The 57,671-nt window shown below is 72.4% G+C and carries 43 protein-coding genes (1 of these 43 running past the window's edge); 6 read left to right on the top strand and 37 right to left on the bottom strand.

The window, feature by feature from the left end; translation table 11 throughout:
• Window positions 1-974: the final stretch of an ABC1 kinase family protein gene (locus ACFV9H_RS07800; RefSeq protein ID WP_385394763.1), read on the top strand. The gene continues 997 nt to the left of window position 1, outside the view; the window shows 974 of its 1,971 coding nt (coding positions 998-1,971); its start codon lies beyond the left edge, outside the window; the stop codon is at window positions 972-974.
• Between the two features lie 45 nt (window positions 975-1,019).
• Here the strand turns inward: ACFV9H_RS07800 and ACFV9H_RS07795 are convergent, their stop codons facing one another.
• The 31 genes from ACFV9H_RS07795 to ACFV9H_RS07645 all read right to left on the bottom strand — a co-directional run bounded on the left by ACFV9H_RS07795 (window position 1,020) and on the right by ACFV9H_RS07645 (window position 46,740).
• A complete protein-coding gene (locus tag ACFV9H_RS07795) occupies window positions 1,020-2,264 on the bottom strand; it encodes a cytochrome P450 (RefSeq protein ID WP_385394760.1) in 1,245 nt (414 codons plus the stop codon).
• Between the two features lie 8 nt (window positions 2,265-2,272).
• Entirely contained in the window at window positions 2,273-2,848 is a 576-nt protein-coding gene (locus ACFV9H_RS07790; protein WP_385394757.1) for a hypothetical protein, read from the bottom strand.
• A gap of 1 nt (window position 2,849) precedes the next feature.
• The gene (locus ACFV9H_RS07785; protein ID WP_385394754.1) at window positions 2,850-3,389 is read right to left on the bottom strand and encodes a DUF3995 domain-containing protein; all 540 of its coding nucleotides are present in this window, start codon (window positions 3,387-3,389) and stop codon (window positions 2,850-2,852) included.
• Window positions 3,390-3,413: 24 nt separating this feature from the next.
• A complete protein-coding gene (locus ACFV9H_RS07780) occupies window positions 3,414-4,274 on the bottom strand; it encodes a tryptophan 2,3-dioxygenase family protein (RefSeq protein ID WP_385394751.1) in 861 nt (286 codons plus the stop codon).
• Between the two features lie 28 nt (window positions 4,275-4,302).
• Complete coding sequence (locus ACFV9H_RS07775) at window positions 4,303-5,127, bottom strand: ABC transporter permease (RefSeq protein ID WP_385394748.1); 825 nt, start codon at window positions 5,125-5,127, stop codon at window positions 4,303-4,305.
• Window positions 5,124-6,188: an ATP-binding cassette domain-containing protein gene (locus ACFV9H_RS07770; RefSeq protein ID WP_385394745.1), complete on the bottom strand. Its 1,065-nt coding sequence runs from the start codon at window positions 6,186-6,188 to the stop codon at window positions 5,124-5,126. The genes ACFV9H_RS07775 and ACFV9H_RS07770 overlap by 4 nt, the downstream gene beginning before the upstream one ends.
• 10 nt (window positions 6,189-6,198) lie before the next feature.
• A complete protein-coding gene (locus ACFV9H_RS07765; protein ID WP_385394742.1) occupies window positions 6,199-13,245 on the bottom strand; it encodes an amino acid adenylation domain-containing protein in 7,047 nt (2,348 codons plus the stop codon).
• A complete protein-coding gene (locus tag ACFV9H_RS07760) occupies window positions 13,242-21,137 on the bottom strand; it encodes an amino acid adenylation domain-containing protein (protein WP_385394739.1) in 7,896 nt (2,631 codons plus the stop codon). Before ACFV9H_RS07760 ends, ACFV9H_RS07765 begins: the two co-directional genes overlap by 4 nt.
• A complete protein-coding gene (locus tag ACFV9H_RS07755; RefSeq protein WP_385394736.1) occupies window positions 21,134-27,547 on the bottom strand; it encodes an amino acid adenylation domain-containing protein in 6,414 nt (2,137 codons plus the stop codon). Before ACFV9H_RS07755 ends, ACFV9H_RS07760 begins: the two co-directional genes overlap by 4 nt.
• The gene (locus ACFV9H_RS07750; RefSeq protein WP_385394733.1) at window positions 27,540-31,472 is read right to left on the bottom strand and encodes an amino acid adenylation domain-containing protein; all 3,933 of its coding nucleotides are present in this window, start codon (window positions 31,470-31,472) and stop codon (window positions 27,540-27,542) included. The genes ACFV9H_RS07755 and ACFV9H_RS07750 overlap by 8 nt, the downstream gene beginning before the upstream one ends.
• A gap of 250 nt (window positions 31,473-31,722) precedes the next feature.
• A complete protein-coding gene (locus tag ACFV9H_RS07745; protein ID WP_385394730.1) occupies window positions 31,723-31,935 on the bottom strand; it encodes an MbtH family protein in 213 nt (70 codons plus the stop codon).
• Window positions 31,936-31,940: 5 nt separating this feature from the next.
• A complete protein-coding gene (locus ACFV9H_RS07740; RefSeq protein ID WP_385394727.1) occupies window positions 31,941-32,576 on the bottom strand; it encodes a 2-hydroxychromene-2-carboxylate isomerase in 636 nt (211 codons plus the stop codon).
• 49 nt (window positions 32,577-32,625) lie between these two features.
• Window positions 32,626-33,372 (bottom strand): 3-oxoacyl-[acyl-carrier-protein] reductase, encoded by a 747-nt coding sequence (gene fabG, locus ACFV9H_RS07735; RefSeq protein WP_385394724.1) that lies wholly within the window; start codon window positions 33,370-33,372, stop codon window positions 32,626-32,628.
• Window positions 33,373-33,397: 25 nt separating this feature from the next.
• The gene (locus tag ACFV9H_RS07730; protein ID WP_385394721.1) at window positions 33,398-33,877 is read right to left on the bottom strand and encodes a 3-hydroxyacyl-ACP dehydratase FabZ family protein; all 480 of its coding nucleotides are present in this window, start codon (window positions 33,875-33,877) and stop codon (window positions 33,398-33,400) included.
• Window positions 33,874-34,278, bottom strand: a complete 405-nt coding sequence (locus tag ACFV9H_RS07725; RefSeq protein ID WP_385394718.1) for a 3-hydroxyacyl-ACP dehydratase FabZ family protein — start codon at window positions 34,276-34,278, stop codon at window positions 33,874-33,876. Before ACFV9H_RS07725 ends, ACFV9H_RS07730 begins: the two co-directional genes overlap by 4 nt.
• The gene (locus ACFV9H_RS07720) at window positions 34,275-34,523 is read right to left on the bottom strand and encodes an acyl carrier protein (RefSeq protein ID WP_385394715.1); all 249 of its coding nucleotides are present in this window, start codon (window positions 34,521-34,523) and stop codon (window positions 34,275-34,277) included. Before ACFV9H_RS07720 ends, ACFV9H_RS07725 begins: the two co-directional genes overlap by 4 nt.
• A 32-nt stretch (window positions 34,524-34,555) precedes the next feature.
• The gene (locus ACFV9H_RS07715) at window positions 34,556-35,665 is read right to left on the bottom strand and encodes a beta-ketoacyl synthase N-terminal-like domain-containing protein (RefSeq protein WP_385394712.1); all 1,110 of its coding nucleotides are present in this window, start codon (window positions 35,663-35,665) and stop codon (window positions 34,556-34,558) included.
• 31 nt (window positions 35,666-35,696) lie between these two features.
• A complete protein-coding gene (locus tag ACFV9H_RS07710; RefSeq protein ID WP_385394709.1) occupies window positions 35,697-36,080 on the bottom strand; it encodes a hypothetical protein in 384 nt (127 codons plus the stop codon).
• Window positions 36,080-36,487, bottom strand: coding sequence for a hypothetical protein (locus tag ACFV9H_RS07705; protein WP_385394706.1), 408 nt, complete (start codon window positions 36,485-36,487; stop codon window positions 36,080-36,082). The genes ACFV9H_RS07710 and ACFV9H_RS07705 overlap by 1 nt, the downstream gene beginning before the upstream one ends.
• Complete coding sequence (locus tag ACFV9H_RS07700; protein ID WP_385394703.1) at window positions 36,488-36,832, bottom strand: hypothetical protein; 345 nt, start codon at window positions 36,830-36,832, stop codon at window positions 36,488-36,490. It abuts the gene before it with no gap.
• Window positions 36,829-37,797 (bottom strand): hypothetical protein, encoded by a 969-nt coding sequence (locus ACFV9H_RS07695; protein ID WP_385394700.1) that lies wholly within the window; start codon window positions 37,795-37,797, stop codon window positions 36,829-36,831. The genes ACFV9H_RS07700 and ACFV9H_RS07695 overlap by 4 nt, the downstream gene beginning before the upstream one ends.
• The gene (locus ACFV9H_RS07690) at window positions 37,794-38,642 is read right to left on the bottom strand and encodes an alpha/beta fold hydrolase (RefSeq protein ID WP_385394697.1); all 849 of its coding nucleotides are present in this window, start codon (window positions 38,640-38,642) and stop codon (window positions 37,794-37,796) included. Before ACFV9H_RS07690 ends, ACFV9H_RS07695 begins: the two co-directional genes overlap by 4 nt.
• 23 nt (window positions 38,643-38,665) lie before the next feature.
• Window positions 38,666-39,568 (bottom strand): beta-ketoacyl synthase N-terminal-like domain-containing protein, encoded by a 903-nt coding sequence (locus tag ACFV9H_RS07685; protein ID WP_385394695.1) that lies wholly within the window; start codon window positions 39,566-39,568, stop codon window positions 38,666-38,668.
• The gene (locus ACFV9H_RS07680) at window positions 39,565-40,716 is read right to left on the bottom strand and encodes a beta-ketoacyl-[acyl-carrier-protein] synthase family protein (protein WP_385394692.1); all 1,152 of its coding nucleotides are present in this window, start codon (window positions 40,714-40,716) and stop codon (window positions 39,565-39,567) included. The genes ACFV9H_RS07685 and ACFV9H_RS07680 overlap by 4 nt, the downstream gene beginning before the upstream one ends.
• Window positions 40,713-41,978: a beta-ketoacyl-[acyl-carrier-protein] synthase family protein gene (locus tag ACFV9H_RS07675; protein ID WP_385394689.1), complete on the bottom strand. Its 1,266-nt coding sequence runs from the start codon at window positions 41,976-41,978 to the stop codon at window positions 40,713-40,715. The genes ACFV9H_RS07680 and ACFV9H_RS07675 overlap by 4 nt, the downstream gene beginning before the upstream one ends.
• Before the next feature lie 32 nt (window positions 41,979-42,010).
• The gene (locus ACFV9H_RS07670) at window positions 42,011-42,265 is read right to left on the bottom strand and encodes an acyl carrier protein (protein ID WP_385394687.1); all 255 of its coding nucleotides are present in this window, start codon (window positions 42,263-42,265) and stop codon (window positions 42,011-42,013) included.
• A 124-nt stretch (window positions 42,266-42,389) separates the two neighbouring features.
• The gene (locus ACFV9H_RS07665) at window positions 42,390-43,175 is read right to left on the bottom strand and encodes an IclR family transcriptional regulator (protein WP_385394684.1); all 786 of its coding nucleotides are present in this window, start codon (window positions 43,173-43,175) and stop codon (window positions 42,390-42,392) included.
• A complete protein-coding gene (locus ACFV9H_RS07660) occupies window positions 43,172-43,924 on the bottom strand; it encodes a thioesterase II family protein (protein WP_385394682.1) in 753 nt (250 codons plus the stop codon). The genes ACFV9H_RS07665 and ACFV9H_RS07660 overlap by 4 nt, the downstream gene beginning before the upstream one ends.
• Window positions 43,925-43,960: 36 nt before the next feature.
• Window positions 43,961-44,902 carry an ACP S-malonyltransferase gene (locus tag ACFV9H_RS07655; RefSeq protein WP_385394680.1) on the bottom strand — a complete coding sequence of 314 codons (942 nt, stop codon included), beginning with the start codon at window positions 44,900-44,902 and terminating at the stop codon, window positions 43,961-43,963.
• Between the two features lie 242 nt (window positions 44,903-45,144).
• Window positions 45,145-45,942 (bottom strand): LuxR family transcriptional regulator, encoded by a 798-nt coding sequence (locus ACFV9H_RS07650; RefSeq protein WP_385394678.1) that lies wholly within the window; start codon window positions 45,940-45,942, stop codon window positions 45,145-45,147.
• A 90-nt stretch (window positions 45,943-46,032) separates the two neighbouring features.
• On the bottom strand, window positions 46,033-46,740 hold the full coding sequence (locus tag ACFV9H_RS07645) for a DNA-binding response regulator (RefSeq protein WP_385394676.1): 708 nt from the start codon (window positions 46,738-46,740) through the stop codon (window positions 46,033-46,035).
• A gap of 834 nt (window positions 46,741-47,574) precedes the next feature.
• On the opposite strand from ACFV9H_RS07645, the gene ACFV9H_RS07640 reads away from it, so the two are divergent.
• The 4 genes from ACFV9H_RS07640 (at window position 47,575) to ACFV9H_RS07625 (ending at window position 52,225) form a co-directional block, all read left to right on the top strand.
• Window positions 47,575-47,961: a 4'-phosphopantetheinyl transferase family protein gene (locus tag ACFV9H_RS07640; RefSeq protein WP_385394674.1), complete on the top strand. Its 387-nt coding sequence runs from the start codon at window positions 47,575-47,577 to the stop codon at window positions 47,959-47,961.
• A 124-nt stretch (window positions 47,962-48,085) separates the two neighbouring features.
• Window positions 48,086-50,851, top strand: a complete 2,766-nt coding sequence (locus ACFV9H_RS07635; protein WP_385394671.1) for an AMP-binding protein — start codon at window positions 48,086-48,088, stop codon at window positions 50,849-50,851.
• A gap of 25 nt (window positions 50,852-50,876) precedes the next feature.
• Entirely contained in the window at window positions 50,877-51,821 is a 945-nt protein-coding gene (locus tag ACFV9H_RS07630) for an NAD-dependent epimerase/dehydratase family protein (RefSeq protein WP_385394948.1), read from the top strand.
• The gene (locus ACFV9H_RS07625; protein WP_385394668.1) at window positions 51,818-52,225 is read left to right on the top strand and encodes a nuclear transport factor 2 family protein; all 408 of its coding nucleotides are present in this window, start codon (window positions 51,818-51,820) and stop codon (window positions 52,223-52,225) included. The genes ACFV9H_RS07630 and ACFV9H_RS07625 overlap by 4 nt, the downstream gene beginning before the upstream one ends.
• Window positions 52,226-52,258: 33 nt before the next feature.
• On the opposite strand, the gene ACFV9H_RS07620 is transcribed toward ACFV9H_RS07625, so the two are convergent.
• Entirely contained in the window at window positions 52,259-53,179 is a 921-nt protein-coding gene (locus tag ACFV9H_RS07620; protein ID WP_385394666.1) for a DMT family transporter, read from the bottom strand.
• Window positions 53,180-53,193: 14 nt separating this feature from the next.
• The gene (locus ACFV9H_RS07615) at window positions 53,194-54,054 is read right to left on the bottom strand and encodes an alpha/beta fold hydrolase (RefSeq protein WP_385394664.1); all 861 of its coding nucleotides are present in this window, start codon (window positions 54,052-54,054) and stop codon (window positions 53,194-53,196) included.
• Window positions 54,055-54,222: 168 nt separating this feature from the next.
• Here ACFV9H_RS07615 and ACFV9H_RS07610 point away from each other — a divergent pair, with 168 nt between their 5' ends.
• The gene (locus ACFV9H_RS07610) at window positions 54,223-54,636 is read left to right on the top strand and encodes a MarR family transcriptional regulator (protein WP_385394946.1); all 414 of its coding nucleotides are present in this window, start codon (window positions 54,223-54,225) and stop codon (window positions 54,634-54,636) included.
• Window positions 54,637-54,661: 25 nt separating this feature from the next.
• Here the strand turns inward: ACFV9H_RS07610 and ACFV9H_RS07605 are convergent, their stop codons facing one another.
• The 4 genes from ACFV9H_RS07605 to ACFV9H_RS07590 all read right to left on the bottom strand — a co-directional run.
• A complete protein-coding gene (locus ACFV9H_RS07605; protein WP_385394661.1) occupies window positions 54,662-55,564 on the bottom strand; it encodes an MBL fold metallo-hydrolase in 903 nt (300 codons plus the stop codon).
• 11 nt (window positions 55,565-55,575) lie between these two features.
• Window positions 55,576-55,776: an acyl-CoA carboxylase epsilon subunit gene (locus ACFV9H_RS07600; RefSeq protein ID WP_385394658.1), complete on the bottom strand. Its 201-nt coding sequence runs from the start codon at window positions 55,774-55,776 to the stop codon at window positions 55,576-55,578.
• Between the two features lie 19 nt (window positions 55,777-55,795).
• Window positions 55,796-57,370, bottom strand: coding sequence for an acyl-CoA carboxylase subunit beta (locus ACFV9H_RS07595; protein WP_385394656.1), 1,575 nt, complete (start codon window positions 57,368-57,370; stop codon window positions 55,796-55,798).
• A gap of 130 nt (window positions 57,371-57,500) precedes the next feature.
• On the bottom strand, window positions 57,501-57,671 hold a 171-nt coding region (locus ACFV9H_RS07590; protein ID WP_385394944.1), incomplete at its 5' end, for an adenosylhomocysteinase.

Genomic DNA, 57,671 nt, shown 5'->3' with positions numbered 1-57,671 from the left:
TGCTGGTCCTGGAGTGCCTGTCCGGTGTTCCGCTGAACGCGGCGGCCGGGACCGTCATCGAGGAGCGCGGCCTGGACCGCACCGAGCTGGCCCGGCAGCTGCTGGAGTGCGTGCTGGAGCAGATCATGATCGGCGGTGTGTTCCACGCGGATCCGCACCCCGGCAACATCATGCTGCTCGACGACGGCAGCCTCGGCCTGATCGACTTCGGCTCGGTCGGCCGGATCGACCGGGTGCTGCGGGCGGCCCTGCGCAACCTGCTGCTCGCCATCCACCGCAGCGACCCGGTGGCGCTCTCCGACGCGCTGCTGGAACTCGTCGACCGACGCGAGGAGATCGACGAGATCCGGCTGGAACGGGCGCTGGGCCGCTTCATGGCCCGCCACCTCACACCGGGGGTGCGTCCCGACCGCGAGATGTTCGCCGACCTGTTCCTCCTGGTGGCCCGGCACGGGCTGACCGTGCCGCCGGAGATCGCGGCCACCTTCCGCGCCCTGGCCACGCTGGAGGGGGCGATGGAGCAGTTGGTTCCGGGCTTCGACATCGTGGCGCAGGCCCGCTCCTTCGCCGCGGCGCAGCTGGAGCGCAAGCTGAGCCCCGGCTCGATCGGACAGGTGCTCTCGGAGGAGGCGCTGGCGCTCGCCCCGATGCTGCGCCGGCTGCCGCGCCGGGTGGAGCGGATCACCAACGCGCTGGAGCACGGCAGGCTCGGGGTGCAGGTCAGGCTGCTCGCCGACGAACGGGACCGGCGGTTCGTGCGCTCGCTGGTCCACGACGTACTGCTCGCGTTCCTGGGCGGGGTCACCGGCCTGATCGGGGTGCTGCTGCTCGGTACGGACCACGGCCCGGCGCTGAACCACTCCCTGACGCTGTTCCAGTTGATCGGCTACAACCTGATGGTGGTCAGCTGCGTCCTGGTGATCCGGGTGGTGTTCGGCATCTTCAAGGCCCAGCGCCGGCCCCCCGGCCGCTGACCGGCCGGGGGAACCGCCTCGAGGTGGGACGGGCCCACGGCACGTTCAGGCCCCTCGGAAGGCCACCGGCAGGCTGCTGTAGCCGTAGAGGAAGTTGGAGTACACGCGCCTGGCCTCGCCCTTCGGCTCGATGGCGCCGACCATGTCGCGCATCGCCGCGAGGAGCGCCTTCAGCTCCTCGCGGCCGAGGAAGGCACCCAGGCAGAAGTGCGGGCCGAAGCCGAAGGTGACGTGCTTGTTGGGGGTCCGGGCGAGGTCGTAGGAGCGCGGGTCCGCGAAGACGTCCCCGTCGAAGTTGGCGGAGGTGTTCCACAGGGTGACGATGTCGCCGGCCGGGATCGTCCGGCCGGCGATCTCCACGTCGACCAGCGCCCGGCGGCCGAAGTGCATGGCGGGGGTGGTCCAGCGCAGCACTTCCTCGGTGGCGCTGTCCACCGTCACCTCGCCCGCCTTGAACGCCCGCCACTGCTCGGGGTGTTCGATGAAGCCGAGGACGGCGCCGATGGACGCCATCCGGCTGGACTCGTCGCCGCCGATGATGAGGCTGTAGCAGTTGAAGATGATCTCTTCCTCGGTGAGCGGCCTCCCCTCGATCTCGCCCGTGGCGAGCGCGCTGATGACATCGTCGCCGGGGTTCTTGCGGCGGCTGCGGGCGAGGTCGGAGAAGTAGAGCAGGATCTCGTTGCGCGCGAGCCAGGCCTCGTCGGCGGTCCCCTCGCTGCTGTCGGCGCTGAGCACCTGCTTGTTCCAGTCGAGCAGCGCCTGACGGTCCTGCGGGGGCACGGCCATCAGGTCGCAGATGGTGCCCATGGGGATGTGCTCGGCCATCGCCTCCGCGTAGTCGAAGCCGTCCCGGTCCAGGACCTGGGAGAGCAGGTCCCGGGTGCGGCCCCGCACCTGTTCCACCACGTGGCCCAGTGCCCGCGGGGAGAAGGACTTCAGCATCAGGTTGCGGATGGCGCGGTGGCGGGCGCCGTCGCTGACCGCGAGCATCTTGCCCGCGGCCGAGTCGCCGCCCTGGAGCAGGGTGGAGAGCACGTTGCCGCGCTCGGAGGTGAACCGGCTGGAGTCCTTGTAGACCGCCATCACGTCTTCGTACCGGGTGAGGGCCCAGAAGCCGGGCAGGCCGCCGGTCGCCCGGTGGTGGTGCACGGGCCGCTCGGTGCGGAACCGCTGCCACAGGTCGTGCAGTTCGGCGGGGTCGCCGGTGACGAAGGTCCGGGGGTCGGTGAGGTCCACGGCGTCCAGGTCGGTGGGCAGCGCGTGGGCGGTCTCGGTCGTTGTCGTCATGTCCGCTCTCAGTCGGTTCTGGGAGTTCCGGGAGTGTGGCCGGCCGGGGACTGCGCGCGGCGGCGGATGCCGTGCAGCCATTCGCGGCGGATGAGCCCGCTGGGCAGGCGGATGACCATCCAGTAGCGGGCGAAGGTGCGGCGCGTGGCGTCGTCCGTGCTCAGGACGCGCGTCTCCGTGGTCAGCCGGCCCTTGTCGTAGTGGAAGTTGAAGGCCACCTTGTAGTGGCCGGGGCGGTCGAAGGCGGCGAAGGCGTCCCCGGCCGGATCGGGCAGGGCCGCCGGGCCCTTGGGGTCGCGGGTGGCGACCACCGCGCCGACCACCAGCTCGTGGGGCCCGCGGTGCAGTTCGGTGAAGCCGCCGTCGGTCATGGATCCGAGGAAGGGCTCTTCGGCCTTGTCACGCTTGGTGCCGAGGGAACCGACCACCATCAGTGTGTGGAAGAGGGGCAGGTCCCGCCAGCGGGTCTCGTCCACCGCCCTCAGCACCTGCCCGGGCGGGAGGTCCACCGCGAGCGAGTGGCGCTCGCGGTGGTCCCACTCCGGCAGCAGCCGACCGAGTGCCGTCTGCTCCGTCCGCTCCATGTCAGGCCTCCTGGTCCACGGGCCGGCGGGTACGTCGCTGGAAGGCCACGGCCAGGACGGTGAACAGCAGGCCGCCGAGCATCCAGTACGGCTCGTAGATCAGGACGCTGAACCGGTCCATGCCCTCCAGCGGTCCCTCGCGCCGCCCGGCGAGGAAGATCGCGAGGTCGACCATGGCGGGCAGGGCGTGAAAGACCATCAGCAGGGCGCATCCCCATGCCCCGCACAACACCAGCCGGCGCGGGAAGAACAGGCCCCAACGCTGTACGAGCGCGAGCGCGAGGGCGGCGCCGCCGAGGTTCATGGGGATGGCGATCAGGTCGATGATGAACAGTGGCGTGTTGTCGACCAGCGACTCGCCCGGCGGCAGACCGTAGGTGCCGCCGAGGGCCCAGTAGGCGTGGAAGCCCGCGAAGACGACCATCCACACGCATGCGGCACTGCCCGTCGCTCTCTGCCAGGCCGTGGCGGCCGCGAAGCGGTCCGCGCGCGTCGCTAAGCGGCTGGTGGTACGGCCGGCGTCGACCGGTTCAGTGCGCATGAAGATCCCATCGGATTGGAGGTGTCAGGCGGAGGGTTCCGAGCCGTAACCCATTGGGCAGCCGTAGACGACATCGCCGTCCGGGTGTGCCGCGGCTTCATCGGCGGGCGCGGCGTGGACCTGGCTGCGGGCGTCGTGGAGCTCGGGGAAGAACCATTTGTCCAGCGTAGTCCGCAGGAAGTCCGAGCCGGCGCTGCCGCCGCTGCCCGGGCGGGCACCGAGCGCACGGACCACAAGCATCCAGTGCTGGTAGCGCCACTGGTGGAACAGGGCGTCGTACTCCAGGAGGTCCTCGGCGGTGTCGCGCAGTTCCTCGTCGGGCGAGCCGGGTGCGAACAGCTTCTCCGCGGAGAGCCCGCGACGCTGGAGCACCTCCGCGAAGACGTCGTTCAGAGTGGGCTCGTGGAAGCGGCGCAGCAGCCGGTCGCGCTCGGCGAGCGTGGCGCCCGGCAGGTTCAGGTAACGGCGGTCACGCAGCCCGGAGATCATCTCCAGCTCGCGGAACTGCACGGACTGGAAGCCGCTGGACTCCCCCAGCGCGCCGCGGAACTCGTTGAACCCGGCCGGGGTCATGGTGGCGAGCACGTCGAGGTGGCCGAGCCACAGCGAGGTCATCCGGGTCAGCCGGCGCAGGCCCCAGCGGGCCTGCCCGAACTGCTCCCGGTCCAGGCAGGTGCGCACCTGCTCCAACTCGTGCAGGGCGCAGGAGAACCACAGCTCGATGGCCTGGTGGGTGACGATGAAGAGCATCTCGTCGTGCGCGTCGGTGCGTGGTCGCTGGAGCTCCAGCAGGCCCGGCACCTCCAGGTAGGTGCCGTAGGACAGGGGCTCGGCGGGGCCGGGTGCGGCAGCGCGTGTGACGGGCTCGGCAAGGGTGTCGGTCATGGCGTGGGTTTCCCCTCGTGTGCGTCGCTCAACGGGCGACGGCGGTGCGGTACTTGCGGATGGCCAGGGGCGCGGTGATCGCGAGGATCAGCGCCATCCAGGCCAGGCTGAGCGCGATGGGATGGTCGGTGGGGAAGGAGTGGCCGACGGTCGCGGCCGGGTTGCCCCACAGCTCGCGGCAGGCGCCGACGACCGAGCTCAGGGGGTTCCACTCGGCCGCCACCCGAAGCCAGTCGGGCAGGCCGGTGAGCGGGATGAAGGCGTTGGACAGGAACATCACCGGCATCAGGAGCAGCGAGGGCACGGAGGAGGCCGTCGCGGGATCGCCCGCGGAGAGGCCGATCAGCGCGCCCAGCCAGGCCACCGTGAACCCGAAGAGCAGCAGGATTCCGAAGCCGGCGGCGACACCGAGGACGCTGCCGTGCGTGCGCCATCCGATGGCGAGGCCCACCGCGGCCATCGCCGCGCAGCTGACCGCGCGCAGCGCGGTGTCGCCGACGGTGCGACCGATGAGCACGGCCGCACCCGACATGGGCAGCGAGCGGAAGCGGTCCACCAGCCCGTTGCGGAGGTCCTCGACGGCGCCGACCGAGGTGTCGGGTACGGCGGTCAGGACGCCCTGGGTGAAGATGCCGGCCATGATGAACTCGGCGTAGCCGCCGTTCGGGACGTCGATCACGCTCCCGAACAGCACGCCGAAGAGCAGTACGAAGACCATGGGCAGCAGGACCGCGTTGACCAGTCGGCCCGGTGCCCGGCGCAGGTGCCGCAGATGCCGCTCGACGCAGATCACGGCGTCGGTCAGGGCGGCGGTCAGGCCGTCGCCCCGGGTCGCTCCCACCACCGCGCTCATGCCGCGCTCCGTTCTTCGATCCGTCCGTCGGTGTGGTCCCCGGCGAGGTCCTCGGCGAGGTCCTCGGCGTGCTCGCCGGCCGGGGTGCCGGAGTCGTTCCGGCCGGGGTCGCCGGCCGGTGTCCGGCCGGGGTGGCCGGTGAGGCTGAGGAAGACGTCGTCGAGGGAGGGCCGGCGGACCGCGAACTCGGTCACCGCCACCCCGCTCGCCCGCAGTGCCACCGCCGCGTCGGCGATGTCGTCCAGGCCGGCGGTGAGCTGCACGCGCAGCAGGCCGTCGGTGTCGTCGGCGAGCGGCACCGCGCCGAGGGCGCGGCTGAGCGCCGCGGCCGCGGTGGCCCGCTGCGCCGGATCGGCCAGTCCCACCTCCAGCCGTTCGCCGCCCACGGTCCGCTTGAGCTCGTCCGAGGTGCCTTCGGCGATGACCCTGCCGGAGTCGACCACCACGATCCGGTCGGCCAGTTGGTCGGCCTCCTCCAGGTACTGGGTGGTCAGCAGCACCGTGACGCCCGCGGCGACCTGCTCGCGGATCATCGCCCACAGGTCGAGCCGGCTGGCCGGGTCGAGCCCGGTGGTCGGTTCGTCGAGGAACAGCACGGACGGTTCGGCGACCAGACTGACGGCGAGGTCCAGCCGGCGGCGCATTCCGCCGGAGTACGTCCCGGCCTGCTTGTCCGCCGCCTCGGTCAGCCGGAACCGCTCCAGCAGTTCGGCGGCCCGCTCCTTGGCCCGGCCTCGGGTGAGCCGCTGGAGCATGCCCACCATGCGCAGGTTCTCGGAGCCGGTGAGCTGCTCGTCGACGGCCGCGTACTGTCCGGTGAGCCCGATGGCCCGCTGGACCTCCTTGCGTTGGCGGACCACGTCGTACCCGGCCACCTTGGCGCTGCCCTCGTCCGGTTCGAGGAGGGTCGCCAGGATGCGGACGGTCGTCGTCTTGCCCGCGCCGTTCGGTCCCAGTACTCCGAGCACGGATCCGGTGGGAACGGCGAGGTCGACGCCTCGCAGCGCCTCGTGGGCGCCGTACCGCTTGCGGAGTCCCTCCGCCTGGATTGCCAGCTCCACTGTCAGCTCCTCATTCCCCGCGGATCCGGTCCGCGAGCAGTCGCCCGATCTCGGCGATCGGTGCGGGCAAAGTCATCTCGTCATGGGCGCAGGCCAGTTCGTGGACCTCGATCCGCCCGGACACGTACGGCTCCCACGAGGCGACCGACGGCGCGTTCTCGTCCCGGCCCTCGGTGGCGAAGAAGTACTGGACGTCGCCCCGGAAGCGGCCGAGCTCCGCGGTGTGCGCGAGGAGCCGGTTGTTGTTGGCCGCGACCCGTTCGACGGCCGCGAGGTGTCGTTCCTCCAGGCCGCCGAAGGCACCGGCGGCGTCCTGGCCGCCCTCGGCGCCGGCCAGTGCTCCGGCGAGCTCGCGGCGGAACTCCTCGGTGGTGATGTCGGCCTGCGTGGTGCCGGCGGCGTACGCGTCGAGCAGGGAGAGCAGGGCGACCTCCTCACCCTCCTGCTGGAGCCGGGTGGCGATCTGGTGGGCCACCACACCGCCGAAGGACCAGCCGAGCAGGTGGTACGGGCCGGCCGGCTGGACGGCCCGGATCCGTGCCGCGTAGTCCTGCGCCATCTCCGCCAGCGTGGCCGGGAGTTCGGCCTCGCCGGTCAGACCGCGCGCCTGGAGGGCGTAGACCGGCCGGTCCTCCTCCAGGGCCGGGACGAGCCCGGAGTAGGACCAGCCGATGCCCAGGCCCGGGTGGACGCAGAACAGCGGCGGCAGCGAGCCGTGCGGGCGCAGCGGCAGCAGGACGTCCAGCGCGTCGTCCAGGGTGTCGGTGCCGAGCCGCTCGGCGAGCTGGGCGACGGTGGGCGCCTCGAACATGGTGCGGATGGTGAGCTCGGCGCCGAGGGTGTCCCGGATCCGGCCGGCCAGCCGCATGATCAGCAGCGAGTGGCCGCCCAGGTGGAAGAAGTTGTCGTCGATGCCCACCCGGGGCAGTGCGAGCACCTCGGCGAAGAGCGCGCACAGCTGCTCTTCCCGCGGGGTGCGCGGGGCACGGTCGGTGACGGCGGCACCGAGGTCGGGCACGGGCAGCGCCTTGCGGTCGAGTTTGCCGTTGGCGGTCACCGGGAGGGTGTCGAGGACGACGAACGCGGCCGGGACCATGTGCGCGGGCAGCAGCCCGGCCACGTGCTCCCGCAGTTCGTCCGCGATCGGCGCGGCGCCGGATTCCGCGACCACGTACGCGACCAGGGTCTTGTCCCCGGGCCGGTCCTCGCGGGCCAGTACGGCGGCGCTCGCCACGGAGTCGTGGCCGGTCAGGCTCGCCTCGATCTCGCCGAGTTCGACGCGGAAGCCGCGGATCTTCACCTGGTCGTCGGTCCGGCCGAGGTACTGGAGCACCCCGTCCGGGGTCCAGCGCGCCAGGTCGCCGGTGCGGTACATCCGCGAACCGGCCGGGCCGTACGGGTCGGCGGTGAACCGCTCGGCGGTCAGGGCCGCGCGGCCCAGGTAGCCGCGCGCCAGCTGGCGGCCCGCGAGGTAGAGCTCACCCGGGACTCCGGGCGCCACCGGACGCAGGGCGGCGTCCAGGACGTAGGTGCGGGTGTTCCACACCGGGCGGCCGATCGGCACCGGGCCGGGTGCGGCGCCGCACTCCCACGCCGTGACGTCGACGGACGCCTCGGTGGGGCCGTACAGGTTGTGCAGGCCGACCTGCGGCAGCAGCGACAGGAACTGCTTCTGCAGTTCCTCCGGGAGTGCCTCGCCGCTGCACACCACCCGGCGCAGGCCCGTGCAGCCGGCCGCGGCCGGCTCCTGGACGAACACCTGGAGCATGGACGGCACGAAGTGCGCGGTGGTCACCCGCTCGGCGCGGATCAGGCCGGCGAGGTAGGCCGGGTCCTTGTGGCCCTCGGGTCGGGCCACCACCAGCGTGGCGCCCTGGATCAGCGGCCAGAAGAACTCCCAGACGGACACGTCGAAACCGGAGGGCGTCTTCTGCAGCACCCGGTCGTCGGTGGTCAGGCCGTACTGGTGCTGCATCCACAGCAGCCGGTTGACGATGCCGCGGTGCGGGACCATGACGCCCTTGGGGCGGCCGGTGGATCCCGAGGTGTAGATGACGTAGGCCGGGTGGTCGCCCGACAGCGGGACCGGCTCGCCGGCGGGCGCGGGTACGCCGTCCTGCTCCCGGTCGACGAGCAGCCGGGGCACGGTGAGGCCGGCCGGGAGCCGCCCGTCCGTGTCCGAGGTCGTCAGCAGCAGGACGGGTGCCGCGTCGGCCAGCACGAACGCGATGCGCTCGGCCGGGTAGTCCGGGTCGACCGGCAGGTAGGCGCCGCCCGCCTTGAGGACCGCCAGCAGCGAGACCACCAGCTCCGACGAGCGCGGCACGGCGAGCGCGACCACGCTCTCCGGACCCACCCCTCGGGTCCGCAGGACCCCGGCGAGGGCGTCCGCCCGGGCGTGGAGTTCGCGGTACGAGAGGGACTCGCCCTCGAACGCCACCGCCTGCGCGTCCGGGGTACGGGCGGCCTGCGCGTCCAGCAGCGAGGTCAGCGTCGCGGTCTCCGGTACCGGGGCCGTCGTGTCGTTCCATTCCTGGAGGACCCGGGTCCGCTCCTCGGCGCCGAGGACGTCGGCCCGGCCGATCGGCTCGTCCGGGTGATCGGTGACCGCGGTCAGCAGCCGCACCAGCCGCTCCACCAGGAGCTCGGCGGTGCCCCGGTCGTAGAGGTCGGTGTTGTACTGCAGCACGCCGTCGATGCCGGCGGGCGAGCCCGCGGCGTCGAAGCGCTCACCGAGGTGACCTTCCAGGTCGAACTTGGCGACGGTCTGCTCGGCCGGGTGGGCACTGGCCGTGAGACCCGGCATCCGGAGGTCGGCCTCGGTGTTGTTGTGGACCGACAGCAGGACTTGGAAGAGCGGGTGCCGGGCCAGCGACCGGGCGGGGTTGAGCACCTCGACCAGCCGCTCGAACGGCAGGTCCTGGTGGGCGTAGGCGGCCAGGTCGGCCTCCCGGACGCGGGCCACCAGCTCGCGGAAGGTGGGGTCGCCCGAGGTGTCGGTGCGCAGGACCAGCGTGTTGACGAAGAAGCCGACCAGGTCGTCGAGGGCGTCGTCGGTGCGGCCCGCGATGGGGGTGCCGATGGGGATGTCGCTGCCCGCGCCGAGGGCGTCGAAGAGCGCGGCGACACCGGCCTGGAGGACCATGAACATGCTGGCGCGGCCGTCGTGCGCGAGGCGCGCCAGACGCGCGTGCAGCTGGGCGTCGAGGGTGAAGGCGATGCCCGCGCCGCTGTTGCCGAGCGCCGCCGGGCGGGGCCGGTCGGTGGGGAGCTCCAACTGGTCGGGCAGTCCGGCCAGGGTCCGGCGCCAGAAGTCGACCTGCTGGGCGGCCACGCTCCTGGGGTCGTCCTCGCTGCCGAGGACCTTGTGCTGCCACAGCGCGTAGTCGGCGTACTGGACCGGCAGCGGGCGGAACACGGGGGCCGCGCCGGCCGTGCGGGCCGCGTACGCGGTGGCGAGGTCGCGGGCGAGCGGCGCCATCGACCAGCCGTCGGTGGCGATGTGGTGCATCACCAGGAGCATCACGTGGTCTTCGGCGCCGGTGCTGAACAGGGTGGCGCGCAGCGGTACGTCGGTCGACAGGTCGAAGCCGCGGGCGGCCTCGGCGGCGAGCAGGGGGCCGAGCTCGTCCTCGTGGGAGGGGGTGAAGGTGAACACGCTCCGGGACCGGTCGACCGACAGCACCTGCTGGCGGGGCTCGCCCCCGGGCGCCGGGAAGACGGTGCGCAGGCTCTCGTGGCGCTCCACCAGGTCGGCGAGTGCGGCGTCGAGGGCGGCGTGGTCGACGGCGCCCCGCAGGCGGACCGCGAGCGGGATGTTGTACGTCGCGCTCGGGCCCTCCATCCGGTTGAGGAACCAGAGCCGCTTCTGGGCGAAGGAGAGCGGCACGGTTTCGGGCCGGTCGCCGGCGCGCAGCGGGGGCCGGGCGCCGCCGGCGGCGGCGACCCGCTCGGCGAGCTCGCCCGGGGTGGGCGCCTCGAAGAGGGTGCGGATGGCGAGCTCGACGCCGAGGTCGGAGCGGACCCGGCTGACGAGGCGGGTGGCGAGCAGGGAGTGGCCGCCGAGTGCGAAGAAGCTGTCGTCGAGGCCGATCCGCTCGATGCCGAGCACCTCGGCGAACAGCGCGCAGAGCGCCTCTTCCTCAGGGGTCCGCGGGGCGCGGCCGGTGGTGGAGCCGGCCAGCTCGGGGGCGGGCAGCGCCTTGCGGTCGACCTTGCCGTTGGGGGTCAGCGGGAACTCGTCGAGGACGACGGTCGCGGTGGGGACCATGAACTCGGGCAGCGAGGCGCCGATGTGCTCGCGCAGCGCCTCCGGTTCGGCCCGGCGTCCCTCGGCGGCGACCACGTAGGCCACGACGCGCTTGTCGCCGGGCTCGTCCTCGCGGACGATCACCGCCGCGTGGGCGACGGTCTCGTGTCCGCTGAGCACCGACTCGATCTCGCCGAGCTCGATCCGGAAACCCCTGACCTTGACCTGGTTGTCGGCCCGGCCGGCGAACTCCAGCTGTCCGTCGGCCCGCCACCGTCCGAGGTCCCCGGAACGGTAGAGCCTGGTTCCGGGGGCGCCGAACGGGTTCGCGACGAACCGTTCCGCGGTGAGTCCGGGCCGCTTGAGGTAGCCGCGGGCGAGGCCCGGGCCCTCGATGTACATCTCGCCGACGGCGCCGGGCGGCACGGGCCGCAGCCAGCGGTCCAGTACGTACACGCGGGAGTTGACGAAGGGGCGCCCGATGGGCGGGGTGCCGCCGACGCCGAGCGGGCCGCTCATGGTCGCGCCGACGGTGGTCTCGGTGGGGCCGTAGCCGTTGAGCAGCCGGCGGCCGGGGGCCCAGCGGGCGACGAGTTCGGGGGTGCAGGCGTCACCGGTGGAGACGAGGGTGGCTCCGGCGAGGATCTCGCGGCCGGTCGGGAGCGAGGCGAGCGCCACCGGCGGGAGCGTCGCATGGGTGACGCCGTGCCGGGCCACCAGCTCGGCCAGCGGGTCGCCGGGCAGCAGGTCGTCGGCGGGTCCCAGGACGAGCGCGGCCCCGGAGAGCAGGCCCATGGAGATGTCCCAGAACCCGGCGTCGAAGCTCACGGACGCGAACTGCAGCACCCGGCTGCCGGGGCCCGCCTGGACGGCGTCGGCCTGGGTGGCGACCAGGCTGGCCAGGCCGTGGTGCGGGACCACGACGCCCTTGGGCCGGCCGGTGGAGCCGGACGTGTAGATGAGGTACATCGGGTGGGCCGTGGTCAGCGGGGCGAGCCGGTCGGCGTCGGTGACGTCGCCGGCGTCGTACGCCGGGAGGGCGGCCGTGACGGCCGGGTCGTCCAGGACCAGACGGGGCACGTCCCGTGCGGTGTCGCCGAGCAGTCCGGCGGTGGCCCCGGTGGTGATGAGGAGGGTCGGCGCGGCGTCCTCGACCATGAAGGCGAGGCGGTCGACGGGGTATTCGGGGTCGAGCGGCAGGTATCCGGCGCCGGCCTTGAGCACCGCCCACAGTGCGGTGATCAGCTCCACCGAGCGGGGTACGGAGACGGCGACGAACTGTTCGGGGCCGACGCCCAGCTCGATCAGGCGGCGGGCCAGCCGGTTGGCGCGGGCGTCGAGTTCGCCGTACGAGACGGTGGTGTCCCGGAAGAGCAGGGCGGGGGCGTCCGGGTCATGCTCCACCTTGGCCCGGAACAGCTCGGGAAGGGTCGCCGGGGTGATCTCGCGGGTGCTGTCGTTCCACTCGCCGAGGATGCGGCGGCGCTCCGCCGGGGAGAGCACGTCCAGGCGGCCGACGGGCTTGTCCGGGTCCGCGACGACGGCCGTGAGCAGGCGCACCAGCCGGTCGAGGACGGCCTTGGCGGCGGACTCGTCGAACAGGTCGGGGGCGTAGCAGAGCCGCAGGTGCAGGTCGTCGCCCATCAGGCCGGCGGCGAGGTTGAGCGGGTAGTGCGCGCCGTCCCGGCCGTCCACGCCGCTGAACCGGACCCCGTCCACGACCAGTTCCTCGGTGGTGGGGTCGACGGGGTAGTTCTGGTAGACGAGCGTGGTGTCGAACAGTTCCTGGTGGCCGGAGAGCTGCTGTACGTCGGTGAGCCGGACGTGCTGGTGGGCGAGGAGCTCGGACTGCTCGGCCTGGAGGCGGGTGAGCGCGTCCAGCAGCGACTCGTCGGGGCGGAACCGGACACGGACCGGCAGGGTGTTGATGAAGAGCCCGACCATGGTGTCCACGGCGGGGATCTCCGGCGGCCGGCCGGAGACGATGGCGCCGAAGACGACGTCGTCGCGGCCGGTGAGGGTGGAGAGCAGCAGCCCCCAGACCCCCTGGATCACGGTGTTGACGGTCAGGGAGCGGCTGCGGGCGAAGGCGAGGAGACCGTTGGTGATCTCCACCGGCACCTCGTGCCGGAGCCAGCCTGGTCGGACCATGCCGCGGCCGCGGTTGACCGGGGCGACGAGGGTGGGCTCGTCGATGTCGTCGAGGGCGGCCCGCCACGCCTCGCGCGCCGTGTCCGCGTCCTGCCCGGCGATCCAGGCGAGGTAGTCGCGGTAGGGGGTGACGGTACGCAGCACGGACGGGTCGCCCTTGCTGCCGTAGAGCTCGAACAGCTCCCGTACCAGGACCGGTACCGACCATCCGTCCATCAGGATGTGGTGCTTGGTGAGCATCAGGCGGAAACGGTCGGGGCCGAGCCGGAACACGGTGAAGCGCAGCAGCGGCGGCCGGGTCAGGTCGAAGCCGCGGGCCCGGTCCTCGTCGGCGTGGCGCAGGAGTTCGGCCTGCCGCTTGTCCTCGTCCAGGGCGCTCAGGTCGATCTGCTCCCACGGCACGTTCACCCGGCTGTGCACCAGCTGGACGGGCTCGGTGGAGCTGTCGTGGCGGAAGCCGACGCGCAGGTTGGCGTGCCGCTTGAGCAGGGCGCGCGCGGCGAGCCGCAGCGCGCGGGTGTCCAGGGGGCCCTCGAGGTCGAGGAGCAACTGGTGGACGTAGAGGTCCGGGCCCTCCTCGTCGTACAGCGCCTGGAACAGCATGCCTTCCTGCAGCGGTGACAGCGGAAGGACGTCCTCAATCGCGGACTTGCTCACTTGGCCATCTCCCATTCGTCCGTGAAGTCGTCCTCGTCGTCCCAGTCGTCCGGGCCGACCTGCTCGGTGCCCAAGGTGAAGGCGTCGAGCTCGTCCTGGCTGAGCCGGACCAGCGAGAGGTCCGACGGGGTGAGTCCGCCGATGCCGGCGTGCGCCGCGTGCGCGGCCAGGGCCCGCACGGCGCGTGAGAAGCAGGTGCTGAGTTCGGCGACGTCCTGTTCGCGCAGCAGGGTCTGCGGCCAGGACCAGACGAGCAGCAGCCGCGGCCCGTCCGGGTGGTCCTCGGTCATCGCGTTGACGCCGAGGGCGTGGGTCAGCGGGGTTTCCGGGTCGGGGCGGCCGCCTTCGAGGTCGGCGCCGCCGACCATCTCGGCATCCGCGACCGGTGTCCACGGAGCGGCCGCACCACTGCCCGCCGGGGTGGACCTGCCCAGGTAGTTGAAGCTGATCTGGGGGCCCGGGAGGCCGCTCAGGACGTCCCGGGTCTCGTGGTTGAGGTAACGCAGCAGGCCGAAGCCCAGTCCGTTGTCGGGCAGGGCGCGCAGCTGTTCCTTGACCTGCTTGAGGGCCTCGCCGACGGCCGGTCCGCCGAGGTCGAGCTCGGCCGGGTCGTGCGCCCCCGGGTCGAGGCGCACCGGGTGGAGGCTGGTGAACCAGCCGACGGTGCGCGAGAGGTCCACGCCGTCGACGACGTCCTCGCGCCCGTGGCCTTCGAGGTCGACGAGGACCGCGTGCTCGTCCTCCTCGCCACGGCGGGCCCGCCAGTCGGCGACGGCGAGGGCGAGCGCGGTCAGCAGCACGTCGTTGACGCCCGCGTGGTACGCGGCGGGCAGCGAGGTCAGCAGCGGGGTGACGTGCTCGGCGGACTCGCTGCTGGTCAGGAAGCGCATGGTGGCGAACACGTCCTGGCCGGGGTCGAGCGGGCGGTCGCCCAGCAGGGCGTCCGGCTCTTCCAGTACGGCCTCCCACAGGGGGAGTTCGGCCGCTCGCTGCGGCTTGTGCGCGAGCTCCACCAGGTGTTCGGCCCAGCGCCGGAAGGAGGTGCCGGTCGACTGGAGGGCGGGCTCGCGGCCCTCGGCGAGGGCCTCGCAGGCTGCGGCGAGGTCCGGCACGATGACCTGCCAGGAGACGTTGTCGACGACCAGGTGGTGGGCGACGAGCAGCAGCCGTCCCGGTCGGCCGGCGCCGGCGTCGAACCAGACCGCCTGGAGCATCACCCCGGCGTCCGGGTCGATGCGGCCCCAGGCGGCCTCGCTCTCCCGGGAGGTGAGCCGGCGCAGGTCGGCGGCGTCCAGGCCCGCGGCGTCGACCCGCAGCAGCCGGGACGCGGCGTCGATGCCGCGCTCGGGCACCTCCAGCCGCCACTGCCCGGTGTCCCGGGTCAGCCGGGCGCGCAGGGCGTCGTGGTGGTCGAGGACCACCTGGAGGGCGCCGGTGAGGTGCTCCTCGGTGAGGTCGGCCGGGGCTTGCAGGAGCATGGACTGGTTGAACCGGCCGATGGGGCCGCCGCGTTCGCGCAGCCAGTGGATGGTCGGGGTGAGCTGGACCTCGCCGATGCCCAGGTCGGGGCCTTCGCTGACGACCTGGTCCAGGCTGCCGGCGACGGCGGCGAGGGCGGCGACGGTGCGGTGCTCGAAGACCTGGCGCGGGGTGATGACGAGTCCGGCCTGGCGGGCCCGGCTGACGAGCTGGATGGACATGATGCTGTCGCCGCCGAGGTCGAAGAAGCTGTCGTCGACGCCCACGGAGCTGAGGTTCAGCAGGTCGAGGTAGATGTCGCCGAGCGCCTTCTCACGGTCGGTCGTGGCCTGTCGGCCGCCGGGGGCGGCGGACAGGTCGGGGGCGGGCAGGGCCTTGCGGTCGAGCTTCCCGTTGGGCGTCACCGGCAGGGCGTCCAGGACGACCACCGCGGCGGGGACCATGTAGTCGGGCAGGGAACCACCCACGTGGGCGCGGAGCGCGGCCGGATCGGCGGTGCGCTCGGGGCGCGGGACGACGTAGGCGACGAGCTGCTTGACTCCGGGCTGGTCCTCGCGGACGACCACGGCGACCTGGCCGGTGTCCTCGTGCCGGGCCAGGGCCGCCTCGATCTCGCCGAGTTCGATGCGGAAACCACGGATCTTGACCTGGTCGTCGGCCCGACCGACGTAGTCGAGCTGTCCGTCCGCCCGCCAACGCGCCAGGTCCCCGGTCCGATACATCCTGGTCCCGGCCGGGCCGTAGGGGTCGGCCACGAAGCGTTCGGCGGTCAACGCCGTACGGCCGAGGTAGCCACGGGCCAGTGCCGCGCCGGCGAGGTAGAGCTCGCCGGTGACGCCCGGCGGGACGGGGCGGAGCCTGGAGTCGAGGACGTAGAGGCGGCTGTCGGCCACCGGACGTCCGATCGGCGGGACGGCCCCGGCGGCGAGGGCGCCGCTCATCGAGGCGCAGACCGTGGATTCGGTCGGTCCGTAGGCGTTGATCAGGGTGCGGTCCACGGACCAGCGGGCGACGAGCTCGCCGGAGAGGGCCTCACCGGCGGAGATCAGCGTGCCACCGGGCAGCAGACGGGCATCGGCCTCCATCGCGGCCAACACCACCGGCGGCAGCGTCGCATGCGTCACCCGATGGTCGGTGAGCGTCCCGGCGAGCGGCTCGCCCGGCAACAGCCGGTCGGCATCCGCGACGACCAGGGCAGCACCCGACAGCAGACCCATGCACAGCTCCCAGAACGCCGCGTCGAAACTCGGCGAGGCGAACTGGAGCACCCGGCTACCCGGGCCGACACCCAGACGCTCGCGCTGGGTGTCGAGCAGGGCTGCCACACCCGCGTGGGTGACCACGACGCCCTTCGGACGCCCGGTGGAACCGGAGGTGTAGATGACGTACGACGGGTTCGCCGGAACGACCGCCGACTCGGGCGCGGTCCCCGGCGCGTCGGCCAGGTCCAGCTCGTCCAACAGCACCGCCGCGGTCCCGTCCGGCAGCAGGCCGTAGGTGGCGCGGGTGGCCAGGACCACCGCGGGCCGGGCGTCGTCCAGCATGTACGCGATCCGGTCCGCCGGGTAGGCAGGGTCGACCGGCAGATAGGCCGCGCCCGCCTTCCACACCGCCAGCACGGCGGTGACCAGGTCGGCCGATCGGGGCAGCGCGAGTGCCACCAGCGACTCCGGACCGATGCCCAGGGCGGCCAAGTGGTGCGCCAGCCGGTTTGCACGCACGTCGAGGTCGGCGGCCGACAGCACCAGACCGTCACCGATCAGGGCCGGCGCCCCCGGATCGGCCGCGACCCGGCGCGCGAACAACTCGGGCACGGTCAGGGCGGCGACGGCGGGTGCCGGGCCGTTGGACAGGCCGTTCCATTCGACGAGTACCTGCCGGCGCTCGTCCGGCTCCAGCACGTCGATGTCGGCCACTCGGGTGTCCGGGGCGGCGGTGACCGTGGTGAGCAGCCCGATCAGCCGGTCGATCAGCTGTCGCACGGTGGTGTGGTCGAAGAGCTCGCTGCTGTATTCGACCAGGCCGTGCATCCCGCCGTCCGCGTGCTCGGTGAACTCCAGGCCGAGGTCGAATTTGGCGGCCCCGGTCCCGAGCGGCTCGGTGGTGGTCTCCAGTCCGGGCAGCGTCACCTCGGCGTTCGCGGTGTTCTGGAGGACGAGCATCACCTGGAACAGCGGGTGACGGGCCTGCGAACGGTCCGGACCCACAGCGTCCACGACCCGCTCGAACGGCACGTCCTGATGCGCGAACGCAGCCAGGTCCCACTCCCGCACCCGACCCAGCAACTCTCGGAAACTCGGATCACCCGACACATCGGTACGCAACACCAGCGTGTTCACGAAGAACCCCACCAGCTCGTCCAACGCCTCGTCCTGACGCCCCGCCACCGCACCACCCAGCGGGATGTCCTCCCCCGCACCCAACCGCGACAGCAAAGCCGCAAGCCCGGCCTGGAGCACCATGAAGAGCGTGGAGCGCGACTCGCGGGCCAGTGCCTTCAGGTTCTGGTGGAGGTCCGGGGCCACCTCGAACGTGAGCATCCCGCCGCGGTGGCTCGCGACGGCCGGGCGGGGCCGGTCGGTGGGCAGCTCCAAGAGGTCCGGCGCACCCGCGAGGGCCTCCTTCCAGAACGCCAGCTGCGCCCCGGCCAGACCTTCCGGATCTCTCTCCGAGCCGAGCAGCTCCCGCTGCCACAGCGCGTAATCGGCGTACTGCACCGGCAACGCCCGCAACCGCGGTACGCGGCCCTCGGAGCGTGCTGCATACGCCTCGGCGAGATCGCGGCCCAGCGGCGCCATCGACCAGCCGTCGGCGGCGATGTGGTGCACCGTCAGGAGCAGGATCTGCTCGTGCTCGTCGAGTACGAACAGCTCGGCGCGCAGCGGGAGTTCGCTCGCGAGGTCGAATCCCCTGGCGGCCGCGGCCGCCAGGGCCTCCTGCGGCCCCGCCGCACCGACCGCGCTCACCTTCAGCTCCGGCCGGGCCGACTCCGGGTCCAGCACCTCCTGGTACGGGACGCCCGCCTCTTCGGGGAAGCGGGTGCGCAGGCTCTCGTGCCGGGCGACGACGTCGGCCAGCGCCTCCTCGAGCGCCACCCGGTCCAGGGCGCCCCGCAGGTGCAGGGCGTACGGGATGTTGTAGGTGGCTCCGGGGCCTTCGAGCCGGTCCAGGAACCACAGCCGGCGCTGGGCGTAGGACAGCGGGACCCGCTCCGGCCGTACGGCGGGGAGCAGCGGGGGCCGGGCGGGGGCGCCGGCCTCGGCGATGCGCTCCGCGAGCGCGGCCGGTGTGGGGGCCTCGAAGAGGGTGCGGATGGCCAGCTCGACGCCGAGCGCGGAGCGGACCCGGCTGACCAGGCGGGTGGCGAGCAGCGAGTGCCCGCCGAGGTCGAAGAAGTGGTCGTCGACGGAGACCTCGTCCACGGCGAGCACCTCGGCGAAGAGCCCGCACAGGATCTCCTCCCGCGGGGTGCGCGGCGCGCGGCCGCCACCGGATCCGGCGCTGGTCTCGGGAACGGGCAGCGCCTTGCGGTCCAGCTTGCCGTTGGGGGTCAGCGGCAGCGCGTCCAGCGTCACGAAGGCCGCCGGGACCATGTAGTCGGGGAGGTTCTGCGCGGCGTGGGCGCGTATCCGCCCGATGTCGGCCGGCTCGCCGGCCGCGGGCACCAGGTAGGCGGCGAGGCGCCGGTCGCCGGGCTGGTCCTCACGGACCACGACGGCCACCTGGGCCACCTCCGGGTGGGAGCCCAGCACGGCCTCGATCTCGCCGAGCTCGATGCGGAAACCGCGGATCTTGACCTGGTCGTCGGCCCGGCCGACGAACTCGAGGTTGCCGTCCTCGGTCCAGCGCGCCACGTCGCCGGTGCGGTACATGCGCGTCCCCGGCCCGCCGAACGGGTCGGCGACGAAGCGGCTCGCGGTGAGGTCGGGGCGGCCCCAGTAGCCGCGGGCGAGCCCCTCCCCGGCGACGTACATCTCGCCGGCGACACCGGGCGCGGCGGGCCGCAGTCCGCTGTCGAGCACGTAGATCCGCAGGTCCGGGATGGCACCGCCGATCATGCTGCCGGGCCCGGCGGCCGCACGCGGCGCGTCCAGCGCGAGATGGCTGACGTGCACCGTGGTCTCGGTGATGCCGTACATGTTGACGAGCACCGGGGCCTGGTCGTCGTGCCGGTCGTACCAGTCGGCGAGCCGCCACAGGTCGAGCGCCTCGCCACCGAACACGACGTGCCTGAGCGCCAGCCGACTGCCGACGGCGGGGTTCTCACGGTCGGCCTGCATCAGCTGGTAGAAGGCCGAGGGGGTCTGGTTGAGGAAGGTCACCCGCTCGTCCGCGAGCAGCCGCAGGAACTCTTCGGGGGAGCGGCTGACGGCGTGCGGGACGACGACGAGGCGGCCGCCGTGCAGCAGCGGGCCCCACAGTTCCCAGACCGAGAAGTCGAAGGCGTAGGAGTGGAAGAGGGTCCACACGTCGTCCGGGCCGAAGTGGAACCAGTGGTCCGTGGCGCCGAAGAGGCGGACCACGTTCCGGTGTGGGACCACCACGCCCTTGGGGCGGCCGGTGGAACCGGAGGTGTAGATCACGTAGGCCGGGTGGTGCGGGTGCAGCGCGGTCCCCGGGTCGGTGTCCGGCTCGGCGGCGAGCGCGGCGCGGGTCGCCGGCTCGTCGAGGAGCAGTGTCTGGGTGTGCGCGCCCGTGCCTTCGGGCAGGCCGGCGTCGGAGCGGGTCACCAGCAGGGCGGGGCGGGCGTCCTCGACCATGTACGCGAGCCGGTCGGCCGGGTAGTCGGGGTCGAGCGGCACGTACGCGGCGCCGGACTTGAGCACGGCCAGTACGGCCACCACGAGGTCGGCGGAGCGCGGCAGGGCGAGCGCCACGAACTGCTCGGGGCCGGCGCCGTGCCGGGCCAGCAGTCGGCCGAGGCGGTTGGCGCGGGCGTCGAGTTCGGCGTAGGTCAGGCTTTCGCCGTCGTACGAGACGGCGACGGCGTCCGGGGTGCGGGCGGCCTGGGCGGCGAAGAGGGCCGGAATGGTGCCGTCGACGACGGGGGCGCCCTGCCCGTTCCACTCCTGGAGCACCTGGTGGAGTTCGTCCGGGCCGAGGACGTCGATCGAGCCGGTGGGCCGGGTGGGGTCGGCGGCGAGGGCCTCGAAGATGCGGACCAGGCGGTCGCCGATGCGGCGTACGGCCTCGCCGTCGAAGAGGTCGGGACGGTGGTCCAGCCGCATCCGCAGCCGGCCGTCGGCCACGCTCGCGATGACGCCCAGGGCGTAGTGCGTGGCATCGGTGGCCTGGAGGTCCGTGAGGGTGAGGTCGCCGGCCTCCGGCTGGAGTCCGGCCGTGTCGAGCGGGTAGTTCTCGAAGACCGCGATGGTGTCGAAGAGCGGGCTGTGCCCGGCGATCCGCTGGACCTCGGTCAGGCCCAGGTGCTGGTGGGCCATCAGGGCGGCCTGGCGGCTCTGGAGCCGGGCCAGCGCGGTGGCGAGCGGCTCGGCCGCCGGCAGTTCGATGCGCACCGGCAGGGTGTTGATGAACAGGCCGACCATGGTCTCGATGCCTGGGATCTCCGGTGGTCGGCCGGAGACGGTCGCGCCGAACACTATGTCGTCGCGACCGGTGAGCTTGGACAGGAGCAGCGCCCAGGCGCCCTGGAGCACGGTGTTGAGGGTCAGGCCGTGGCTGCGGGCCTGGTCGCGCAGCCGGGTCGTGAGCTCCTCGGTCAGCTCGACGGTGAGGTGCTGCGGCGGGACCGCGGCCGGCGGCACGTCGGCGGGGGTGAGCAGGCTCGGCTCGCCGAGCCCGGCGAGGGCCTCGGTCCAGGCCGCCTCGGCGGCGGCCTTGTCCTGGCCGTCCAGCCAGGCCAGGTACTGGCGGTACGGGGTGACGCGGGGCAGCGCGCTGTCGTCGCCGTGCGAGGCGTACAGCTGGAACAGCTCGCGGACCAGGACCGGCATGGACCAGCCGTCCATCAGGATGTGGTGCTTGGTGATGACGAAGCGGTGCCGGTCCTCGCCGAGCCGGTGGAGCGCGCAGCGCAGCAGCGGCGGGCGGGTCAGGTCGAACTTCTCGGCGCGGTCGGCGGCCAGCAGCGCCGCCAGTTCGGCGTCCTGCCGGGCGGGGTCGGCCACCGCCGACAGGTCGGTCTCCCGCCAGGGCAGTTCGACCTCGTGGGGCACGATCTGCACGGTCCGGCTGAGTCCCTCGTAGCGGAACGCGGCACGGAGGTTGGGGTGGCGGCGCAGCAGGCCGTCGGCGGCCGCGCGCAGTGCGCCGGCGTCCAGCGGGCCGTCCAGGTCGAGGATCAGCTGCACGGTGTAGACGTCGGCGGCGTGCTCGTCGTACAGCGCGTGGAAGAGCAGGCCTTCCTGCAGCGGCGAGAGCGGCAGTACGTCGGCGAGTCCCGGCTTCGTCATGAGGAGGTTCTCCAGTCGGCTTCAAGCAGGTCGATCTCGGCCTGGGACAGCGAGACGAGGGGCAGGTCGGAGGGGGTGTGCCCGCCGGCCTGGGGTGCCCGGGCGTGGTCGGCCAGTACGGCGAGGGCGCGGAACCAGGAGTCGGCGAGGTCGGCGACCTCGGTGTCGGTGAACAGCTCCCCGGTGTAGGACCAGGTCGCCAGCAGGCGCGGTCCGTCGGGGTGGTCCTGGGTCAGCGCGTTGAGTTCGAGTTCGTGGGTGAGCGGCATGGCGGGGTCGGAGCCGCCGCCGAGGAGGTCGGCCTCGGCCGCCGCGGTCCACGGCTCGTCGGCGTGGGCGGCGGCCGGAAAGCGGCCGAGGTAGTTGAATCCGAGCTGGGGCGCGGGCGGGTCCGGCAGCCGCGTGTCACCGGTCAGGTGGCGGAGCATCCCGTATCCGATGCCGCTGTCCGGCAGCGCACGCAGCTGTTCCTTGACCTGTTTCAGGGCCTGCCCGGTGGCGGGGCCGCCGGCGAAGAAGCCTCCGCCGCCGGCGGCGCCGGGGTCGAGCCGCACCGGGTAGAGGCTGGTGAACCAGCCGACGGTGCGCGAGAGGTCCGCGCCACCGACGACGTCCTCCCGGCCGTGGCCCTCCAGGTCCACCAGGACGGCGGTGCCGGCGCCCTTGCCGCGGCGGGTGCGCCAATCGGCCACGGCGGCGGCGAAGGCGGTGAGCAGGACGTCGTTGACGCCCGCGTGGAAGGCGGCGGGAATTTCGGAGAGCAGAGGGGCGGTGTGTTCGGCGGGGAGCACACGGACGACGGTGCGTTCGGCGGCGAACAGGTCGCGTGTCGGATCGAGCCGTCTGCAGCCGAGGACCGGGTCGTCTCCCGTCAACTGGTTCTGCCACAGCGGTAGTTCAGCCTCGCGGCCGGGTGCGGCCGCGGTCAGTGCCTCGGACCAGACCCGCAGCGGGGTGGGCACCGGGGCCGGTGTGGGATCGGCGCCCTTGGCCAGGGCCTCGCAGGCGGCGGCGAGGTCGGGCACCAGGATGCGCCAGGAGACGCCGTCCACCACGAGGTGGTGGACCACGAGCAGCAGCCTGCCGGTCCGGCCGGGTCCCGCGTCGAACCACACGGCTTGGAGCATCACGCCGGCGGCCGGGTCGAGCCGGCCGGCGGCCGCGTCGGCCGCGTCGGCGATCGTGGCGCGCAGGACGTCGGTGTCGTCCGCGACGGCCGCGGCGACCTCGGTACGACGGACCAGCGCGGCCGCGTGGACGGTGCCCGGCTCGGGTACCTCCAGGGCCCAGTCCTCGTCGTGCAGCAGTCGGGCGCGCAGGGCGTCGTGGTGGTCGAGGAGGCTCTGTACGGCGGTGACCAGGTGTTCCTCGGTGAGGTCGGCCGGGGTGTGCAGGAGCATGGACTGGTTGAACCGACCGATGGGGCCGCCGCGTTCGCGCAGCCAGTGCACGATCGGGGTGGCGGGCACCCGGCCGGTGCCGCTGCCCTGGGTGAGCGCGGGGCCCGTCTCCGCCGTGCCGGCCGCCGGCGCGAGCGCCGCGACGGTCTTGTACGTGAAGACGTCGCCGGGCGCGATCACCAGTCCGGCCTGGCGGGCTCGGCTGACGAGTTGGATGGACATGATGCTGTCGCCGCCGAGGTCGAAGAAGCTGTCGTCGACGCCCACGGAGTCGAGGTTCAGCAGTTCCCTGAAGAGGGCGCTGAGGATCTCCTCGTGCTCGGTCGTGGCCTGGCGGCCGCCGGGGGCGGCGGACAGGTCGGGGGCGGGCAGGGCCTTGCGGTCGAGCTTCCCGTTGGGCGTCACCGGCAGGGCGTCCAGGACGACCACCGCGGCGGGGACCATGTAGTCGGGCAGCGAACCACCCACGTGGGCGCGCAGCGCGGCCGGATCGGCGGTGCGCTCGGGGCGCGGGACGACGTAGGCGACGAGCTGCTTGACTCCGGGCTGGTCCTCGCGGACGACCACGGCGACCTGGCCGGTGTCCTCGTGCCGGGCCAGGGCCGCCTCGATCTCGCCGAGTTCGATGCGGAAACCACGGATCTTGACCTGGTCGTCGGCCCGACCGACGTAGTCGAGCTGTCCGTCCGCCCGCCAGCGCGCCAGGTCCCCGGTCCGATACATCCTGGTCCCGGCCGGGCCGTACGGGTCGGCCACGAAGCGTTCGGCGGTCAACGCCGTACGGCCGAGGTAGCCGCGCGCGACGGGTCCCGCCACGTAGAGCTCGCCGGCCACGCCCGGCGGGACGGGTCGGAAGCGGGAGTCGAGGACGTAGAGCCGGGCGCCGAGTACGGCGGTCCCGATCGGCGGGGCCGCGGCTTCCCGCAGCGGTCCGCTCATCGAGGCGCAGACGGTGGTCTCGGTCGGTCCGTAGGCGTTGATCAGGGTGCGGTCGGCGGACCAGCGGGCGACGAGCTCGCCGGAGAGGGCCTCACCGGCGGAGATCAGCGTGCCACCGGGCAGCAGACGGGCATCGGCCTCCATCGCGGCCAACACCACCGGCGGCAGCGTCGCATGCGTCACCCGATGGTCGGTGAGCGTCCCGGCGAGCGGCTCGCCCGGCAACAGCCGGTCGGCATCCGCGACGACCAGGGCAGCACCCGACAGCAGACCCATGCACAGCTCCCAGAACGCCGCGTCGAAACTCGGCGAGGCGAACTGGAGCACCCGGCTACCCGGACCGACGCCCAGACGCTCGCGCTGGGTGTCCAGCAGGGCCGCCACACCCGCGTGGGTGACCACGACGCCCTTCGGACGCCCGGTGGAACCGGAGGTGTAGATGACGTACGCCGGGTTCGCCGGAACAACGGACGACTCGGGGGCGGTCCCCGGCCCGTCGGCCAAGTGCAGCTCGTCCAGCAGCACGGCGGCGGTCCCGTCCGGCAGCCGGCCCGAGGTGCCGGCGGTGGCCAGGACCAGCACCGGGCGGGCATCGCCCAACATGTACGCGATCCGGTCCGCCGGGTAGGCAGGGTCGACCGGCAGATAGGCGCCGCCCGCCTTCCAGACGGCGAGGGCGGCCACCACCAGCTCCACCGACGATCGGGGCAGGGCGAGTGCCACCAGCGACTCCGGACCGATGCCCAGGGCGGCCAGGTGGTGCGCGAGCCGGTTGGCACGCACGTCGAGGTCGGCGGCCGACAGCACCGGACCGTCACCGATCAGGGCCGGCGCCCCCGGATCGGCCGCGACCCGGCGCGCGAACAACTCGGGGACCGTGTGCTGCCGTGCCGCGTCGCCGCTGCGGCTCCACTCCCCCAGCAGCCGCTGCCGCTCGGCGGGCTCCAGGATGTCGAGCGAGCCGATGGGCGCGCCAGGATCCGCCGTCAGCGCGTCCAGGAGTCGGACCAGGCGGGCCGAGACGGCCGTGACGGTCTCGGCGTCGAAGAGGTCGGTGGCGTACTCGACCAGCCCCTCGACCGTGCCGCCGGGGTGTTCGGTCATCTCGAAGGCGAGGTCGAACTTGGCCGCGCCGGTGTCCACGCGGCGCGTCCGCGTTTCCAGGCCGGGCAGCCGCAAGTCCGCGGAGGCGGTGTTCTGGAGGACGAGCATCACCTGGAACAGCGGGTGACGGGCCTGCGAACGGTCCGGACCCACAGCGTCCACGACCCGCTCGAAAGGCACGTCCTGATGCGCGAACGCAGCCAGGTCCCACTCCCGCACCCGACCCAGCAACTCCCGGAAACTCGGATCACCCGACACATCGGTACGCAACACCAGCGTGTTCACGAAGAACCCCACCAGCTCGTCCAACGCCTCGTCCTGACGCCCCGCCACCGCACCACCCAGCGGGATGTCCTCCCCCGCACCCAACCGCGACAGCAAAGCCGCAAGCCCGGCCTGGAGCACCATGAACGGGGTCGTGCGGGTCTCCCGGGCCAACGCCCGGATGCGCAGGCCCACTTCGGCCGGGACCGTGAAGGCGTGGGTGGCGCCGCGGTGGCTCGCGACGGCCGGGCGGGGCCGGTCGGTGGGCAGCTCCAAGAGGTCCGGCGCACCCGCGAGGGCCTCCTTCCAGAACGCCAGCTGCGCCCCGGCCAGACCCTGCGGATCGCTCTCCGAGCCGAGCAGCTCCCGCTGCCACAGCGCGTAATCGGCGTACTGCACCGGCAACGCCCGCAACCGCGGTACCCGGCCCTCGGAGCGTGCGGCATACGCCTCGGCGAGATCGCGGCCCAGCGGGACCATCGACCAACCGTCGGCGGCGATGTGGTGCACCGTCAGGAGCAGTACGTGCTCTTCGGGGCCGAGTACGAACAGCTCGGCGCGCAGCGGGATGTCGCGGGCCAGGTCGAAGGGGCGGGCGGCCGCGGCGGCGAGGGCGGCGTCAAGCTCGTCGGCGCCGAGTTCCACCGTCGCCAGTTCCGGCCGGGCGTGCGCGGGGTCCAGTACCTCCTGGTGGGGGAGGCCCGCCTCTTCGGGGAAGCGGGTGCGCAGGCTCTCGTGCCGGGCGACGACGTCGGCCAGCGCCTCCTCGAGCGCCACCCGGTCCAGGGCGCCCCGCAGGTGCAGCGCGTACGGGAGGTGATAGCCGGCCGAGCCGTTCTCCAGCCGGTCGAGGAACCACAGCCGGCGCTGGGCGTAGGACAGCGGCACGGCCGCGGGCCGGTCCACCGGGCGTACGGCGGGCCGGGCCGCGTCCGCCTGCGACAGCAGCGGGGCGAGCGCGGCGACCGTGGGCGCCTCGAAGACGGTGCGGACGGCCAGTTCGACGCCGAACACCGAGCGGACCCGGCTGACCAGGCGGGTCGCGAGCAGCGAGTGCCCGCCGAAGTGGAAGAAGTCGTCGTCGACACCGACCGCGGGCAGCGACAGCACCTCGGCGAAGAGGCCGCAGAGCAGCTCCTCCTGGGCGGTGCGAGGGGCCCGGCCGGCGCCGGCGGAGCCGGCGAAGTCGGGGGCGGGCAGCGCCGAGCGGTCCAGCTTGCCGTTGGGGGTGCGGGGAAAGCGGTCCAGGGTGACGAAGGCGGCCGGGACCATGTACTCGGGCAGCGCCCGGGCGGCCCGGGCGCGCAGGGCGGCATGGTCGGGGGCCTCGCCGCCGGGCGCCGGGACGACGTAGGCGGCGAGCAACTTGCTCCCTGGTCGGTCCTCGCGGGCGACGACCGCCACCTGGGCGACCGCGGCGTGGGAGGCCAGCACCTTCTCGATCTCGCCGAGTTCGATGCGGAAGCCCCGGATCTTGACCTGGTGGTCGACGCGGCCGAGGTAGTCCACGCCGCCGTCCGCGCGCCACCGGGCGAGGTCGCCGGTGCGGTACATCCGGGCCCCGGGGCCCGCGAACGGGTCGGCCACGAACCGCTCGGCGGTCAGGGACGGCCGGTTGCGGTAGCCGCGGGCCAGTCCCTCGCCGCCGATGTAGAGCTCGCCCTCGTCGGCCGGGCGCAGCCGGTCGTCGAGGATGTACAGGGTGGTGTTCCAGATGGGGCCGCCGATTCCGGGCAGGCTCTCGGCGCCCGCGACGTCCAGGGCGGTGGACCAGACGGTGGTCTCGGTGGGCCCGTAGACGTTGGTGACCCGGGAGCCGAGGGCGCACATCTCGTCGGCGAGCGCGGGCGGCAGCGCCTCACCGCCGACGAGCATCCGCAGTCCGCGGAGGGCATCGGGCTGCTCGACCGTCATCGCGTGGAACAGTGACGGCGTGGCCTGTAGGAAGGTGGTGCCGCTCGCGGTGGCGAGCGCGCCGAGCCGGACCGGGTCGATGACCGTCTCGCGGGGTGCGATCACCACGGCGGCACCGGTCAGCAGGGGCAGGTACATCTCCACGACCGCGATGTCGAAGGCGATGGTGGTCACCGCGAGCAGCCGGTCGGTGGCCGTCAGCGGGAAGCGGTCGGCCATGAAGGAGAGGAAGTTGACCACGTTCCGGCGGGTGATCAGGACGCCCTTGGGGCGGCCGGTGGAGCCGGAGGTGTAGATCGTGTAGGCCGGGTGGGCGGGGAGCAGCGGCGCCGACCGGTCGGCGTCGGTGAGGTCGCCGTCGGGCAGCTCGGCCGCCGCGGCCTCCGCGGCGGCGAACGCGTCGGCGTCCAGGAGGAGGGCCGGCGCGGAGTCCCGCAGGATGTACGCGACGCGCTCCGCCGGGTACTCGGGGTCGAGCGGCACGTATCCGGCGCCCGACTTGAGTACGGCGAGCAGGGCGACCAGCAGTTCCGTGGAGCGCGGCAGCGCGAGCGCCACCAGCTGTTCGGGGCCCGCTCCGCGCGCCACGAGTACCCGGGCGAGCCGGTTGGCTCGGGCGTTCAGCTCGGCGTAGCCGGTCTCCGTGCCTTCGAAGACCACGGCCGTGGCGTCCGGGGTGCGGGCGGCCTGGGCCTCGATCAGCTGAGTGAGGTCGGCGTCCGGCACGGCGCGCACGGTGTCCTCCATCGTGTTGTCCACCCTTGGCTGGCTTTCGGTCGTCTCAGACACCGGCCGCGTCCTGGGCAGGGGCCGCGGCCTCTTCGATGCGCCGCAGCTCGGCGGCGAGGATCCGTCCGATCTCGGCCAGGGCCGCGGGCTTCATCAGGTCGTTGTGGTTGCGTTCGAGGTGGTGCGCGGTGATCTCCCCCGCCACGTAGGGGCGCCAGGTCTGCGGGGTCGGGGAGATGTCGACCTTGTCGAGCGAGGCGACCAGGACCGTGACGTCCCCGCCGTAGCGGCTGGGCACGAACTCGTGGACGAGGTTGCGCCCGTTGGCGTAGATCCGGCCGATGGCCTCGATGTGGTGCTTCTCCAGGCTGGCCAGCGAGCTGCCGAGCTTGCGCAGGATCTCGATGACCTTGCCGTGTTCGAGCGGCTTCTTGCCGAGGTAGCGCCGGTCGTACCCGACCCAGCGCAGCAGGTCGGCGAGGATTTCCTGTTCACCGAGCTCGGCGAGGGTCTGGCCGGGGTAGGTGTCGAGGATCGCGAGCAGTCCGACCTCTTCGCCGGCCTGCTCCAGCTGGGAGGCGATGACGTGGGCGGCGATGCCGCCCGAGGAGTAGCCGAGCAGGTGGTAGGGGCCCTGCGGCTGGATCTTGCGGATCTGCTCGACGTAGTCGGCGGCCATCTCCTCGAAGGTGGCCGGCAGTTCGCCGGTGCCGTCCAGGCCCCGGGCCTGGAGGGCGTAGACGGGGGTGTCCTGGCCGAGGTGCTTGATGATGCCCGCGTAGCACCAGCCGAGCCCGCCGGCGGGGTGTACGCAGAAGACCGCCGGGCGGCTGCCGTGCGGGCGCAGCGGCAGGACCACGTCGAGCGGGTCCTCGGTGCGGTCGCCTTCGGCGATCCGGGCGTCGAGGAGGGCCGGGGTGGGGGCCTCGAAGATGCTGCGGATGGTGAGTTCGGTGCCGAAGGTGGAGCGGACCCGGGAGACCAGCCGGGTGGCGAGCAGGGAGTGCCCGCCGAGGTTGAAGAAGTTGTCGTCCATGCCGATCCGGGGCAGCCCGAGCACCTCGGCGAAGAGGCCGCAGACGATCTCCTCGCGCGGGTTGGCGGGGGCCCGCCCGGAGACGGCCGCCGCCAGGTCGGGGGCCGGGAGCGCCTTGCGGTCCAGCTTGCCGTTCGGGGTGAGCGGCAGCTCGGGCAGGCTGACGAAGCCGGCGGGGACCATGTGCGCGGGGAGTTCGGCGGCGAGTTCGCCGCGGAGTTCGTCGGCGCCGGGGGCGGCGGCCCCTGCCGGGACCACGTAGGCGACCAGGCGCTTGTCTCCCGGAGTGTCCTCGCGCACCACGACGGCGGCGTGTGCGACGCCCGGGTGGCGGTCCAGCGCCGCCTCGATCTCGCCGAGTTCGATGCGGAAGCCCCGGATCTTGACCTGGTCGTCGGTGCGGCCGAGGTAGACCAGCGCGCCGTCGGGGCTCCAGCGGGCGAGGTCGCCGGTGCGGTACATCCGGGCGCCGGGCGGGCCGTAAGGGTCGGCGACGAAGCGCTCCGAGGTCAGGCCGGGGCGGCCGAGGTAGCCGCGGGCCAGCTGCACGCCGGCGAGGTAGAGCTCGCCGGCGGCGCCGGGGCCGGCCGGGCGCAGGGCCGCGTCCAGCACGTACGTGCGGGTGTTCCAGACGGGCCGGCCGATCGGCACGGCGCCGGCGCCGGGTACGCACTCCCAGGCGGTGACGTCGACGGCTGCTTCGGTCGGGCCGTACAGGTTGTAGAGGCCCACCCGGGGCAGCACCCGGAAGAACTGGTTCTGCGTCTCCTCGGGAAGTGCCTCACCACTGCAGATGACCCGGCGCAGTACGGCGCAGCCCGTGGCCGCGGGCTCCTGGACGAACACCTGGAGCATGGAGGGCACGAAGTGGGCGGTGGTGATCCGCTCGGTGCGGATCAGCTCGGCGAGGTAGGCGGGGTCCTTGTGGCCTTCCGGTCGGGCGACGACGAGGGTGGCGCCGCTGATGAGCGGCCAGAAGAACTCCCAGACGGAGACGTCGAATCCCGAGGGGGTCTTCTGGAGCACCCGGTCGTCGGCGCCCAGTCCGAAGCGGTGCTGCATCCACAGCAGCCGGTTGACGATGGCCCGGTGGGAGACCGGCACGCCCTTGGGTCGGCCGGTGGAGCCCGAGGTGTAGATGACGTACGCGGGATGGTCACCGGCCGGAGCCGGGCCGCCGACGGGGCCGGCGGGCTGCGCGGCGAGCAGGTCGGCGGTGTCGTCGACGTCCAGGACGAGCAGCGGCGCGTCCAGGCCCGACGGCAGGCGTACGGCCGTCTCGGCGGTGGTGAGCAGCAGTGCGGGCCGCGCGTCGTCGAGCATGTGGCGGATGCGGTCGGCCGGGTAGTCGGGGTCCACCGGGACGTAGGCGGCTCCGGTCTTGAGCACCGCGAGCAGGCCGGTGACCAGTTCCTCGGACCGGGGCACGGCCAGCGCGACCGTGCTCTCCGGGCCGACGCCCCGGGCGCGCAGCGCGTGGGCCAGGCGGTCGGCGCGGGCGTGCAGTTCGCGGTAGGTGAGCGAGCTGCCCTCGAAGCGGAGCGCCTCGGCGTCGGGGGTCTGCCCGGCCTGGTCCTCCAGGAGCCGGGTCAGGGTGGTCTCGGGTACCTCGTGCGCCGTGTCGTTGTGGCGGCGGAGCACGAGGTCGTGCTCGGCGGCGTCCGCGAGGTCGATGCGGCCGACCGGCGCCTGCGGGTCGGCGGCGGCCAGCCGGCTCAGGAATCCGAGGAATCGGTGCTGGTGGGCGGCGATCTCCTCCGGCGTGTACAGGGCCGGGTTGGCGTCGAAGTCGACCTGGAGGCCGCGGCCGTCGGAGCGCTCGTACACGATCAGCGAGAGGTCGTCGGAGGGCCCGATGGAGAGGTTGTTGACGACGCCGGGCAGCCCCCCGAAGGTCAGCCCGTAGTCGAACATCATGATGTTGATCTCGGGGCCGACGAGGCGGCCTCCGCCGCCCAGCAGGTTGCGGTCGCGGACCAGGTCCTCGTACCGGTAGTGCTGGTGCTTCATGGTGGCCCGCAGTTCGGCCGAGACCTGGGCGAACAGGTCGGCCAGGCTCATGTCCTGGGTGACGGGGACGCGCAGCGGGACGACGTTGGACACCATGCCCGGCACGGAGCGGGCGGCCTTGCCGAGCCGGCAGGAGACCGGGACCCCGAGGACGACCTCGTCGGCTCCGGTGGAGCGCTGCAGGTAGAGGGCGGCGGCGGTCATCAGGGCGGCCGGCCAGGTGACGCCGACCTCACGGGCGGTGTCGCGCAGCGACTCCAGGCTGTCCTTGGCGAGGAACTCGGAACGGCGCACGAGGCCCTGGGGCATGGCCGGCTTGTGTGCGGAGAGGCTGACCGGTTCGGGGCAGCCGGTGAGCTTCTCGCGCCAGAACTCCCGGTCCGCGGTGAAGCGTTCGGAGGCTCGGTAGGCGGCGTCGGAGGCGACGAGGTCGGCGACGGTGGCGAAGCCGCTCGGCTCGGGCTCGCGGCCCTCGGCGAACGCCGTGTAGAGCTCGGCGGCGCGACGGGTGAGCAGGGCGACGGCGAAGCCGTCGACGGTCACGTGGTGGTAGCGGTAGAACCAGAAGGTGCGCCGGTCGTCGACGCGCAGCAGGGCGAACCGGAAGAGGAGGTCCCGGCGCGGGTCGACGGGTTCGGCGAGCGCCTGGCGCATCCACCGCTCGGCGGCCGCCTCCGGGTCCGCCTCGCCGCGCATGTCCGGCTGCTCCAGCGTCCACTCCGGGTCGGGGTCGGCGCTCTGCCACAGGCCTTCGTCGTCCTCGACGACGCGCATCCGCAGGGCCTCGGACTCGTGTACCAGACGGCGCAGCGCGCGCTCGAAAACACCGGAATCCACCGCACCGCGAATATCGATGTATTCGGCCGCGTTGTAGATCGGGTTTTCCGGGTCCAATTGCTGGGCGAACCAGATTCCGGCCTGCGCCGCGGTCAGTGACATACCCTCTCCACCGAGCATGATTCTCATCCACCCCTAGCAGACAACGTCTGGCCGAAATCTCAAGCCGCGATTTGTGGAACGAATCAGACTCTCGCATCCGCCCGAAATCATCGACAACGGCCACTGCATCAACCTGCCAACGGGACCCGGCAACGCAGAACGGGCGCTGCAGATACCTGCCAACGCCCGTCCTCGGGCGCGGCCCCGCCGCCGCCCGCCTTCGTACCCGGTGTGCCTCGGTGTGCTCCGGTCAGGCCGCCATGGCCTGGACCAGGCTGTTCGGCCGCATGTCGGTCCAGTTCTCGGTGATGTGGTCGAGGCACGCCTGGCGGCCGTCGGCGCCGTGCCGCACGGTCCAGCCCGCCGGGACCTCGGCGAACGCGGGCCACAGGGAGTACTGGCCCTCCTCGTTGACGAGTACGAAGTAGCTCGCGTTGTCGTCCTCAAAGGGATTGGTCGCCATGATGGTCATCCTTTCTTTTCACCGGGCCGGCCAGCGCGCACGGATTCCACGAATCCGGCCAACCGGTCGACACCCCAGTACTTGTCAAATCCGACGATGAAGAAGGGGACGCCGAAGACGCCGTCCCGGTGCAGTGAGTTCAGGGCCTGGAGCCCCTTTTCGCGTATGCGGGGATCGGCATGCGCGCCCTCGGCTACCGCCGGGTCGATGCCGACCTCCTTGCCGATCCGGGCCATCACGGCCGGGTCGGAGATGTCCTCGCCGAGTTCCCACCGGGTGCGGTAGGTCTCGGCGATGAACTCGGGTCCCTTGCCGAGTTCGGCCGCCGCGAGGTACGCCAGGTGCGGGACCTCCCAGCGCGGGGCGGGGTCCACCGGCCAGACCATCTCCAGGCCCCGGGCCCGGGCGAGGCGGCGGACGTCCTGGAGGATGTAGAGGTGCTTCTCCCTGGACATCGGGACGTACGGCAACGTGATGTTGCCGCGCTCCAGCTCGTCCAGGGCGGGCTCGTCCGGCTCCCAGAAGGGCAGCCATTCGATCGCCTGGGCGACGTCCGGGTGGTGGTCCACCAGATCCCGGTAGGCCATCCAGGAGTACGGGCTGCGGAAGGAGAAGTACCAGCGCGGTCCGCGTCGTGCCATCACCGCCTCCTACGGTTCGTGCGGGTGGGTCGGGGGCCCGGCAGGGCCGTCAGATGGTGATGCCGCCGTCGATCTGGAGCACGGCGCCGGTGATGTACGCGGCTTTGTCCGAGACCAGGTACGCCACCAGGTCGGCGACCTCGTCCGCGGTGCCCATGCGGCGCAGCGGGATCGAGGACAGCGCTTCCTTGCGGGCCTTGTCGTTCATCGCCGCGACCATGTCGGTCTCGATGAAGCCGGGGGCGACCGCGTTGACGCGGATGCCGGACCGGCCGGTCTCCTTGGCCAGGGCCCGGGTGAAGCCGATGATCCCGGCCTTGGAGGCGGAGTAGTTGGTCTGGGTGCCGTGGCCGTAGACCCCGGCGACCGAGGAGATGTTGACGATGGCGCCGCCGCGGCGCTTCATCATGCCGAAGACCACTGCGCGGCAGACGTGGTAGACGCCGTCCAGGTTGGTGTCGAGGACCTCGCGCCACTGCTGGTCCTCCATCAGGACGAGCGGGTTGTCGCGGGTGATGCCGGCCGCGGTGACGGCCGCGACGACCGGCCCCAGGTCCTCTTCGGTGGCCTCGATCCAGGCGCGTACGGCGGCCCCGTCCGCGACGTCGACGCGGGTGCCGGTCACACGTACGCCGAACTCCTCGCCGGACTTCTCCAGGGTGCGCGCCGCGTCGTCGTCCGAGCGGTAGCAGAAGGCGACGTCGAATCCGTCGCGGGCCAGCGCCCGGACCGTGGCCCGGCCGATGCCCCGGGATCCACCGGTGACCAGGGCGACCCGGCTCGTGCTTTCTGACATGGTCTTCTTCTCCTCGGGCGGGCGGTCAGGCGGTTGCGGGGCGCAGGGCCGCGGCGGGGCGGAAGGCCATGACGATGCGGCCGACGGTCATCACCGTCTCGCCGGCGGAGCGGGTCTCGCCCTCGAACAGCAGGGTGTCGTCGACCTTGCGGTCCAGGCGCACCCGGTGCTCCAGGACCTCGCCGGGCAGCACCGGGCGGTGGAACTCGACGCCGGTCATGCCGCCGAAGAGCATCACCTGTCCGTCGAGCACGTCCGGGTTGGGGTCGTCCCAGGTGGCGAGGACCCCGGCGGACTGGCACCAGGACTCCACGAGCAGCGTCGCCGGGTAGGCGAAGTCCTCCTCCGGCGTGTCCGGGCCGAGCTTCTCGTACCAGGGCTCGTTGCAGGTGACCGCCTTGAGTGCGATCAGGCGCTCGCCGGGGACCACTTCCACGAGGCGGTCGACGAGCAGCATCGGGAAGCGGTGCGGCAGCCGGGCCCTGATGTCGCGCTGGCCGGTCATGCGGCGACCCCCTCGCCGGCCGGGTGGGCGAAGCGCAGCCGGACGCCGGCCGCGGGGCCGCGTCCGGTGCTGAGCTTGGCCCGGCACTGCCAGTCGCCCGTCGGGGTGCGCTTCCACGCCAGGTCGATGTCGACCAGGTCGCCGGGGAAGACCGGCCCGGTGAACCGGGTGGACTCCACGGCGGCCAGCGCGGCGCCCTTGGCGCCGTCGGGCAGGGTGGCCTCGGCGCTCAGCCGGGCGCACTCCACCAGGCAGACGCCGGGGAAGATGGGGAAGCCCGGGTAGTGGCCGGGCAGCACGGTCTCGGTGTCCGCGACGGTGAACCGGGCCGCGCCCGTCAGTTCGCCGTCGGCGGGCAGGATCTCGACCGCGCCGCTCAATGGGCCGGCGGCGGCCATCATGCCGCCTGCGGCGTGGCGAGCTTGGTGACCAGCAGGTCGTAGGCGCTCTGCAGGGTCACGATCTGCTTGAGCTCGGACTCCGGCAGCTTCACGCCGTACTTCTTCTCCAGGACGACGACGATCTCCAGCGCCATGAGCGAGTCGACCTCGAGGTCGTCGACGAACCGTACGTCGTCGGTCACCTCGGCAACGTCGACATCGAGCACCTGGGCCACGACGGCGCGCAGTTCTTCCTTTTCCAGCACGGTTCTTCGGTCCTTTCGGTCGGGGCGGGGGATCAGCGCAGGGCCAGCAGGGCGCAGCCGACGGTTCCGGTGCGGTCCACGGAGGTGATCACGCCGATCCGGCCGGCCGCCTCGGCGGGCCGGTCCTCGGCGTACGAGAGCAGGGCGGCGGCCTGGAAAGCGGCCGCGGCGGCCCCGGTGTCTCCGATCAGGGCGGTGGGCGTGAGGTCGGCGTACTCGACCGTCCCGAGCACTTCGCGTACCGCCTCGGCCTCGCCCCGGCCCTCGCGGCCGGGTGCGCCGGAGCGGGCGACGGCGGCCACCTGGGCGGGCTCGACGCCGGCCCGGCGCAGCGCCGAGCGCAGCGTGGAGACCAGAGCGGGGCGGGGGTCCGCGTCGAGCACGACACCGAGCTCCACGGCGAGGAGTTCGGCGAGCACGGGCTGGTCGGGGTCCTCGGGGGTGTGCGGTTCGACGAGGAGCATCGCGCAGCCCTCGCCCAGCGCCGGGGCGGGGTCGGCGCCCTGGTCGCCGCTGTGGTGCTCCAGCCAGGCCCGGGCCTGGCTGAACTCCTCGGCGGCCCCGCACAGCACGGTGCGGGCGCGGCCCGCGCCGAGCAGGCGACGGGAGTAGTTCAGGGCGTGCAGGCCGGCCGTGCGGCCGCCCGCGATGGTGGCGTTGGGTCCCTTGAGCTGGTACCAGATGGCGCTCTGGCCGGCCGCGCAGTTCATGACGGTGTTGGGGAACCGTGCCGGGTCGACGAAGAAGGGCTGCTCTCCGGTGAGGGAGTCCCGGGTGAAGTCCATCATCGACTGGGCGCTGCCGGTGGTGGTGCCGAGCGCGAACGCCGCGCCCTCGCCGGTGCCGACCGCGCGGTTGCGCTCCCCGTCGTCGAGCAGGGAGCCGACGGCGGAGACGGCGAGGCCGGTGACCCGGTCCATCGAGCGGGTGCCCTTCTTGCCGAGCACCTCGCGGACGGAGAAGCCGGGCACGAGGTGCCCGACGCCGCCGGGGGTGGTGCCGTGTTCGGGGCCGAGTTCGGTGACGGTGCCGCGCCGTTCCCGCAGGCCCTCGGTGAACGCCGCCCTGCCGATGCCGTACGGCGACACAGCCGACCAGGCGGTGATCACCGGGCGTCCGGCGCCCGTGGTGGGGGTGGTCATGACCGTCACGTATTCCTTCCGTTCGGGGTGGTCACAGGAAGAAGACCATCCGGTAGTCGCTCCAGCGCTCGGCGGTCTCGCCCGCGCGGACGAGGGCGACGCCCTCGACCAGCGGGTGCGGGGAGTGCAGCGCCGCGATGTCGGGTTCCTCCACCAGGACGCGGACTCCGACGCCGAGCAGCGTGCGCAGTCCCTTGCGGGGGTCGGTGAGGGTGTCCACCGTCCACGTGCCGATGCGCAGCGCGGGCACGGGGCCCGCGTCCAGGGCGTAGGACACGGCCGAGCCGCGCAGCAGGATGTCGAGGCCGCCGAGTTGCCGGTGCAGCTCGGTGGCCAGGTAGAGCTCGTCGAAGAACTGCTTCTCCAGCGCGCCCCGGTAGCCGTTTTCGATGACGGCGAGTACCCGGCGGTCCATCAGATCCCCCCCAGGTGCAGGGTCTTGTCGGCGGCGGCGACGTTGGCGGCGTACCCGGCGGGCGGGCGGAGCACCACCTGGGGCAGGTGGTCCACCGCCCCTCGTTCGTCGCTGCAGAACCGGCAGCCGTACCAGTGGAGCCGGCCTTCGTAGGTGGTCAGCAGGCCCTCGATCAGGGCCGGCGTGGAGGGGTACTCCTGGTTCCAGTCGGCCAGGTTGCGCGGCTTGTGGGAGCCGAGCGACCGCTGGGTGAGCATGGTGGCGTACCCGCAGGTCCACACCTGTACGGTGGCGCCGCGCTCCAGAAGGGCCTGGGTCAGCCGTAGTGCGGTGGTGACCTGGTCCGACGTGTGAGGGGGACCCATGAGGGTGATGAGCACGTCCGTGTGGGGGATCTGCCTGGCCACTTAGTGCCACACCACCTTGACGGCCGGATCGAGGATCCAGCCGGCCACCACGTCCATGCCGACGACGCGCAGTTCGGGCCGCAGGGCCGCGGTGTCGAGGCCGCGCTGGGCGAGCGAGAAGCTGTCGGCCGCGAGCACCCCGCCCTCCTTCTGGAACCGGTCCAGGTCGCTGTCGCTGCCGGGGACGGCGAGGACGACGCCGTCCTGGACCAGGAAGAGGAGCGCCGACTGCCCGGTGAGCACCTGGGTGACCGCGTCGCGCCGGAAGCCGGCGTCCTGCGCGACGCGGCCCTGGCTCTCGATGAGCAGCAGCCGTGGGGTGCCGCTCTCCCAGATCTCGCTCACGCCGCCGGCACTCCGTTGATCGCGTCGAGCACGTGCTGGTCGAAGTTGACCAGGCTCCAGTCGCGGCGGTTCTCGATGACGGCGTAGCCGTGCACGATCCGGCCGGTGGCGGTCTTGACGAGGTTGCCGTCGCGCAGCACGTAGAAGTCCATGCGCGAGGTGTAGGTGAAGTCCTTGAAGACCTCCTCGACGGTGTAAACCGTGTAGAGGTCCTCCTCCATCAGCGCCTCGTCGAGGATGCGGATGTCGGAGCGGGGCACGACCGGGATCCAGCGGCGGTCGTCGAGCAGGGTCTTGATGGAGATGCCGCGGTCGGCGACGAAGCGGTCCTTGCCCTCCTCCATCAGGCGCAGGTAGCCGGACATCTGGATGCGCTCGGTGAAGTGGCAGTACGGGTAGGGGATGTTCCACTTCCAGGCGTAGGCGTTCTGCCCTGCCGTCAGGGAGGCGAGGATCTCCTCCTCGGCGGGGGCGGCGGTGCCTGGCTCGCGCTGGAGGTCGTCGCCGAGGGTGGCCACGGCGAAGCGGGCGAGCTGCTCCGGGACCTCGCCGGCCGCCTCCAGGTAGGTGTCGACGCGCAGGGAGACGCGGACCTTGGAGGTGACGGCCTTGTGGATCTCGTGGTTGCGCTCGAACTGGATGGTGACCTTGAAGCCGATGGTCCCGTCGTCGTCCTTCGTCCAGGGCACCACCTCGGCGTCGGCGATGTCGTCCATGTGGAAGGCGTGCAGGATGCGGGTGTCGATGGAGACCAGGTCGACGCCCAGGCCGTGCTCCTCGTACAGCGCTCGGGCGGGCAGCCCGGCCTGGCGGAAGTGGTCCAGGACGGCTTCCTCGACGAGGTAGTTGACGTGCTTGAAGCCGATCCAGGTGCAGATGTTGGACCCCTCGTAGCGGGGTCGCACCCGGGTGGCGGTGGCGGTGGTCAGCAGCGCCTTGACGGCGGTGTCCGTGACGAGGGTCATGCGAGGGGCTCCAGGGCGTTGAGGAGGGCAGCCCCGCGCGGCGGGGTCAGGCCCATGGTCGAGTTGACGAAGGTGCTGACGGCTGCCGCGAACTCCGCGGGCTCGTCGAGCATCGGGAAGTGCCCGCTGCCGGGCAGGACGCAGGCGATCGCGTCGGGGAGCGCCTCGGCCAGCGCCGCACTCTCCTCGGGGGGTGCGGCGAAGTCCGTGGCGCCGGCCAGCACGAGCGCGGGGGCGGTGATCCGGCCGGTCTGCAGCGCGGGGGTGCGCAGGTACAGGTCGAAGAAGCGCAGCCAGCCGTAGGGACCCACGCGGTCGCGGACCCGCTCTCCCATGGCCTGCTTGATGTCGTCGGGGACCCGGCCGCCGGAGTGGGCCCGGATCCCCTCCTCCATGATCAGGTGGAAGTCGTTGAGGTAGTGGCTGATGGTGCCCCAGTCGAACTCCTCGGTGCTGCCCCGGTAGAAGGGGGAGACCAGCACCAGGGCCCGGATGCCGAACTGGCGCAGCGCGTCGACGCCGCCCCGGTTCTTCTGGTCGAGCAGGTCGAGCAGGACGTTGGCCGCCATGGAATGGGCGACCACCACCTCGGCGCCGCCCGGTACCGCGTCCAGTGCCTTGGCGAGCCAGCCCCGCAGGTTGGGCTGCTCGGTCCAGTCGGCGATGGTCTCGGTGCGCCACGGCAGCCGCGCCGTCCACACCTGGTACGACGGGGGCAGCTCGGGCAGGACGCGCTCCCAGACGCTGTCGTTGGCCGCGAGTCCGTGCAGCAGCAGGACGCGGGGGCCACTGCCCTCGGTCCGCCGTTCGACCGACACCGGACGCAGGTCCACCTTGGTGTTCATTTCTGACTCCTTTTCCTCGCCGCTCACGCCGCTTCGGGAGCGAGCAGCAGCAGGTCCGCGCCGGCGTCGTCGGCCGCGGTGCCGGTCACTGCCCGGAAGGGTCCGCGCTCGCCGGCGTCGAACCAGCCGACGGCGGCGGCGACCTGGAGCAGGCCCAGGGCTCCGGAGGCCTTGCCGAAGTGCTCGGGCAGCTCCCAGCGGCGGCCTGCCTGGCCGGCCTCGCCGGCGCCCCGGCGGTAGGGGCCGAGCACGGCGCGCACCGTCGCCGAGCGTTCGGCGGCCGCGGCCCTGGACTCGACGACCAGTGCCGCGCCGCCGTCCACCGCGCGGCCGCCGTCGAGGAGGCGGCGCACCACCTCGTTGTCGGGCTCGACGCCGAGCACCAGGACCCGCTCGGCCCGCCCGGCCGCGACGATCGTGGCCGCCCAGTGGACGGCGTCGAGGCCGGAGGTCTCCCCGTTGCAGACCATCAGGTTGGGGCCGCGCAGCCCGTAGCGGATGGCCGCCGAGGAGGCGATGACGTTGCTGGAGGCGTTGGGCAGGTCCATCGGCGAGGTGGCCGTGACGGTCTCCGCGCGAATGGTCTCCAGTGCCCGGGCGACGGTGTCGAGGTTGCCGAAGTTGGAGCTGGCGACCACGCCGACGCTCGCGGCGGGCACGTTGATGCCCTCCTTCTCGTCGGCGCCGAGCAGGCCGGCGTCACGCAGCGCGGCGGCGGTCAGGGCGTAGCCGAGCTGGGTGGCGCGGTCCTTGTAGCGCAGGCCCTTCTTCCCGACGTGGGCGGCCGGTTCGACAGGGGCGCCGCCGGCGGCGGGGCCGTCGGCGAGGGCGCGTACGGAGTCGGCGCCCGGCAGCAGGACGGCGGCGCCGGTGACCACCACGGTGGTGTCGCCGTTCCCGGTGTGCTGGGCGGTCTGTGTGGTCATCGGGTGCCCTCCACTATGGCCACGGCGTTGATGCCGCCGAATCCGAAGGCGTTGAGCTGCGCCACCTTCAGCGGCTGGTCGGCGACCGCCCGGCCGGTGACGAAGCGGAACGGGGCGGCCTCCTCGACCGGCTCGTCCAGACCCACGGTCGGCGGCACCCGTCCCTCGTTCAGGGCCTGTACGCCCACGATCAGGTTGATCAGTCCGGACGCGCCGGAGGTGTGCCCGGTCATGGACTTCACAGCGGTCATCAGCGGTACGCCCGCGTCGTCTCCGAGCACATCGGCCAGGGCGGTGGCTTCCGCCTCGTCGTTGAGCAGGGTTCCGGTGCCGTGCAGCATCACCAGGTCCACGTCGGACGGCTTGACGCCGGCCAGCTCGTGGGCGGTGCGCATGGCCTCGGCGATGCCCTCGGGGGAGGGTGCGGTGACGTGGTACGCGTCGCAGTTGACGGCGACGCCGCGCAGTCGGCCGTGGACCTGGGGGGCGCCTTCCTCGGTGCGGCGCAGCACGATCGCCGCCGCGCCGTCGCCCATCAGGACACCCGTACGGTTGCGGTCGAAGGGCCGTACCCGGTCGGGCGGGGTCGGGTGGACCCGCTCCAGGAGCCCGTACATCGACTCGGTCAGGACGTCGACGCCGGCGACGATCACGGTGTCGGGTGCGTCCTCGCCCTCCTGGCTCAGCAGGTCGCTGCCGAGCGCGAGCGCGTACAGGGAGGCGGAGCAGGCGTTGGAGAAGGTGTACGTGACATCGGCGTTGAAACGTTTCCGCAGTCCGGTGCCGAAGTGCAGCCCGGAGTCGGCGAACGGGCTGCCGTCACCCCACCACAGTTCCATCGAACGCAGCTCGCGCAGCCCGGTGCCGACCAGGATGGGGATGCCGGACAGGTCTTCGCCCAGCCCCGCGTCGGCGGCCGCCTGGGCGATCGCCTCGTGCAGGAGCCGGCTCGCGCGGCCGGGGACGTCCTCGCCGACGGCTGGTCGGTCGTCCACCTCGTAGGCGTGCTGCGCCCGGAACCTGGTGCGGTCGAAGCCGCGCAGCTCGGCTCGTCCGCTGACGCCCCGGCACAGGTTCTCGAAGAGCTCACCGACACCGGAGCCGGTGGCGGCGACGGCGCCCATCCCGATGATGGGGCGGATCGTCATGACGCCTCCTTGATCGCGTCGTACCGGCCGAGCAGTACCGCCGCGTTGTTGCCGCCGAACGCCAGCCCGTTGTTCTGGACGATCCGCAGGTCGGCCTCGACCGCCTGGTTCGGTACGCAGTCGACGTCGCACTCGGGGTCGGTGGTGACATGGTTGATGGTGGGGGGGATGAAGCGGTTCTGGATGGCCAGGGCGCACCCGATCGCTCCCAGGGCGCTGGCGGCGCCCATGCTGTGCCCGAGCATCGACTTCATGGAGACGGTGCGGGGAGGCGTGTCTCCGAAGACCTGGCGGATGGCGCCCGCCTCGGTGATGTCGTTGGCCTTGGTGCCGGTGCCGTGCGCCGAGATGAGGTCCACCTCGTGGGGCTTGACACCGGCGTTGTCCAGGGCGAGGCGCATCAGTTCGGCGACGCTGTCCCGGTCGGGGGCGACCTGGTGGTGGGCGTCGCAGTTGAGCCCGTAGCCGAGCACCTCGGCGTAGATGGTGGCACCGCGCGCAAGGGCGGAGTCCAGGCGCTCCAGGACCAGTACGCCCGCGCCCTCGCCGGTGAGGATGCCCTTGCGGTCGATGTCGAAGGGCTGGCAGCGGTCCGGGGCGATGGTGCCCAGGCGGTAGAAGCCCGTGAAGGTCTTGCGGCACATCGCGTCCGCCCCGCCGCAGAAGGCGAACTCCGCCTCACCGGAGCTGACGGCGTCGAAGCCGTAGCCGATGGCGTAGTTGCCCGCCGAGCAGGCGGTCGGGATGGTCAGCGCCTCCACGTCGGTCAGGCCGAGTTCCTGGGCGATGGCGACCGACAGCCGCCCGGCCGGCACACGCCGGGCGGCCGCGGGGTCGAAGGCTCCCGTGCCGTCGGCCAGTTCGCTCTCCACCAGCTGGTCGAGGTCGTAACTCTCGCCATCCGTGGTGCCGATGGAGATCAGGCCGCGCCGGGTGCGCAGCTGCGTCAGATCGAGTCCCGAGTCCTCCAGGGCCATTCGGGCGGCTGCCGCCGAGAACTGCGCGGCCCTGCCGAGCTGTTCCACGTCGAGTTCGCTGATCCAGTCCCGCGGGTCGAAATCGGTGATCTCGCACCCGTTCGCGTGGGCGAACCCTTCCGTGTCGAACACCGAGATGGGCCGGGCACCGCTGCGGCCTTCACGCAGTCCCTGGAGGAACTCCTTCGCGCCGAGTCCGATGCTCGACACCACTCCTAATCCGGTGAGAACCACCCGGTGCCGCTCCGGCCGGGTGTGGCCGGTGCCGCGCTCTGCCGCCGTCATGGCAACCTCCCCATCCGCCGCAGCGGGATCGACTACCAGTTGGCCGGCTCGGCCACAACCTCGTAGACACCCTTGAGGTTCACCATGCGGGGCAGCTCGCTCTGGTTGATGACGACGCGGAATTCCTTCTCGAGGGCCGCGAGGATCTCGATGGCGCGGAGCGAGTCGGCGTTGTGGTCCTCCTTGAAAAGGCTGACCTCGCTGACCTCGTCCTCCTCGATTTCGAGAATGTCGCAGACGATTTCCTTGATGGTCTCGAGACGCTCGTCGCGCGTGGCAGTCGTCACACTAATTCCCCTTCTAGGATTCGCCGCTGAAAGCGCGGCAGAGTTACTCACATTGGAAAGGATGCGGTCGCGGCCAATTTCTTACAACGGCGACTGCAACAACCTGCCACCGTCGCCGGCGAATTCAGCTTCCGGGCCGTCCGGCCGGGGAGAGGTCCCCGGAACCCAGCAGCAATGCGTCACTCAAGGACGCGGCGGCGTCCGCGGCGGCGCGGCTCAGCTGCCGGTCGGGGGCGTCGGGCATCCGGGTGCCCGTCCCGGTCAGCACCAGGGCCTCGGCCACGGTGCCGGACGCGGCACGGATCGGTACGGCGTAGGAGACGGCGCGGGGCGCGATCGGGTCGGGTCCGTAGGCCCAGCCCCGGCGGCGTACGACGGCCAGTTGGGCCGGCGTGAACCGGGCGCGCTGCAGCCCCTCGTACAGTTCCTCCGGCTCCGCCCAGGCGTAGAGCACCTGGGCGCCGGGCCCCGCCGAGGCCGGGCGGGCGGTGCCGACGGCAGCCGGGTCACCGCCCATCGCGTCGACGCCGTCGAAGGCGTCGACGGAGGTACCGACACAGATCTGCAGGGTGCCGCGCCGGCGGTAGAGCCGGGCGGCCAGGCCGGTACGGGCGGCCAGCTCGGCCAGGACGGGGACCGCTGCCTCGGCGAGGCGGTCCTGCCGGACCTCGACGGCCAGCACGCCGAGACGAGGGCCGAGTATGAAGCGGCCCTGGACATCACGGGTGAGCAGGCCGAGCCGCTCCATGGCGACGGCGATCCGGTGGGTGGTGGGGCGGGACATCCCGCTGAGCGCGACCATCTCGACCAGGGTGGCCGGTCCGCCCTCGACGATCTCCAGCAGGACCGCCGCCTTGTCCAGGACGCCCACGCCGCACATCGGCCGCGGCCGGACGGTGGTGGTGCTCACCGCTGTGCGGCCAGCCGTGCGCGGATGTCCCCGACGAGTTCGGCCTTGCGGTCCACGAGGTAGAAATGGCCGCCGGGCAGGACCCGCAGTGCGAAGCCGCGGGGGGCGAGGTCCGCCCAGGCGGCGACCTCGTGCGCGGCGACGCCGGGGTCGCTGTCGCCGACGTACCCGACGACCGGGCAGGGCAGCGGGACGCCGGGGCGCGGCGCGTAGCGGGCGACGGCGGTGAAGTCGGCACGGATCGCGGGGAGCACCAGCTCGCGCAGGTCCGCGTCGTCGAGCAGCGCGGCGTCGGTACCGCCGAGCCGCTTGACCTCTTCGACGAGGTCGGCGTCGCTGCCGAACGCGGCGGCCCGGGGGGTGAGCAGGTGCGGGGCCTTGCGGCCGGAGAGCATCAGCAGCGCGGGGGCCGTGCCGTGACGCTCCGCCAGGCGCAGGGTGATCTCGTAGCCGACGGTCGCTCCCATGCTGTGGCCGAAGACGGCCAGCGGAACGTCCAGGTACGGGTCGAGCTCGCCGCTGATGGCGGCGGCGAGTTCCTCCAGCTCGGCGAAGGGCTCCTCGGCGATCCGCTCCTGGCGGCCCGGGTAGCGTACGGCCAGCACTTCGACGTCGTCGCCGAAGGCGTGCCCCCAGCTGTGGAAGAAGCCGGCCGAACCGCCGGCGTGCGGCAGGCAGAGCAGCCGCAGCCGCGGCGTCTCCGCGGTGGGGTACCTGCGCAGCCAGATGCTCTGGGTGCCAAGTGGCATGGTGGTTGGTCTCCTTGTGGGCGGGGCGTGCGGTTCTCAGGCGGCGACGGCGGCCACGGCCGCCGGGCTGTCCAGGGACACGACCTCGGTGCCGGGGGCGATCCGCCGGATCAGGCCGGAGAGGGTGCGGCCGGGGCCGATCTCGACCAGGCTGCGACAGCCCAGGCGGCCTACGAGGGTGCGCACGCCGGGCTCCCAGAGCACCGGCGAGGTGAGCTGGCGGGTCGCGAGTTCGGGCCAGTCGCAGTCGCCCGTGTGGGCCTCGGCGTCGGCGTTGGCGACCACCGGAAGGTGCGCGGGGGCGAAGGCGGTGGCCTTCAGGGCAGCGCCCAGGCTGTCCGCGGCGGGGGCCATGTAGGGGCTGTGGAAGGCGCCGCCCACCTTCAGGCGGATCATCTTGGCGCCGATGGACGGGGCCTCGGCCTCGATGCGGTCGATGCCCTCGGGGGAGCCGGAGACCACGGTCTGGCCGGGCGCGTTGACGTTGGCCACCCAGACGTCGAAGCCGTCCGCGCGTACCCGTTCGGCAAGGCCGCCGATCTCGTCGAGGGGGGCCGCGACCAGGACTCCCATGGTGCCGGGACGTTCTTCGGCGGCCTGTCGCATGGCCCGGCCCCGGGCTGCCACCAGCGTGGCGGCGGCGCTCAGGGACAGTGCTCCGGCCGCGGTCAGGGCGGCGTACTCACCGAGGCTGTGTCCGGCGCAGGCGACCACGTCGCCGAGGGCGTCCAGCGTGCCGCGGCGCACCCCTTCGGCGTGGGCGACGACCGCGACCGTGAACACGGTCAGCTGGGCCAGATCGGTACGCCTGAGGTGCTCGTCAGGGGTGTCGAGCAGCAGCGCGGCGAGGTCCTCTCCGGTGACGTCGGAGATTTCCTCGGTGAGTTTCCATGACGGGGTGTCCCGCCACGGTGTGCCCATTCCTTCTCTCTGTGTTCCCTGTCCCGGGAACACCAGACCGATCGGCATTCGCTCCATGGATCCGCCTTCCGCACCGTATTCACCGGAGGCACGGGGATCCGTCGTCGCGTCTTGCCGCGACGTACGGATCCCCGCGCGCCGGTGGCATGCAGTTCGGGGGGGTTCTCCATGCCACCAGGAACGGGTTCAAGGGGCTCGCCGGGAGCCCGAATCCCTTTCCTGGCGCCATACAACTGCGGGCACCGGACGGGCGGCAACCCGGGTTTCAGGAAGCTGCCAGCCGCGGGCGGAACGGGCTGTCAGACGCGCGTTCCGCCGGCCGCGTTGGCCGGCCCGGACGCGGGCAGCAGTCCCAGTTCGGCGGCGCGGACGCCGGCCTGGAAGCGGGACTGGGCGCCGAGCAGCGCCATGATCTCCGCGACGTGGCGCCGGTAGGTGCGCACCGAGACGGTGAGTTCGCGGGCGGCCACCTCGTCGGTGACACCGGCGCGCAGCGCGCCGAGGATCTGCCGGGCCATCGCCGCCCGGTCCCGGTCGCCGAAGACGATGCGTTCGCCCGCGGGCACGGCGTTGCGCCAGATGCTCTCGTAGAGGGTGCCGAGGGTGTGCAGGACCTCCGGCACCCGGATGATCGAGGCGCGGACGCCGGCCGCCGACTCGGCCATCACCAGGGCGGTGCTGCCGTCGACCAGCAGCGCCTGTAGCGGCGGGACCCGGGCCACCCGGATCGCGACCGGGCGCTCCAGCGCCAGCTGTTCCCGGATGAAGTCCTCGTCCACCAGGTTCGGGCTGGCCAGCAGCCGGACCGAGACGCCTTCGGCGGTCGCGTAGATCAGGTTCCGCTCGGCCCGGGCGGTGCGCGCGGGCTCCTCCTCGCCTCCCGGTCCCGGCGCCCGGGCGTCCACGATGTCGATCGTCCGTGCGGCGCCCCGGATCAGGTCGTCCGCGGCCTGCAGGACCGACTGATAGCCGCCTTCCACAGTGGATATCTGCTGCGACCGGGTGCTGCGGTCGCGGTGCATGGCCACCGTGGATTCGATCAGGGCCCGCACTCCCAGGAGTGCCTGTTCCAGCTCGTCTTCAGCCCCGTTGGACACGTCGTACTCACCATTTCCCCGTTGGTGTACAAACTGCTGCGCGGTCCGTGGTTCAGCCGGACCGCGCGTCTCCCCGTTCACACTGCCGCACTACTCCGAGAGCAACCCCAGTTCCACGGCCCGCACGCCCGCCTGGAAGCGGGAGCCGGCGCCGAGCTCGCGCATGATCTCGGCGACGTGGCGCCGGTAGGTGCGCAGGGACACGTTGAGGTCACGGGAGGCGGCGTCGTCGGTGTAGCCGTCGCGCAGCCGCTCCAGGATCCGACGGGTGAGTTCGCTGCGCAGCTTGGGGCTCAGCGCCAGGTAGTCGTCGAGCTTGCGGCCACGGGACCAGGCGCCGGCGAACAGGAGTTCCAGAGCGCGTACCGCGGCGGGGTCGTTGACCTGCGTCGCGTGGCCCTTGGCGTTGCCGGCGGCCGCCTGTACCAGCGCCGCCGCGCCGTCGACCACGAAGATGTCGCGCAGTTCGGCCTCGGACACCCGGGCCTCGAACCGGGCGCCGGGCACCCGGGTGAGGACGGCGAGGGTGCCGTCGACCACCTGGGGTGCGCACAACAGCCGTACGACGAGCCCGGATTCCACCGCGGCCAGGGCCTTGCCGGCGGCGTGGTGGAACGCCTCGTTGCCGGTCATCGCGACACAGACGGAGTGGCGGGCTCCGCGTACGAGACCTTCGAGGGTCTCCCCGAGCACGGCGACGTCCGTGTGCGGGGCGGCGGACCCCTGGGCGGGTCTCCGGCGATGGAGGGAGACGGTGGATTCGATGAGCGCCCGGGCCTTGAGAAGGGTCTGCTCCACATGTGTCGCATGGTCCACGGGCGTCGTGTCCTCGCCCCCTTCTACGCCGTGCGAATCAATCGCGGCACCGGTCACTGCGTCCCCCTTGACTGACCAGAATCTGCTGGCACCGAAACTCGGTGATTCAACGGGATTCAACTATTCGACGAATAGGCCCCTAGCGCCATTCGAGCAGATCTCTGGCTTCAGACAGTAGTTTGCTGGCCAGGGCCAGTCAACAAGATGCGGGAGCACGCAAGACGGCGCGCGCATATGTCAACCCGTAATTTTTTTTGGCCATTTCGATGGACCGGATCCAGCCACGTTGGCAACAAGCTGCACCCACCCCCCGGAACAAAGACCGCCACTTCCGCTTGCGTCACCGGGTGCGTCGCCCCTCTCACCGTCCGTGGCGCCGCTGTCCGGTTCCGGCCAACCCTGGTCCTCTCAAGGACCGCTCAAGTGGCCCCCGAGCCTACGGTGAGTCGCGTGACAACAAGCCACACGGGGACCAGCGAACTCGCAAGCGAACCACTCTTCGAATCCACCGACGCGCTTGTCTGGTGGTGGACGGTACCGACCGAGCGGTATCGGCACAGCGACCTGGAACTGCTCGACAACGGCGAACTGGATCGCGTTCAAAAAATGAAATCGACGCGGGCGCGGGCAGAGTTCATCACCTGCCGCGCAGCGGTGAAACGGGCGCTTTCGGGAGTACTGGGAATACCGGCCGCAGAGGTATTTCTGGGCCGAAACCCCTGCCCCGGCTGCGGCAGTGCGGAGCACGGTCCTCCGGCCGTTCACCGTCCGGCCACTCCTTGGCGGCTCAGCATCGGACACACCCACGGACTGGGCATGCTCGCGCTCTCGCCCTTCCGGGTGGGCATCGACGTCGAGCAGATCCGCCCGCTCGACGTCGCACAGGTGGACACACCCGTCCTCACGGCGGCCGAGCGCGAGGCCGTGATGGCCCTGCCCGAAGGGCCCGACCGCACCACCGCGTTCCTGCGCTGCTGGACCCGGAAGGAGGCCGTGCTCAAAGCCCTCGGGATCGGCCTCACCACCGACCTGACCGCGCTGGAGTCCCGGGGCTGGGCCGAGGGCCCCGCCCACGTCACCACGTCGGCGCTCGGCTCCCCCAGCACGTGGCGGATGGCGACCGTTCCCACTCCGGCGGGCTGGGTGGCCGCTCTCGCGCTGCCCGCGGGCGCCGACCGGCCGCCGTCGGTGCGCCTGCTCTGAGCTCCGGCGCCGCTGTGACCCCGCCCGACGCGGGCCTTTGCGACGGGACCGCGTCCCGTCCTTCCCCCTTGCCCTTCCCCGGCGCGCATCACGGCGCGCCTTTCGAGGCCAGGAGACACAGACCGTGAATCCCTCGAACAACCTCACCGATCTGCTACTGACCGCTGTCGAGCGGCACCCCGAGTCGGGCCTGCGCCACTGCACGGGCGGGGCCGACGCCGGCTTCCTCGACCAGAGCCACCCCGAACTCCTGGACCGGGCCCGCCGGGTCCTGACCGGTCTGCGGGGCCGGGGGCTGCGCCCGCAGGACAAGATCCTACTGGTCCTGGAAGACTCGCAGGATTTCCTGATCACATTCTGGGCAGCCGTGCTCGGCGGCTTCGTGCCCTGCCCGGTGGCGCCGCCGAGCGACGACCCGGAGCGCTGGGCCGACCGGCTCCGCCACGTCCACACCCTGCTCGGCCGGCCGCTCACCGTCACCGGCGCCGCCCTCGCCGCCCGCCTGCCCGAGGTCGAGGGCCTGCGGGTGACGCCGCTGGAGGAGCTGTACGCCGAGCCCGCCGCCGAACTGCACCGGGCGGCACCCGAGGACACGGCCGTGCTGATGCTGACCTCGGGATCCACCAGCAGCGCCAAGGCGGTCATGCTGACCCACGCCAACCTGCTCGCCTCCCTGGCCGCCAAGAACGGCCACCACCGGCTGGGCCCCGCCGACACCACGCTGAACTGGGTCTCCTTCGACCACGTGGCGGCGCTCCTGGAGTGCCATCTGCTGCCGCTGTCCACGGGCAGTCTCCAGGTCCACGTCCAGGCGCCCGTGGTGATCGGCGATCCGCTGGAGTTCCTGCGGCTGGTCTCCCGGCACGGGGTGACGATGACGTTCACGCCCAACTTCCTGCTGGGGCTGGTCAACGCGGCCGCGGAGCGGCTCGCGGGATCCGGGGAGGCGCTGGACCTCAGCCGGCTGAGGCACATCATCAGCGGCGGCGAAGCCGTGGTGGTGGCCACCGGCGAAACGTTTCTGAAGCGCTGGGCGCCGTACGGCCTGGCCCCGGACGTGCTGTGGCCGGCCTTCGGGATGACCGAGACCTGCGCCGGGAGCGTCTACTCCCGCAAGGCGTTCCCCGAAGCCGATCGCGGCCGCGAGTTCGCGAACCTCGGCACGCCCGTCGAGGGGCTGCGGATGCGCGTCGTGGACGGCGCGGACCGGCCGCTGCCCGACGGGGAGGTCGGCGAACTGCAGCTGTCCGGCCCCATGGTCACCCCCGGCTATTACGCCGACGCCCAGGCCACCGCCGACGCCTTCACCACCGACGGCTGGTTCCGCAGCGGCGACCTCGGCCGCGTCGACGACGGCCGGCTGACCCTGGCCGGGCGCAGCAAGGACAGCGTCATCGTCAACGGCGTCAGCTACTTCAGCCACGACATCGAGGCCGCCCTCGAACAGCTCGACGGCGTCGCCCGCAGCTTCGTCGCGGCCTTCCCCACCCGGTCGGCCGGCAGCGACACCGAGCAGTTGGTGATCGCGTTCTGCCCCGAGCTGCCCGATGACGACGAGGCCGGCCTGTACCGGGTGCTGAACGCCGTCCGCAGCACCGTGGTGATGCACTGGGGCTTCCGTCCCGCCCTGGTGCTGCCGCTGCCCGCCGAGGCCTTCCCGAAGACCAGCCTCGGCAAGATCCAGCGCTCCGCGATGCGCGGCCGGCTGGAGGCGGGCGGGTACGAGGCGCAGGCGCGGGCCACCGCCGACCTGACGCTGCGCATGCTCGGCGGCTACACCGCGCCCGAGGGCGCCACCGAGCTGGCGCTCGCGGAGATCTACGGCGAGCTGTTCGACGTCGATCCCGCCACGATCAGCGCCACCGCGAGCTTCTTCGACCTGGGCGGCACCTCGCTCGACATCCTGCGGCTGCGCGGCAAGGTGGCGCAGCACCTGGGCGTGCCGGGTCTGGAGGTCGTCACCGTGCTGACCGCGCCGACGGTGCGCGCGCTGGCCGCCCGGCTGACCGCGGGTGCCGGGCCCGAGACCCGCCCGTACGACCCGCTGGTGCCGATGCAGACCGGCGGCGCCAAGACCCCCCTGTTCTGCGTGCACCCCGGTGTCGGCGAGGTCCTCGTCTTCGTCGGCCTGGCCAAGTACTTCGCCGGCGACCGGCCGTTCTACGCGCTGCGCGCCCGCGGCTTCAACGCCGGTGAGAAGCCCTTCGTCTCCTTCGAGCAGATGGTCGACACCTACGTGGAGGCCATCCGGGCGCGGCAGCCGCACGGCCCCTACGCGGTGGCGGGCTACTCGTACGGCGCCGCCGTGGCGTTCGAGATCGCCAAGGTCCTCGAATCGGAGGGCGAGCGCGTCGACTTCGTCGGCAGCTTCAACCTGCCGCCGCACATCAAGTACCGCATGAACGAGCTGGACTTCGTGGACACCGCGGCGCACCTGGCGTTCTTCCTGGACCTGATCGACAAGAAGCAGTCGATCGAGCTGCCGGACGCCTTGCGCGGGCTGCCGCGGGAGGCACAGGTGGCCCACTTCATCGAGATCGCGCCCCGGGAGCGGCTCGCCGAGCTCGATCTGGACGCCGAGAAGTTCGGCGCGTGGGCCGAACTCGCCGACGCGCTGACCGACATGGGGAACGACTACGAGCCGAGCGGCACGGTGCGGTCGATGAGCGTCTTCCACGCGATACCGCTGCGCGGCACCAAGGAGGACTGGCTGAACAACGAGCTGCGCCGTTGGGACGAGCACACCACCGAACCCAACCGGTACCTGGAGGTGCCGGGCGAGCACTACACGATGATGGGCCCTCGCCACGTGGCGGCCTTCCAAGCGGTTCTGCGGCGGGAACTGGACCGCGCGATGGCCGAGGCCGACGCGATCGCGGCCCGGGGGTAAGACGAAAATGACGGGGGACAACACCATGCGGGGAAAGAAGATCCTGATCACCGGCGGTACCGGGCAGGTGGCCCGGCCGGTCGCCGAGGCACTGGCCGAGCACAACGAGGTCTGGTGCATCGGCCGCTTCGGTACGCCGGGCGTGGAGCGCGAGCTGACCGAACGGGGCATCACCACACGGCAGTGGGACATGGCCGACCCTTCGGAGTACGCGCTGAAGGGCATACCCGAGGACTTCACCCATGTACTGCACTCCGCGGTGCACCGGGGCGAGGACGGCGACTTCAACGCCACTGCCGAGATCAACGCGGTGGCCGCCGGCCGCCTGATGGTCCACGCCCGTACCGCCGAGGCGTTCCTGTTCGTCTCGACGGGCGCCTTGTACGCACGCCAGACCCTGGATCACGCGTACACCGAGGACGACCCGGTCGACGCCAGTGCCGCGTGGCTGCCGGCCTACCCGATGGGCAAGCTCGCGGCCGAGGGAGCGGTGCGCGCCTTCGCCCGGGTGCTGGGCCTGCCCACCACCATCGCGCGCCTCAACATCGCCTACGGACCCGGGAGTTACGGCGGAGTTCCCATGCTCTACTTCGAGCAGATGCTGGCCGGGAATCCGATCGCCGTGCCGCTCGAGGGGCAGAACTGGTGTTCCCTCCTGCACACCGAAGACCTGGTCGCGCAGGTCCCGCCGCTGTGGCGGGCGGCGTCGGTGCCGGCGACGCTGGTCAACTGGGGCGGTGACCAGTCAGTCGGCATCAGCGACTGCGTCCGCCACATGGAGGCGCTGACGGGCGTGGAGGCCGTGCTCGTACCGAAGGAGGTCACCCGGGAGACCTACCGGTTCGACCCCGCGCTGCGCCACCGGCTGACCGGCCCGTGTCGGGTCGACTGGCGGGACGGCATCGAACGCACCCTTCGGGCCCTGTACCCGCAGCACATGAGCCACCGAGAAGGGACGCAGACGGCATGACGACCGGCATCGACGACAATCTGGCCCTCATCCGGCGCGCCTACCGCGCCTTCCACGAACGCGATGTGGCGGGTCTGCTCGACACGCTGGATCCGCAGGTTGAGTGGGTGCACCCCGACGGCATGGCCGACTACGGCCTGGGCGGCACCAAGCACGGCCACGCCGGCGTCAGGGAGTTCCTGTCGCGCGTGCCGGCCGTCCTGGGCGGAATGCGCCTGGAGCCGCAGGAGTTCGTGGCCGCCGACGACCGGGTCGTCGTCTTCGGCGTCCGTCAGGTGACCTCGGTCCGCGGCACGACGGAGACGCTTCCCTTCATCCACTCCTGGACCCTGCGGGACGGGATCGCCGTCCGGATGGAGGACATCTTCGACACGGTGGTGTTCCAGCGGCTGATCGAGAGCTGAGCACGATCCGTGACCCGTCCGGCGGGGCGGCGGTCAGTCGGCGGCAGCCGGGACCGCGGCCGCCGGGCGGGTGCCGCGTCGGCGGGAGACCGCCACGCCGGCCAGGCAGATCGCGCCGCCGAGCAGGGTCAGCCAGCCCGGTATCTCGTCCAGGGCGATCCACGCGATGAGCACCACGACGGCGGGCACCGCGTAGGTGGTCGCGCCCATCTTCCCGGCGGTGGTCCTGGAGAGGGCGTACGTCCAGGTGGTGAAGGCGAGCGCGGTCGGGAACAGGCCCAGGTAGACCATGTTGAGCGTGGCCGACAGCGGGGCCTCGGGCAGTTGGGAGGCCAGCTGCCAGGCGAAGGGCAGGGTGACCGCCGTGCCGACGAAGCAGCCGTACGTGGTCACTTGTATCGGGTTCGCGTACTGCAGCGCGGGCTTCTGCGCGACCACCCCGGCCCCGTAGGTGAGCGCGGCGAGCAGGCAGAGCAGCACGCCGGTGACGGAGGAGGCGCCGCCCTCGGAGGTGGACAGGCCCACCACGACCGCGCCGGCGAAGGAGACGCCCATCCCGGCCAGCAGCATCGGCGGGAACCCTTCCCGCAGCAGCCACCCTCCGAGCAGGGCGATCACGATCGGGCCGATGTTCACGATCATGGCCGCGGTGCCGGCGTCCACGCCCTGCTCGCCCCAGTTCAGCGCCACCATGTAGAGGCCGAACCACAGCACGCCCGAGGCGAGGATGCCCGGCCAGGCCTGGCGCGGCGGTGGCGGGACCCGCTTGACGAGCAGGACGATGGCGAGGGCGACCGATGCCGTCAGAAGCCGTCCCAGAGCCAGTGCGCCCGGGTGGTAATGGGCCGCCGCCGACCGGATGGAGACGAACGCCGAGGCCCAGAGCGCGACGGTGACGGCCGCCGCCGCGAGGGCACGATGGTCGGTTCTGGGGCCCTCGGCCGTGTGATCCATACGGGTCAACGTACTCATGCCGCCTCCGCCTGACGAGGCGATTTCCCCAGCGCCGCCCGCAGGGCGGCCGCGTAGGCCTTCGGGTGCGTGGTGTTGCCGTTGTGCCCGCCCGGGAAGGTCCGTATCCCGGTGCCCAGCAGCTCCGCCAGAGCGGTGGCGCACTGGTGGTCGAAGACGGTCGACGGGGTGGCCGCGCCCACGGCCGGGACGATCCGGGTCGTGGTGCGGGTGAGCTCGGCCGGGTCGAGGGTGTCGTGGACGATCGCCGAGAAGTCGTGCCGGATGAAGTAGTCGAAGTTCGCCAGCCGCCGCTCGTCCAGGGGCTGGGGCGTCAGGTCGGGCTCCACGTCCTGCCGGGAGAGGTCTATCCCGAGCACCCGGGCCATCTCGGGGAAGGCGGCCGCGAGTCCGCCCGTGCGGTAGACCTCCTGGAGTCCGGCGAGTTCCGCCTCGTGGTGGGCGCGGGCGGCCGCGGGCAACAGCCGCGGGGCGACCGGCTCGTGGGCGATCAGTGTGGAGACCTGCTCCGGGTGCCGGGCGGCCAGGTGCAGGCCTATGACGGCGCCCAGGCTGCACCCGAGCATCAAGGCCGGCTCGTCGGTGACGGCGGCCAGCAGGTGGTGCACGTCCTCTGCGTGCTCGGCGAGGCTTGTGGTCAGCCCGGCCTCCTCGGACCGGCTTCGCGAGAGACCGCGGCGGTCGTAGGTCAGGACGGTGTACTCGTCGGCGAGGTGCGGGACCAGGTCCACGGTGCGGTCCGCATCCCCTTCGCCGCTCTGCGCGATGAGCAACAGCGGCCCGTTGCCCTGGAGTCGGTAGTGCAGCGTGGCGCCCGGAACCGGGAGGGTGGCGGTGGTGATCGCGGCGGGGGACATGGCGACTCCTTCAGACGGTCGGCGCGGATCCTTCGTCCGCTGCTCTGCGATCAGCCTAACCCATCGAAACAGATGCATCAATAGCGATGCATTCCATGAGATGCATCTGCCCTGATGTATCTTGGCGGGGTGGATGGCATCGAACTGTTCCTGCTGGGCCGAGCCTTGATGAAGCTCGGCGAAGAAGCCCTGCCCGAACCCCCCGGCGGCTCCGGCCAGTACGCCGGCAGCGTCCGCGCCGTGGTGATCGTGGCCGGGGACATCGCCGCGCACCCGGACACCACCGTGGGCGAGACCGCCCTGCGCACGGGACTGCCGCAGAGCCAGGTCTCCGGCGCCGTGGCCCGCCTGCGGGAGGCCGGGTCCGTGGAGACCGTGCCCGACCCCGCCGACCGCCGCCGCACGCTGGTCCGCCAGGCCCCCGAGGTCTCCGCGCGCGTGGCCGCCGTACGGGCCGCAGGGGCGTCCAAGGTGGAGGAGGCCCTGGCCAGGGCGCTCGGCGAGGCGGAGGCGCAGCGGCTGCCCGAGGTGACCGAGGCCCTGGAGGTACTGGCCCGCCACCTGGTCCGCGAGGCCCGCTGACGGGACGGCTACCGAGTGCGGCGGCTCAGGCCAGGCACCGCGGCCTGCGCCCGTGGTAGCCGGCCATCTCCTCGAAGAGGGCCCCGATGTCGAGCGGCGCGCCCTCGGGCAGCCCCTGCTCCTCCGCGTACCCGCGGTGCAGGTTGGGGAGCAGGCGCTCCGCGTCCAGCAGTCCGGCGTACGGGCCGAGGTCGGTGGCCCGGGCCAGTTCGACGGGGCTCACCCCGGCCGCCGCGCCCTCCTTGGCCAGCCCTCGCACCCAGCGCAGGTACGCCTCGTTGGCGTCGAGGATCTCCGGGCCGCCGACCGGGCCGTGGCCGGGGACGATCGTGGTCGCGCCCAGGGCGCGCAGCCGCTCCAGGGCCCGCAGGGAGCCCGCGACGGAACCCATGACGCAGAAGGGCGTGACCCCGTTCATCGCGAGGTCGCCCGTGAACAGCACCCCCTGTTCGGGCAGCCAGACCACGGTGTCGTCGACGGAGTGCGCGGCCGGGCCGATGTGGACGAGCTCGGCGCGGATCGCGTCGCCCACGTGGAGCGTCATGCGGTCCTGGAAGGTCAGTTCGGGCGGGGTGATCTCGATGTCGCCCCAGCAGACGTCCGGCCACAGTCCGGCCATGTGCGTCCCGGCCGCGCCCACCAGGGTGCGGGTCCTCTCGTGGCCGATGGTCAGGGCCTCGGGGAAGACGAAGTTGCCGTAGGTGTGGTCGCCGTGGAAGTGGGTGTTCACCACGGCGTGCGGGGGCCTCGGTGCCAGCCGCAGCGCGGCCCGGCGCAGGTTCCGGGCGCGGGCCTCGGTGGCGGCGGTGTCGACCAGCACGCTGCGGTACCCGTCGGTGAGGATGCCCGCGTTGTTCAGGCACCAGCCGCCGTCGGGCTGGACGTACGCGTGGACGCCGTCGGCCACTTCGATGACATCGGCGTGCATGGGTCGTGCCCTCACCGGCCGCGCCACGTCCCGGCCGAGGCGTGCGGGTTGTGGTGGCCACGGTGCCAGCCGCTGTCGGGGGCCCGGCCCCCCGCGGCCGGCGCGGGCGCGGCGGCGGTCCGTCGCGCCAGCAGGGCCGTCAGCACCGCCGTGAGGGCGGCGGTCTCCTCCGCGGAGGGTTGGCCGCCGGTGATCTTCCAGGGCGTGGTCATCTCTCTCCTCCCTCGCCCGTCACACCGGCGGATTGCCGTGTTTGCGGGACGGGACGTCCGCGTACTTGGTCCGCAGCATGGCGAGTGCGCCGATGAGCGCGGAGCGGGTGTCGGCCGGGTCGATCACGTCGTCCACGAGGCCGCGCTCGGCCGCGTAGTACGGGTGCATCAGCTCGGTCTGGTACTCCTTGATCTTCTGCGCCCGTTCGGCGTCCGGGTCCTCGGCCGCCGCGATCTCCCGGCGGAAGATGACGTTGGCGGCGCCCTCGGCGCCCATCACCGCGATCTCGTTGCTGGGCCAGGCCAGCGAGACGTCGGCGCCGATGGAGCGCGAGTCCATGACGATGTACGCGCCGCCGTAGGCCTTGCGCAGGATCAACTGGATCCGCGGGACCGTCGCGTTGCAGTACGCGTACAGCAGCTTGGCACCGTGCCGGATGATGCCGTTGTGCTCCTGGTCGACGCCGGGCAGGAAGCCGGGGACGTCGACGAGGGTGACCAGCGGGATGCTGAAGGCGTCGCAGAACTGCACGAAGCGGGCGGCCTTTTCGCTGGCGTGGATGTCGAGGACGCCGGCCATCGCGGAGGGCTGGTTGGCGACGATCCCGGTGACGTGGCCGTCGAAGCGGGCCAGCGCGCACACGACGTTCTGCGCCCAGGCCGGCTGGATCTCGAAGTACTCGCCGTCGTCGGCTATCTCCTCGATGACCTTGCGGATGTCGTACGCCTGGTTCGGGTTGGCCGGGACGAGGCCGAGGAGCGCGTCGGTGCGCCGGTCGGCGGGGTCGTCGGTCTCCTCGCGGGGTGCGGTCTCACGGTTGTTGGCGGGCAGCAGCGACAGCAGGAACCGTACGTCCTCCAGGCAGCCCTCCTCGTCGTCGTAGGCGAAGGCCGCCACGCCGGAGACCGCGGCGTGGACGTCGGCGCCGCCGAGGCCGTTCTGGGTGATCTCCTCGCCGGTCACCGCGCGGACCACGTCCGGTCCGGTGATGAACATCTGCGAGGTCTCGCGCACCATGAACACGAAGTCCGTCAGGGCCGGCGAGTACGCGGCGCCGCCGGCGCACGGGCCCAGCATCACCGAGATCTGCGGGATGACGCCCGAGGCCTTCGTGTTGCGCTGGAAGATGCCACCGTAGCCGGCGAGGGCGGTGACGCCCTCCTGGATCCGGGCTCCCGCGCCGTCGTTGAGGCTGACCAGCGGGGCGCCGGCGGACACCGCGAGGTCCATCACCTTGTGGATCTTCTGCGCGTGGGCCTCGCCCAGGGCGCCGCCGAAGATGCGGAAGTCGTGCGCGTACACGAAGACGGTCCGCCCGTGGACGGTGCCCCAGCCGGTGACGACCCCGTCGGTGTAGGGCTTCTTGTGCTCCAGGCCGAATCCGGTGGCCCGGTGCCGGCGCAGGGCCTCGATCTCGTGGAACGAGCCTTCGTCGAGGAGCGCCTCGATGCGCTCCCGCGCCGTCAGCTTGCCCTTGGCGTGCTGCCGTTCGGTGGCCTTCGGGTCGGGCCCGGCGATGGCCCGTGCCTTGATCTCGGCCAGTTCCACGGCACGGTCCTGGATGGCGGGTGGGGCGACGTCACTGATGGTCACGGGATTCCTCCGGGGCGGTGGGGAGGTTCTGCCGGCTGCCGGCCCCGCCCGCCCCGTCGCCGCCGACGGGGCGGGCGGGCGGGGCGGGGCAGGGCGGGCGCCGATCAGCGGCTTTTGATCAGTAGCGGCATCAGTAGCGGTAGTGGTCCGGCTTGTAGGGACCGTCGACGTTCACGCCGATGTACGAGGCCTGCTCCGGGCGGAGAGTGGTGAGCTTGACGCCGAGCGCGTCGAGGTGGAGGCGGGCGACCTTCTCGTCGAGGTGCTTGGGCAGCACGTAGACGTCGGTCGGGTACTCCTC

The organism is Streptomyces sp. NPDC059874 (genome assembly GCF_042731135.1).
GTDB lineage: Bacteria > Actinomycetota > Actinomycetes > Streptomycetales > Streptomycetaceae > Streptomyces.
The sequence above is the reverse complement of the archived record's forward strand: the minus strand, read 5'-3'. Positions and strand labels throughout refer to the sequence as shown.

Coding starts and splice junctions, on each gene's coding strand:
- ACFV9H_RS07795 (WP_385394760.1), bottom strand. CDS start 2,264: ATGACGACAACGACCGAGACCGCCCACGCGCTGCCCACCGACCTGGAC.
- ACFV9H_RS07790 (WP_385394757.1), bottom strand. CDS start 2,848: ATGGAGCGGACGGAGCAGACGGCACTCGGTCGGCTGCTGCCGGAGTGG.
- ACFV9H_RS07785 (WP_385394754.1), bottom strand. CDS start 3,389: ATGCGCACTGAACCGGTCGACGCCGGCCGTACCACCAGCCGCTTAGCG.
- ACFV9H_RS07780 (WP_385394751.1), bottom strand. CDS start 4,274: ATGACCGACACCCTTGCCGAGCCCGTCACACGCGCTGCCGCACCCGGC.
- ACFV9H_RS07775 (WP_385394748.1), bottom strand. CDS start 5,127: ATGAGCGCGGTGGTGGGAGCGACCCGGGGCGACGGCCTGACCGCCGCC.
- ACFV9H_RS07760 (WP_385394739.1), bottom strand. CDS start 21,137: ATGACGAAGCCGGGACTCGCCGACGTACTGCCGCTCTCGCCGCTGCAG.
- ACFV9H_RS07750 (WP_385394733.1), bottom strand. CDS start 31,472: ATGTCACTGACCGCGGCGCAGGCCGGAATCTGGTTCGCCCAGCAATTG.
- ACFV9H_RS07745 (WP_385394730.1), bottom strand. CDS start 31,935: ATGGCGACCAATCCCTTTGAGGACGACAACGCGAGCTACTTCGTACTC.
- ACFV9H_RS07740 (WP_385394727.1), bottom strand. CDS start 32,576: ATGGCACGACGCGGACCGCGCTGGTACTTCTCCTTCCGCAGCCCGTAC.
- fabG (WP_385394724.1), bottom strand. CDS start 33,372: ATGTCAGAAAGCACGAGCCGGGTCGCCCTGGTCACCGGTGGATCCCGG.
- ACFV9H_RS07730 (WP_385394721.1), bottom strand. CDS start 33,877: ATGACCGGCCAGCGCGACATCAGGGCCCGGCTGCCGCACCGCTTCCCG.
- ACFV9H_RS07725 (WP_385394718.1), bottom strand. CDS start 34,278: ATGATGGCCGCCGCCGGCCCATTGAGCGGCGCGGTCGAGATCCTGCCC.
- ACFV9H_RS07715 (WP_385394712.1), bottom strand. CDS start 35,665: ATGACCACCCCCACCACGGGCGCCGGACGCCCGGTGATCACCGCCTGG.
- ACFV9H_RS07710 (WP_385394709.1), bottom strand. CDS start 36,080: ATGGACCGCCGGGTACTCGCCGTCATCGAAAACGGCTACCGGGGCGCG.
- ACFV9H_RS07695 (WP_385394700.1), bottom strand. CDS start 37,797: ATGACCCTCGTCACGGACACCGCCGTCAAGGCGCTGCTGACCACCGCC.
- ACFV9H_RS07690 (WP_385394697.1), bottom strand. CDS start 38,642: ATGAACACCAAGGTGGACCTGCGTCCGGTGTCGGTCGAACGGCGGACC.
- ACFV9H_RS07685 (WP_385394695.1), bottom strand. CDS start 39,568: ATGACCACACAGACCGCCCAGCACACCGGGAACGGCGACACCACCGTG.
- ACFV9H_RS07680 (WP_385394692.1), bottom strand. CDS start 40,716: ATGACGATCCGCCCCATCATCGGGATGGGCGCCGTCGCCGCCACCGGC.
- ACFV9H_RS07675 (WP_385394689.1), bottom strand. CDS start 41,978: ATGACGGCGGCAGAGCGCGGCACCGGCCACACCCGGCCGGAGCGGCAC.
- ACFV9H_RS07660 (WP_385394682.1), bottom strand. CDS start 43,924: ATGCCACTTGGCACCCAGAGCATCTGGCTGCGCAGGTACCCCACCGCG.
- ACFV9H_RS07655 (WP_385394680.1), bottom strand. CDS start 44,902: ATGGAGCGAATGCCGATCGGTCTGGTGTTCCCGGGACAGGGAACACAG.
- ACFV9H_RS07640 (WP_385394674.1), top strand. CDS start 47,575: ATGCTCGCGCTCTCGCCCTTCCGGGTGGGCATCGACGTCGAGCAGATC.
- ACFV9H_RS07630 (WP_385394948.1), top strand. CDS start 50,877: ATGCGGGGAAAGAAGATCCTGATCACCGGCGGTACCGGGCAGGTGGCC.
- ACFV9H_RS07625 (WP_385394668.1), top strand. CDS start 51,818: ATGACGACCGGCATCGACGACAATCTGGCCCTCATCCGGCGCGCCTAC.
- ACFV9H_RS07620 (WP_385394666.1), bottom strand. CDS start 53,179: ATGGATCACACGGCCGAGGGCCCCAGAACCGACCATCGTGCCCTCGCG.
- ACFV9H_RS07615 (WP_385394664.1), bottom strand. CDS start 54,054: ATGTCCCCCGCCGCGATCACCACCGCCACCCTCCCGGTTCCGGGCGCC.
- ACFV9H_RS07610 (WP_385394946.1), top strand. CDS start 54,223: ATGAAGCTCGGCGAAGAAGCCCTGCCCGAACCCCCCGGCGGCTCCGGC.
- ACFV9H_RS07605 (WP_385394661.1), bottom strand. CDS start 55,564: ATGCACGCCGATGTCATCGAAGTGGCCGACGGCGTCCACGCGTACGTC.
- ACFV9H_RS07600 (WP_385394658.1), bottom strand. CDS start 55,776: ATGACCACGCCCTGGAAGATCACCGGCGGCCAACCCTCCGCGGAGGAG.